Source organism: TM7 phylum sp. oral taxon 349 (genome assembly GCA_018127705.1).
In the GTDB taxonomy this organism is placed as follows: Bacteria; Patescibacteriota; Saccharimonadia; order Saccharimonadales; family Saccharimonadaceae; genus Saccharimonas.
The window spans coordinates 749,140-806,810 of record CP072328.1 but is presented as its reverse complement, the minus strand read 5'-3'; the positions used below and the strand labels follow the sequence as shown (position 1 = coordinate 806,810).

Annotated in this window: 53 protein-coding genes, 1 pseudogene and 1 CRISPR repeat array (1 of these 55 running past the window's edge); of the genes and pseudogenes, 42 read left to right on the top strand and 12 right to left on the bottom strand. The window is 47.3% G+C overall.

The features are described from left to right. On the top strand, positions 1-81 hold the final stretch of the coding sequence (locus J5A52_04115) for a hypothetical protein (GenBank protein ID QUB37303.1). It extends 156 nt beyond the left edge of the window; the window shows 81 of its 237 coding nt (coding positions 157-237); its start codon lies beyond the left edge, outside the window; it ends in the stop codon at positions 79-81. 135 nt (positions 82-216) lie between these two features. On the opposite strand, the gene J5A52_04110 is transcribed toward J5A52_04115, so the two are convergent. Continuing rightward, positions 217-489, bottom strand: a complete 273-nt coding sequence (locus tag J5A52_04110; GenBank protein QUB37302.1) for a 50S ribosomal protein L27 — start codon at positions 487-489, stop codon at positions 217-219. Between the two features lie 174 nt (positions 490-663). Between J5A52_04110 and J5A52_04105 the strand changes: the two genes are divergently transcribed. Both J5A52_04105 and J5A52_04100 read left to right on the top strand, forming a co-directional pair. Next, positions 664-1,083, top strand: a complete 420-nt coding sequence (locus tag J5A52_04105) for a helix-turn-helix domain-containing protein (protein QUB37301.1) — start codon at positions 664-666, stop codon at positions 1,081-1,083. Positions 1,084-1,099: 16 nt separating this feature from the next. Continuing rightward, positions 1,100-1,558: a transposase gene (locus J5A52_04100; GenBank protein ID QUB37300.1), complete on the top strand. Its 459-nt coding sequence runs from the start codon at positions 1,100-1,102 to the stop codon at positions 1,556-1,558. 87 nt (positions 1,559-1,645) lie between these two features. Here J5A52_04100 and J5A52_04095 read toward each other — a convergent pair whose 3' ends face one another. Beyond that, entirely contained in the window at positions 1,646-2,866 is a 1,221-nt protein-coding gene (locus J5A52_04095) for a methyltransferase domain-containing protein (GenBank protein QUB37299.1), read from the bottom strand. Between the two features lie 51 nt (positions 2,867-2,917). Between J5A52_04095 and J5A52_04090 the strand changes: the two genes are divergently transcribed. The 18 genes and pseudogenes from J5A52_04090 (at position 2,918) to J5A52_04005 (ending at position 16,078) form a co-directional block, all read left to right on the top strand. Then, positions 2,918-3,994, top strand: a complete 1,077-nt coding sequence (locus J5A52_04090; protein QUB37298.1) for a flippase-like domain-containing protein — start codon at positions 2,918-2,920, stop codon at positions 3,992-3,994. Then, positions 3,972-5,063: an exodeoxyribonuclease VII large subunit gene (gene xseA, locus J5A52_04085; protein ID QUB37297.1), complete on the top strand. Its 1,092-nt coding sequence runs from the start codon at positions 3,972-3,974 to the stop codon at positions 5,061-5,063. Before J5A52_04090 ends, xseA begins: the two co-directional genes overlap by 23 nt. Continuing rightward, positions 5,044-5,250 carry an exodeoxyribonuclease VII small subunit gene (xseB, locus tag J5A52_04080; protein ID QUB37296.1) on the top strand — a complete coding sequence of 69 codons (207 nt, stop codon included), beginning with the start codon at positions 5,044-5,046 and terminating at the stop codon, positions 5,248-5,250. The genes xseA and xseB overlap by 20 nt, the downstream gene beginning before the upstream one ends. 7 nt (positions 5,251-5,257) lie before the next feature. Then, entirely contained in the window at positions 5,258-5,770 is a 513-nt protein-coding gene (locus J5A52_04075; GenBank protein ID QUB37295.1) for a hypothetical protein, read from the top strand. Between the two features lie 24 nt (positions 5,771-5,794). Beyond that, the gene (locus J5A52_04070; protein QUB37294.1) at positions 5,795-6,457 is read left to right on the top strand and encodes a hypothetical protein; all 663 of its coding nucleotides are present in this window, start codon (positions 5,795-5,797) and stop codon (positions 6,455-6,457) included. 55 nt (positions 6,458-6,512) lie between these two features. Next, positions 6,513-7,226, top strand: coding sequence for a HAMP domain-containing histidine kinase (locus J5A52_04065; protein QUB37293.1), 714 nt, complete (start codon positions 6,513-6,515; stop codon positions 7,224-7,226). Then, positions 7,223-7,588: a response regulator gene (locus J5A52_04060; protein QUB37292.1), complete on the top strand. Its 366-nt coding sequence runs from the start codon at positions 7,223-7,225 to the stop codon at positions 7,586-7,588. The genes J5A52_04065 and J5A52_04060 overlap by 4 nt, the downstream gene beginning before the upstream one ends. Further along, positions 7,585-8,259, top strand: coding sequence for a DNA repair protein RecO (recO, locus tag J5A52_04055; protein QUB37291.1), 675 nt, complete (start codon positions 7,585-7,587; stop codon positions 8,257-8,259). The genes J5A52_04060 and recO overlap by 4 nt, the downstream gene beginning before the upstream one ends. A 680-nt stretch (positions 8,260-8,939) precedes the next feature. Next, a pseudogene (locus tag J5A52_04050) lies at positions 8,940-9,809 on the top strand (glycine--tRNA ligase). 90 nt (positions 9,810-9,899) lie between these two features. Continuing rightward, the gene (locus J5A52_04045; protein QUB37290.1) at positions 9,900-10,112 is read left to right on the top strand and encodes a hypothetical protein; all 213 of its coding nucleotides are present in this window, start codon (positions 9,900-9,902) and stop codon (positions 10,110-10,112) included. Then, entirely contained in the window at positions 10,112-10,498 is a 387-nt protein-coding gene (locus J5A52_04040; GenBank protein ID QUB37289.1) for a type II toxin-antitoxin system death-on-curing family toxin, read from the top strand. The genes J5A52_04045 and J5A52_04040 overlap by 1 nt, the downstream gene beginning before the upstream one ends. Before the next feature lie 102 nt (positions 10,499-10,600). After that, on the top strand, positions 10,601-11,731 hold the full coding sequence (locus J5A52_04035) for a hypothetical protein (GenBank protein QUB37288.1): 1,131 nt from the start codon (positions 10,601-10,603) through the stop codon (positions 11,729-11,731). A 58-nt stretch (positions 11,732-11,789) separates the two neighbouring features. After that, positions 11,790-12,602, top strand: a complete 813-nt coding sequence (locus J5A52_04030) for a hypothetical protein (GenBank protein ID QUB37287.1) — start codon at positions 11,790-11,792, stop codon at positions 12,600-12,602. 270 nt (positions 12,603-12,872) lie between these two features. Beyond that, positions 12,873-13,460 carry a hypothetical protein gene (locus tag J5A52_04025; GenBank protein ID QUB37286.1) on the top strand — a complete coding sequence of 196 codons (588 nt, stop codon included), beginning with the start codon at positions 12,873-12,875 and terminating at the stop codon, positions 13,458-13,460. A 125-nt stretch (positions 13,461-13,585) separates the two neighbouring features. After that, positions 13,586-14,437 carry a hypothetical protein gene (locus J5A52_04020; protein ID QUB37285.1) on the top strand — a complete coding sequence of 284 codons (852 nt, stop codon included), beginning with the start codon at positions 13,586-13,588 and terminating at the stop codon, positions 14,435-14,437. A gap of 32 nt (positions 14,438-14,469) precedes the next feature. Further along, positions 14,470-14,706, top strand: coding sequence for a hypothetical protein (locus J5A52_04015; GenBank protein QUB37284.1), 237 nt, complete (start codon positions 14,470-14,472; stop codon positions 14,704-14,706). 74 nt (positions 14,707-14,780) lie between these two features. After that, on the top strand, positions 14,781-15,515 hold the full coding sequence (locus J5A52_04010; protein QUB38010.1) for a glutamine amidotransferase: 735 nt from the start codon (positions 14,781-14,783) through the stop codon (positions 15,513-15,515). Between the two features lie 134 nt (positions 15,516-15,649). After that, positions 15,650-16,078, top strand: a complete 429-nt coding sequence (locus tag J5A52_04005; protein QUB37283.1) for an Hsp20/alpha crystallin family protein — start codon at positions 15,650-15,652, stop codon at positions 16,076-16,078. Positions 16,079-16,610: 532 nt separating this feature from the next. Here the strand turns inward: J5A52_04005 and J5A52_04000 are convergent. Beyond that, positions 16,611-17,018, bottom strand: a complete 408-nt coding sequence (locus J5A52_04000; protein ID QUB37282.1) for a hypothetical protein — start codon at positions 17,016-17,018, stop codon at positions 16,611-16,613. Between the two features lie 259 nt (positions 17,019-17,277). Here J5A52_04000 and J5A52_03995 point away from each other — a divergent pair, with 259 nt between their 5' ends. The 18 genes from J5A52_03995 (at position 17,278) to J5A52_03910 (ending at position 36,580) form a co-directional block, all read left to right on the top strand. Then, positions 17,278-18,219: a hypothetical protein gene (locus J5A52_03995; protein ID QUB37281.1), complete on the top strand. Its 942-nt coding sequence runs from the start codon at positions 17,278-17,280 to the stop codon at positions 18,217-18,219. Then, positions 18,204-19,145 carry a PHP domain-containing protein gene (locus J5A52_03990; GenBank protein ID QUB37280.1) on the top strand — a complete coding sequence of 314 codons (942 nt, stop codon included), beginning with the start codon at positions 18,204-18,206 and terminating at the stop codon, positions 19,143-19,145. The genes J5A52_03995 and J5A52_03990 overlap by 16 nt, the downstream gene beginning before the upstream one ends. A gap of 256 nt (positions 19,146-19,401) precedes the next feature. After that, positions 19,402-19,989: a hypothetical protein gene (locus J5A52_03985; GenBank protein ID QUB37279.1), complete on the top strand. Its 588-nt coding sequence runs from the start codon at positions 19,402-19,404 to the stop codon at positions 19,987-19,989. A 15-nt stretch (positions 19,990-20,004) separates the two neighbouring features. Next, positions 20,005-20,424 carry a ribonuclease HI gene (locus tag J5A52_03980; protein QUB37278.1) on the top strand — a complete coding sequence of 140 codons (420 nt, stop codon included), beginning with the start codon at positions 20,005-20,007 and terminating at the stop codon, positions 20,422-20,424. Between the two features lie 42 nt (positions 20,425-20,466). Next, complete coding sequence (locus J5A52_03975; GenBank protein ID QUB37277.1) at positions 20,467-20,973, top strand: hypothetical protein; 507 nt, start codon at positions 20,467-20,469, stop codon at positions 20,971-20,973. Between the two features lie 21 nt (positions 20,974-20,994). Further along, positions 20,995-22,524 (top strand): AAA family ATPase, encoded by a 1,530-nt coding sequence (locus J5A52_03970; GenBank protein QUB37276.1) that lies wholly within the window; start codon positions 20,995-20,997, stop codon positions 22,522-22,524. A 96-nt stretch (positions 22,525-22,620) separates the two neighbouring features. Beyond that, entirely contained in the window at positions 22,621-23,625 is a 1,005-nt protein-coding gene (locus J5A52_03965; GenBank protein QUB37275.1) for a hypothetical protein, read from the top strand. A gap of 737 nt (positions 23,626-24,362) precedes the next feature. After that, entirely contained in the window at positions 24,363-24,794 is a 432-nt protein-coding gene (locus J5A52_03960; GenBank protein ID QUB37274.1) for a hypothetical protein, read from the top strand. A gap of 102 nt (positions 24,795-24,896) precedes the next feature. Continuing rightward, positions 24,897-25,910, top strand: a complete 1,014-nt coding sequence (locus J5A52_03955; protein ID QUB37273.1) for a DUF4868 domain-containing protein — start codon at positions 24,897-24,899, stop codon at positions 25,908-25,910. A 59-nt stretch (positions 25,911-25,969) separates the two neighbouring features. Beyond that, positions 25,970-27,247, top strand: coding sequence for a glycoside hydrolase family 1 protein (locus tag J5A52_03950; GenBank protein QUB37272.1), 1,278 nt, complete (start codon positions 25,970-25,972; stop codon positions 27,245-27,247). Beyond that, the gene (locus tag J5A52_03945; protein ID QUB37271.1) at positions 27,234-28,235 is read left to right on the top strand and encodes a YvcK family protein; all 1,002 of its coding nucleotides are present in this window, start codon (positions 27,234-27,236) and stop codon (positions 28,233-28,235) included. The genes J5A52_03950 and J5A52_03945 overlap by 14 nt, the downstream gene beginning before the upstream one ends. A 667-nt stretch (positions 28,236-28,902) precedes the next feature. Next, positions 28,903-29,805, top strand: coding sequence for a 16S rRNA (cytosine(1402)-N(4))-methyltransferase RsmH (gene rsmH, locus J5A52_03940; GenBank protein QUB37270.1), 903 nt, complete (start codon positions 28,903-28,905; stop codon positions 29,803-29,805). 228 nt (positions 29,806-30,033) lie between these two features. Then, a complete protein-coding gene (locus J5A52_03935; GenBank protein QUB37269.1) occupies positions 30,034-30,384 on the top strand; it encodes a hypothetical protein in 351 nt (116 codons plus the stop codon). A 6-nt stretch (positions 30,385-30,390) separates the two neighbouring features. After that, entirely contained in the window at positions 30,391-32,139 is a 1,749-nt protein-coding gene (locus J5A52_03930) for a penicillin-binding protein 2 (GenBank protein QUB37268.1), read from the top strand. A gap of 19 nt (positions 32,140-32,158) precedes the next feature. Continuing rightward, the gene (gene mraY, locus J5A52_03925) at positions 32,159-33,193 is read left to right on the top strand and encodes a phospho-N-acetylmuramoyl-pentapeptide-transferase (GenBank protein ID QUB37267.1); all 1,035 of its coding nucleotides are present in this window, start codon (positions 32,159-32,161) and stop codon (positions 33,191-33,193) included. Continuing rightward, positions 33,121-34,503, top strand: coding sequence for an FtsW/RodA/SpoVE family cell cycle protein (locus J5A52_03920; GenBank protein QUB37266.1), 1,383 nt, complete (start codon positions 33,121-33,123; stop codon positions 34,501-34,503). The genes mraY and J5A52_03920 overlap by 73 nt, the downstream gene beginning before the upstream one ends. Continuing rightward, positions 34,436-35,596 (top strand): UDP-N-acetylglucosamine--N-acetylmuramyl-(pentapeptide) pyrophosphoryl-undecaprenol N-acetylglucosamine transferase, encoded by a 1,161-nt coding sequence (locus J5A52_03915; GenBank protein ID QUB37265.1) that lies wholly within the window; start codon positions 34,436-34,438, stop codon positions 35,594-35,596. Before J5A52_03920 ends, J5A52_03915 begins: the two co-directional genes overlap by 68 nt. A 15-nt stretch (positions 35,597-35,611) precedes the next feature. Then, positions 35,612-36,580, top strand: a complete 969-nt coding sequence (locus J5A52_03910; GenBank protein ID QUB37264.1) for a hypothetical protein — start codon at positions 35,612-35,614, stop codon at positions 36,578-36,580. A gap of 1,443 nt (positions 36,581-38,023) precedes the next feature. Next, positions 38,024-39,115: a CRISPR direct-repeat array (repeat unit 36 nt; unit sequence GTTATAGTTCCCTAACAATTTAGATATTGATATAAT). A gap of 40 nt (positions 39,116-39,155) precedes the next feature. On the opposite strand, the gene cas2 is transcribed toward J5A52_03910, so the two are convergent. Genes cas2 through cas9 form a run of 3 tightly spaced genes read right to left on the bottom strand, consistent with a single transcriptional unit; the run spans position 39,156 to position 43,844 of the window. Then, complete coding sequence (gene cas2 / locus J5A52_03905; GenBank protein QUB37263.1) at positions 39,156-39,479, bottom strand: CRISPR-associated endonuclease Cas2; 324 nt, start codon at positions 39,477-39,479, stop codon at positions 39,156-39,158. Further along, positions 39,469-40,383 (bottom strand): type II CRISPR-associated endonuclease Cas1, encoded by a 915-nt coding sequence (cas1, locus tag J5A52_03900; GenBank protein QUB37262.1) that lies wholly within the window; start codon positions 40,381-40,383, stop codon positions 39,469-39,471. The genes cas2 and cas1 overlap by 11 nt, the downstream gene beginning before the upstream one ends. Further along, positions 40,383-43,844 (bottom strand): type II CRISPR RNA-guided endonuclease Cas9, encoded by a 3,462-nt coding sequence (cas9, locus tag J5A52_03895; GenBank protein ID QUB37261.1) that lies wholly within the window; start codon positions 43,842-43,844, stop codon positions 40,383-40,385. Before cas9 ends, cas1 begins: the two co-directional genes overlap by 1 nt. A gap of 986 nt (positions 43,845-44,830) precedes the next feature. Between cas9 and J5A52_03890 the strand changes: the two genes are divergently transcribed. After that, complete coding sequence (locus J5A52_03890; protein ID QUB37260.1) at positions 44,831-44,971, top strand: hypothetical protein; 141 nt, start codon at positions 44,831-44,833, stop codon at positions 44,969-44,971. Positions 44,972-45,370: 399 nt separating this feature from the next. After that, positions 45,371-45,667 (top strand): hypothetical protein, encoded by a 297-nt coding sequence (locus J5A52_03885; protein ID QUB37259.1) that lies wholly within the window; start codon positions 45,371-45,373, stop codon positions 45,665-45,667. A gap of 210 nt (positions 45,668-45,877) precedes the next feature. Here J5A52_03885 and J5A52_03880 read toward each other — a convergent pair whose 3' ends face one another. The 5 genes from J5A52_03880 to J5A52_03860 all read right to left on the bottom strand — a co-directional run bounded on the left by J5A52_03880 (position 45,878) and on the right by J5A52_03860 (position 54,410). Further along, positions 45,878-47,491 (bottom strand): ATP-binding protein, encoded by a 1,614-nt coding sequence (locus J5A52_03880; protein ID QUB38009.1) that lies wholly within the window; start codon positions 47,489-47,491, stop codon positions 45,878-45,880. Between the two features lie 1,295 nt (positions 47,492-48,786). Beyond that, the gene (locus tag J5A52_03875) at positions 48,787-49,848 is read right to left on the bottom strand and encodes a hypothetical protein (GenBank protein QUB37258.1); all 1,062 of its coding nucleotides are present in this window, start codon (positions 49,846-49,848) and stop codon (positions 48,787-48,789) included. Between the two features lie 314 nt (positions 49,849-50,162). Further along, positions 50,163-51,266, bottom strand: coding sequence for an alpha/beta hydrolase (locus tag J5A52_03870; protein QUB37257.1), 1,104 nt, complete (start codon positions 51,264-51,266; stop codon positions 50,163-50,165). Positions 51,267-51,386: 120 nt separating this feature from the next. Beyond that, on the bottom strand, positions 51,387-53,774 hold the full coding sequence (topA, locus tag J5A52_03865; GenBank protein QUB38008.1) for a type I DNA topoisomerase: 2,388 nt from the start codon (positions 53,772-53,774) through the stop codon (positions 51,387-51,389). A 48-nt stretch (positions 53,775-53,822) separates the two neighbouring features. Further along, positions 53,823-54,410 (bottom strand): CDP-alcohol phosphatidyltransferase family protein, encoded by a 588-nt coding sequence (locus tag J5A52_03860; protein ID QUB37256.1) that lies wholly within the window; start codon positions 54,408-54,410, stop codon positions 53,823-53,825. Between the two features lie 226 nt (positions 54,411-54,636). Between J5A52_03860 and J5A52_03855 the strand changes: the two genes are divergently transcribed. After that, the gene (locus tag J5A52_03855) at positions 54,637-55,077 is read left to right on the top strand and encodes a hypothetical protein (protein ID QUB37255.1); all 441 of its coding nucleotides are present in this window, start codon (positions 54,637-54,639) and stop codon (positions 55,075-55,077) included. A 977-nt stretch (positions 55,078-56,054) separates the two neighbouring features. Here J5A52_03855 and J5A52_03850 read toward each other — a convergent pair. Next, a complete protein-coding gene (locus tag J5A52_03850) occupies positions 56,055-56,498 on the bottom strand; it encodes a hypothetical protein (GenBank protein ID QUB37254.1) in 444 nt (147 codons plus the stop codon). Positions 56,499-57,671: the final 1,173 nt, after the last annotated feature.

Genomic DNA, 57,671 nt, shown 5'->3' with positions numbered 1-57,671 from the left:
ATTGATGATCGTGTTGGCGAAGTTCGGAGCTATGCACACCAGATTGCAGAGCGTTTTTCCGTTGCAGAGCCTAGCGAGTGACACGGTATCCGATAAAGAAGTAATAAAATAGATATACTGCACAGAATAGGGCAATGACAACTAACAATAGGTTCTCGTTTTAGAGAACCTATTGTTATCATTCTTATTTTTGTGTAGATTATCTGCGCTTAAGACTTACTCTACGACAACTTGCGTGCGCTTGTGCGTACGACCGGTAAATGATCGCTTCTTGACCTTGGCAAAGCTGACAGTACCGCTCTTAGCAGCATGAATAGTGAAGTTGCGGCTCATATACGTGCCTTTGCCAGCAATTTTTGTTGCGCCGGTTTGGCGAACAAGTACTGCGCCTGCATGGACTCTCTGCCCACCGAATCGCTTGACGCCTAGGCGTGCGCCCGCGTTGTTGTGGTTATTCTTGCTTGAGCCTCCCGCTTTAACGTGTGACATACGACTCCTTTACGTACTAATAAAATATAAAACAATCCGCTCTATTGTACACCGCTTATTAGCTGCCGTCAATAGGGGCGTAAAGGCTCACTACCTTCGCAACATCCTCTGCCTAAAAAAGCAGACTATCCTACACTAGATTAGTACCACCTAATCAGAAAGGAGTAGTCTGCTATGGCTTATTCTAACAATCCTTACGCTCCAAAGGCTAGACGAGCGGCAGTAGATCTGGTCATACGCCAAGGCATGAGTGTCGCTGAAGCTGCCCGCCGGAGCGGCGTACACCGGACGACGCTGTATCGATGGATAGAAAAAGCTAAGACCCTAGACTTAGCATGGAATGCTCATATACCGACCTTGTCTTCAGCGCCGCGGCATCATCCTCATACATTGCCAGACGAGATAGTTGCGGCTATTGTAACAGAAAGACAGCGGAGCGGCCGCGGTGCGTATTTTATTCATCTTGAGCTGCAAGAGCGCGGCGTAGCGGTATCACTCAGTAGCGTTAAGCGTACCTTGCGGCGCCAAGGTCTCACAAAAACCTATAAGCAAGTGGAAACGGCATCGGCCTTATATACCGCGCCCGCTAGCTAATAAACCAGGAGACTTAGTGCAGGCGGATACTATTCATTTCGTGCAAAGAGATGGCGGGCGCTTTTATGTCTATACACTCATAGATCTCTTTTCGCGTGCTGCCTATGCTGAGTATTCTCCCAAATGCAATCAGCGGGCGAGCTTTCATTTTGTTATGCGCGGACAAGATTATCTCGGTATCTCGCTGGCGATGCTACAAACCGACAACGGGCCAGAGTTTGGTAAATGGTTTCACGATCAACTGAATTCTAAAGGGATTGCCTTGCGCCATTCCAGAGTGCGCAAGAGTAATGACAATGCCCATATTGAGAGATTCAATCGTACTATCCAAGAGGAATGCTTATCTCCAAACATACGTGCATCAATTGTGCCGGAAAGGATTTATTGGTATCTCGCATACTACAACCAGTTCAGGCGGCACTCAAGCATTAATGGAAATTATCCGCTTGATCTATTGGATTGGCATAGCTGCTAATAAATGTGTCGCAAAGGTAGTGAGCCTGGTACGTAGGGGAAGCTGCTGTTGGCGAGATTAAAGAAGCGACTGTTATCGCATCAGTAATTACATACTTTCTGTGTCTGGGCTTTTCGTAAGAATAAGGATTTCGCGGGCGACAACTTGGTTCTCGCGGTAATACAAGAGTTGCTTGGGGCGAATGTGGCGTAAGAGAACGCGTTGATACCCGAGATCTGCGAGATGCTTGATAAGCGGCAGATGAGTGAAATGGCCATCACGATTGCGCCAGGCGGGCACGGCGAGGACGAGCGGCGTCGCATTGCTGAGCTGTGAATGAATATTACGTAAAAATGCGGTGATGATATGATTGCAGTTTCCGGCGACTTCGCGCAGTTTTTCGGGGCGAGGCGGCGCAGAGAACGGCTGCCCTAGGTAGGTCTCGCAGACGACAGCGTTGATAGCGCGTGACGATTTCCACTGAAAAGTGGTAGCGTCTGCTTGCTGCAGGGCGATAACTTCGCCTGTTGTTCGGAATTTTTGGCGTAGCCATGATAGATTCTCGGTCGTGTAATCAATCATTTTTTGGCTTAGATCGGTGCCGATAACAGAATAGCCGTCAAGGAGCGCCTCTTGCAATACAGTTCCCGTACCGCAGAAGGGGTCGAGAATGCAGAGCCTAGATGTGCTTTCTGCTGCTGAATTATCGAATTTTCCAGGTAGCCCTGTGAAATTTACCATCATCCGCGCTAGCTTTGGCGGCAGCATACCGACAAATGCATCGGTACGCGGTCGTGCTTGGTCGCGGGCGGCGAGGGCGGAAATATTCTGTGCGCCGATGCTCTCCGCAATGACGACGCGTCCAGATGCGTTGCGTACGATGAGCAGCTCAACTTTATGCGGCGACAGACCGAGCTTGTTATGATGCGATGCGGCGGTGTTAAGGGCTGGCGCAGTATTTGGTATGAGCCGCAGGCTAACGCCGCATTGCTGCAGCTGTTTTTTTAATAAAAGTCCGGTTTTCTGTACGTCGCGCGATGAAATACGAAAACCGTACGCGCTTATGCCAAGTGTTATTTTGTGCGGCACGCCGTGCCATTGCTTAGCATAGCGGTCTACAACTGCACGGCTTATCGTTTGCCAATTGCCATTCGTTTGTAAGATAACGCGTCCGGCCTTTAGGCTGCCGCCCAAACGATTAAAATCAAACATATCCGATTCAACGAGTATTGTATGATCGGAAAACCAGCGCGTACAATCGCTGCCATATAAGCGCTCTAGTTCAGCAGCGCCGAGTGCCGGCTGGCGACCTAATATCGCGATAAACATAGTGCTATTATACACTGTGCGTAAGAGTAGCTCGTGGTATAATGATGAGCGATGGCATCAAAAAAAACTGCAGGGGGTATACGATCGCCGCGCACTATCTTGAGCGTTGTGACAATACTGGTTCTGGGCGCAATTGTCTACATGTCGCGCCACGAGTTGCAAAAAGCTTGGGAGCTATTCGGGCAGGCAGACGTGCTGCTGCTATTATTGCTTGTGCCGTTTCAAATCGTGGTGTATTTTTCGGGCGGCGAGATGATCTTTTCGTACTTGCGCGATAAGCGCGATATCCATCACGTATCGCGGTTTGAGCAAACACGGATTTCGCTTGAGCTTAATCTTGTCAATCACATTTTTCCGTCAGGCGGCGTGAGCGGTATCTCGTACGCGACATGGCGCATGCACAAATTAGGCGTTAGTACGTCTCGTTCGACATTCGCGCAGGTCGTACGCTATGTAACAGGATTTTTAGCGTTAGTTTGCTTGCTTGTTTTATCGGTGGTGTTCTTGGCGTTTGATGGCCATGTAAACCGTTATATTGTGGCGTCAAGTTTCGTGCTCGTGCTGGTTGTCGTGGCTTTAACATTTGGAATTGTATATGTTTTTTCGTCGAAGCCTCGTATGCGGGCAACAGCGGCGAATATAACACGCTGCGTAAATCGTACCGTGCGGCTCGCGACGCTTGGCAGAAAGCGGCGGTTGTTAAAGTTTGAGAATGTTGAGCAGTTCTTCGCTGAAATGCAAAGTGATTTTCAGGATATGTGGAATCGCCCGCGGTTACTCGCAAAGCCGTTTTTGTGGGGCATTGTCTACACTCTCTTTGATGCAGGCATGTTCTTCCTGGCGTTTCTCGCGCTGGGTACGCCGATCAATCCGGCGATCTTGATGGTTGGATACGGCGTAGCATCGCTTGCGAGCGTCGTTGCGTTTACGCCGGGCGGTGCGGGTGCGTATGAACTGATTATGATTTTTTTCTTAAGTATGGCGGGCGTGCGTTCAGATGCAGCAATTGCAGGTATCGTACTGACGCGCGTTATTTTGCTAGCGGGAACGATTCTGTTTGGGTATATATTCTACCAGCATGCGCTTATCAAATACGGGAAACCACATGACGCCGCGGTTCAGCGTTAGTGATTTTTTAGCGGTTGTCAACCAGTCGCTTGAGGCGGCATTTAGCGCTGTTGAAATAGAAGGTGAAGTTGCGAGCTTCAAGGTAAATCAAAACAAGTGGGTATTTTTTGACCTGAAGGATGAACGTGGCAGCGTGAGCTGCTTTATGTCAGTGTATGGCTTACGTACGCCGATAGCAGACGGTATGAAGTTGATTGTGCGTGCTCTGCCGAAAGTGACAGCATGGGGGAAATTTAGCGTGACAGTGCAGTCGTATCGCCCGAGCGGCGAGGGCAGCTTGCGCAAAGGATTTGAACTGCTGCGCGCGAAGCTTGATAAAGAAGGACTGTTTGCGCCGGAACGTAAGCGCGTATTGCCGGCGATCCCAGTACATATTGGCGTTATCTCAAGTACGCAGGCGGCGGGGTATACAGACTTTATTACAATTTTAAACAAGCGCTGGGGCGGTATGCGGGTTGATGTCGCACACGTGCAGGTGCAGGGCGAAGCGGCAGCCGACCAAATTATCGCAGCAATCCGTTATTTTAACGAGTCGGAGCATCCGCCCGAAGTGCTTGCGATTTTGCGCGGCGGCGGAAGCGCCGACGACCTAGGCGTGTTTAACGACGAATTGCTCGTACGTGCAATTGCATCAAGCCGAATCCCGACACTGGTTGGCGTAGGGCACGAGGTTGACGTAACGCTCGCTGATCTAGCGGCTGATGTGCGCGCTGCTACGCCGAGCAATGCGGCACAAATTATCGTGCCTGACAAGCGCGAGTATATCGCAGCGGCACACCATCAAGTATCAAGGATTATAGCGCAGTTTGACAGCAACATTGATGTAACACGGCAGGAAACGAGACGTTTGCTGGCGCGCAGTCTTGAGGCGGCTGAACGGAGAATCGACATGTCGTTAAATCAGACTGAACAACAGTGTCGCATGCTTGCTGCCTACGATCCGCGAGCGGTGTTAGCGCGCGGCTATGCGATTGTACGCGGTGTAGCATGTGTTGGCAGCGAAATTACGATTCAGCAGAGTAAACAAACGATAACAGCGGAGGTGACGCATGTCGCAGCAAACGAATAAATCGGTATCAGAAAAAATGGCGCAGCTTGGCAAACTTGTTGCATGGTTTGAAAGCGATGAGTTCACGCTTGAAGACGCGATTGAGAAATTCCGCGAAGCAGAAGAACTGGCAAAATCAATTGAAAATGACCTGAAAAATATCAAAAATGATATAAACGTTATAAAAAAACGATTCGACGAGGTATAGGCGCGCCATGTCGTGGCTGTTCTTTATAGTACTTGCTCTTATTGTGCTCGCTGGGTTTAGCGCGTTTACGGGAGCACCATACGTGCCATCTCATCGGCGTGATGTTGCGCGGGCGTTTCGCGAGCTGTACCCGTTAGGCGCAAATGATGTTTTGGTTGATATTGGTTCGGGAGATGGCGTTGTGTTGCGCCAGGCGAGTCAACGCGGCGCGCGGGCGGTTGGTTACGAAATTCATCCGCTGCTCGTTTTACTGTCGCGGTGGTTGTCGCGCGGCGATGCCCGCGTGACGGTGCGCTTTACAAATTTCTGGCGCGTTGATTTGCCGAATGACACGACTGCCGTATATGCGTTTGGCGATAACCGCGATATGTCGCGCATGGTACGGTATGTTGAAGCGCAGGCAGCGAAGATTGGCCGTCCGCTGTACCTTATTAGCTATGGGTTTCAAGCGAACGGCTACAAGGCGGTAAAATCAATTGGCGCGCATCATCTATATATCATTAACCCTTTGCATAAATAGCTGCGACCACGTATAATCATAACCATGAAGACACGGCGAAACAGTGAAAAAGGAGCTATCAAGGGTAGTATTGTTGCTATCGTGGTGCTAGTGATTTTAGTGATCGGGTTTGGCGCGTTTAGCGTGTGGGCGTATTTGCAGTATATGGATCAGAAAAAAGATGTTGATGGCAAGATTGATGTCGCAACCGCTGAAGCGGTCAAGAAGAATAGCGAGGAAATGCAGGCGAAGTTTGAGGCGGCGGAGAAAGAGCCGAAGCGCCAGTTTGCCGGACCGTCTGACTATGGCAGCTTAACGTTTGATTATCCAAAAACTTGGAGCGCATACCAAGCAACCGACATCAGCAAGGGCGGCGGCGTGACGTATGAGGCGTATCTGAATCCAGTACTTGTACCGCCGATCACGCAGACGTCGAAATTTGCGCTGCGTATTACGATTGAGCAAAAGACATACGACCAATCGGTGGCGCAATACGATCCATATGTTAAGCGCGGCGATTTGAAATCAAGCGCATATAGCGACGGTAAGCGTACAGGCGTGAAGCTCGTTGGTAACTTTACAAAAGATATTTATGGTACGGCAATTCTGCTGAAAATGCGCGACCGCACCTTGACGATTCGCACCGACGGCGATGTATTTACCGAAGATTACGAAGCACTTCTTAAGACAGTGAAGTTCAACGAATAAACAAATGCGCTTACGCTAGAGCTGATGCTTGCCTGCGTGCTACACTGGAAGTACGATGCAGGAGGGTAGAACGCGAGAGCCGTTTCGGCTGCCTCTAGTGGCAGCAGCAGCGCATGAGTTAAAAGCGCCGTTGGCACTTGTGCGGCAGCTGTCGTTAGCGCTTGAGACGGGCGGTTATACTGATACGGAGCGGGCGGTTTTGCAGCGGCGCATTACGTTGACAACTGAGCGCGCCTTGCGGCTAACAACAGACTTAACGCGTGCTGAACGGCTTGACGACGGACTGTTTAAAGTCGAGCCGCTTAATCCGATTGTGCTATGCGAAGAGGTGGCGGATGAATTATCGCCGCTCTATACAGCGCACAACCGAACGATCGGCGTAAAATCACACAGAAGGCAGTTGTTGGGACTTGCAAACCGCGAGCTGTTGCGGCGTATTCTGCTTAATTTTACCGATAACGCGCTTCATTATAGTTTGCGTGATGCGCCGGTGTATATTTCGGCGCAGCAGCGCCAGCGCGGTGCTGTGATCCGGCTCGGCGTGCGCGACTATGGACCGGCAGTACCGGCGAACGTATGGCAGCGACTGATGCAGAATTTAGGCCAACCGCAGCCGCTGCACAACCGTCCGGCAAGCAGCGGACTTGGTATAGTAGTGGCGCATGAATTTGCGGCAGCGATGGGGGCGTCAATTGGCGCGGTGCGCCATCGCGATGGCGCAACATTTTACGTTGATATCATGACATCAACACAGCTGAGGTTGCTATGAAACGCGTACTAATTGTTGATGATGATCGGTGGTTTGCCGAGCTATTAGCAAAACAGCTGCGGGGCATAAACGTTGATGTGCAAATTGTGGCGCATGCGCTTGAGGCAATGGTAGTGATAGACGAGCATCCGCCTGCTGCTATTATCCTTGATATTTTCATGCCCGGTCCGAATGGGTTTGTGCTGCTGCAAGAATTGCAGTCGCATAGCGATTTGGCGCAAATTCCAGTAATTATTTGTACAGCAAGCACAAGCGAACTGCGGATGGAGGACGCGGCGGCATACGGAGTGCGCCAGATTCTTGATAAATCGACAATGATGCCGCAGTCGGCTGTTGCGGCAGTGCGAAAGGTATTAGTATGAGCGCAGAGCGAACGCAGGCGATTGTGTTGCGGCGTACAAACTTCGGTGAAGCGGATCGGATCTTGACGCTGTTGACGCCGCTTGGGCAGCGAGGCGCGATGGCGCGCGGTGTTCGGCGCGAGAAAAGTAAGTTGGCGGGCGGCATTGAACTATTTGGCGTGAGCGATGTTGTACTGCAGCAGGGGAAGGGCGATCTCGCAACATTAACATCAGCACGCCTTATTCATTTTTATCGGAATATCCTGGCGGATTATGATCGGCTGCAATTTGGCTATGAGGTAGTTAAATATGTCGAGCGGGCGAGTCGCGATGTTGACGAGCCGGAGTGGTTTGATGTTGTACAATCGGTCTTTGCAGGGCTTGATGCGCTGTCGGTGCAGCTGCAGCTGACGCAAGTATGGTTCTATATCCATTATGCGAGCTTGACGGGGTACGATTTAAGTTTTTCGCGCGACATAACTGGCGTGCCGCTCAATCCAGAGCGCACCTATATGTATGATATTAGCGAACGCGGGCTGCGTCCGAGCGTGCAGGGTGATATCTCGGCTGATCATATTAAATTTTTACGCTTAGTGGCAAACAAGCCGCTATCGGCTGTGGCGCAAATTGGCGGTGTGGAACGAATTTTACCAGACTGCTGGCTGCTAGCGCGGCAGCACGCCGGCGTGTAGCTGCTCGCTGAGTCATGGTATAATTAGCGGTAGTTATGGGAAAGCAAATTAAGAACGAGAAGATGGAAAATTTAGTGAGCTTATGCAAACGTCGCGGTTTTATTTACCAAGGTTCGGATGTCTATGGCGGTTTGAGCGGCACATGGGATTACGGTCCACTTGGCGTAGCGCTGAAGCGGAATATTATGCAGTTGTGGTGGCGGCACTTTGTTGACGAGCGCGACGACATGTACGGTGTGGATGCGGCGATTTTGATGAATCAGAAGGTGTGGCAGGCGAGCGGGCATGTTGATACGTTTGTTGATCCGCTGTGCGAGGATACGGTTAATCACCGGCGCTATCGGACGGATCATATTTTGAAGGATAACGGCGTTGATCCGGACGGCATGACGATGCAACAGATGGATGCGGCGATTCGCGAAAAGGGAATTACAAGCCCGGATGGTAATCCACTGAGTAACTCACGAACGTTTAATATGATGTTTGAAACGTTCATTGGTCCTGCGAGAATGATGGGACGAGATGGGATGTTAGAGAAGGCGCAAGAGGCGCATGAATATGGTGATAAGCTTAGCACGAACCTAAATGACGAGAATGCTATGCAGAATGCTCTAAATGCTATTCGCATGGGTAGTGCTTTTCAGGATGCAATAATCGAAAATCTCAAAGGCGAAAAAGAATCGCTTGTATATATTCGTCCTGAAACCGCTCAAGGCATCTTCACCAATTTCAAAAATGTCGTTGACGCTTTTTATCCTAATTTGCCGTTTGGTATCGCTCAGCAGGGCAAGGCATTTCGTAATGAAATTGCACCGCGCGACTTTATCTTCCGCAGCCGTGAGTTTGAGCAGATGGAAATTGAATACTTTGTTGATCCAGAGCACTGGCAGGAAGCTTTTGATGAGCTGCTGGCGGCGACGCATGAATTTCTCGGTAAGCTTGGTTTGAGCCGCGAGCATATCCACGAGCTAGATGTGCCGGCTGAAGACCGAGCGCACTACAGCAAGAAGACCATTGATATCGAGTACGATTTCCCGATCGGTCGCGAGGAGCTGATGGGTATCGCTTATCGCACAGATTTTGACCTTGGTAACATTCAGCGTGTCAGCGGTAAAAGTATGGAGTATACAGTGAAGGGCACGAACACGAAATTTGTGCCGCACGTCATTGAGCCGAGCTTTGGCGTGGAGCGAGCACTGATGGCGGTGCTGAGTGAAGCGTATCGCGAGGATGAAATCAATGGCGACAAACGCGTCTACCTGGCGCTACCTGAGCACCTAGCGCCAGTGCGATTCTGTGTTTCTCCGTTACTCAAAAACAAGCCTGAGTTAGTCGAAAAAGCCCGCGCTGTTTATCGCCAGCTGAAGGCGGCATACGGTCGTGTTATGTGGGATGATAACGGCAATATCGGCAAGCGCTATCGCCGCCAAGACGAAATCGGTACGCCGCACTGCGTAGTTATAGACTTTCAAACACTAGAAGATGGCACTGTGACGGTACGCGAGCGAGACACGACTGAGCAGCGACGAGTGAAGATTGAGGAACTGTAAAGTGGCGTGTATTTCACGGAATAGTTACATAGATTACTGATGTAATATTATAATATTATAATATTATAATAATTTTGCTATAATACTTTCATGACAATTACAACAATTCAAAAAATCATTAAAATTGGTACGAGCCGTGGTGTTACATTGCCGGCGAAGCAGTTAAAGGCGCTAAAGTTGAGCGATGGCGACGAGGTGAAAATTACTATTACGCCAGCACGTAAGTGTAAAAAGTTAACTGATGAATACGCTGACTTCAAAGCGGTATATGGTGAAACACTTAAAAACCTGGTTAACCGTTGATGGCGAACTATTTTAACCTTGAAGAAATTTTGAAGTTGCATCTTTGGATTATCAATGATTATGGCGGTTCGCATGGCGTGCGTGACGAGAACGCTCTCAGGTCGCTTGTTAAATCGCCACAAGGTACGTTATTCGGCGTGAAGCAATATGCTACTGTATACGAAGAAGCTGCTGTATATATGAGAAATTGTATCGCCGATCATATATTTGTTGATGGTAATAAGCGTACGGGCGTGACGCTTGGAGTGATATTCTTAGCGCGCAGCAGTTGCAAGTTAGTAGCTTCGCCTCATGAACTTGAAGACTTTGCTGTCCGCATCGCTGCGGATCATCTGAGTATAGCGGAGATTGCTGATTGGTTGCGTATGCATGTGAACGAAAGATAACTGCAATAAAAAATCTTGCTATACATTTCGTTTTGTGATAAAACTGAAATAATCGCATCAATTGATGCGATATCGCTCCTTTAGGGAATGAGGTGAATGTGTATGGCTCGGGACACCGAGCTTGACCGCCTGAAGGCAGCTCAAGATCTCGCGTTCCAGCGCAAGCAGCGTGCATACGAAACTATGCAGTCGGCGTGGCAGCGCAGGTCTTCGGCACGCGACGAGATGAATCGCGCGTTTGAGGCGAAGCAGCGCGCTCACGAAGTGCAAGAGGCTTCGTGGCAGGATTATCAGCGGGTTAAGCGGGCAAATGGCCCGCGAATTGACCAGCTGAATAGCCAGCAGGAAGCTGCCTACCAAAACATGCGCCGCGCGTTTGACAACGCGTCTATGGCGTATGATCGCCGTGATGGCGCTGCTGCGCGCAGTCATGCAGACGACGGGCACGCCTTTAAGGCGGAGGCTCAGCGCTACGTTGAAGAGCGGCGCCGTCTGGTTGCTGAGATTCGTGCCGCGCGTGATCGCCACGCGGGTCCGAAAGCAGACTTTCAGCGAGCGAAAGCCGATTTTACTGCTGCGAAGCAGCGGTTTGATCAGGCAAAAGCCGAGCATGAGTGCGCAAAGGATGAGTTCCAGCGCGCTAAGCGCGAGTTTGACGTAGCGCGTCAGGCATTCAAGGCGCGTCTTGAGAAGGTTCGCGCCGAGCGCAACCGCCGCCGCGAAGACAAGCGTGCTATCGCCGAGAGGGCTGGTGTGCCATCTCAGTATCTCGACGACTTGTGGGTCTCCAGGGATTCAAATGGCAACACCAACATCTACTTCGGTGGAGTTGGTAAGCCAAATGGACCTGGGCATGGTCACTACGTTGTCGATCGAAATGGTCGAGTGACGTACCGTCGCAACCCGAACGATCCGCACGGCTCGCATAACTTTGTGGACAATCGGTCTGATGGAAAGATGAAGTCTGAGCAGACTGAGGAAGAGTACATTGACTCTCAGCGGGCCGAAGGGCACTCTGGTGGATGGGGTCTCGTTCATTACGGATTCATAGATGACCTTCCTGTCACCTTTGCTATGGGGTGGGGTACAAAAGAGGGTCATACTCTGCTTGCGGACGGTCATGTGGACAAAACGAGTTTCCGCAAGAGCGAGAACCACGATCACTATGGCTCTGGAAAGGGTGCACACGGCAACGTTAAGTACAGGGGTCGGTATACTGGTCCTGGAGCCTAGGATAGGAGCGTGATAGAATGACCTGAGTCAAGTCTGAAAACTGACTCACACCTACGATATGAATGAATGTGTAATAAATCAGCTCAAAAAGTACGCGTGCCAAAAGGTAGCGGACTTAGCGCAGCATAATAACGATTTACGACCGATTAGCTATTTATTACAGAATGATTTTGCCGACATACCCTCAGACACGCGCCTGCTTACTGATGACGAGGCATATTCTTTGACGATTATTCCCACTAATACGAAAGCGCTTCCTCCTCGTGTGTTTGATGTAAAAACGCGTAGCGCATGCCTTGATTTAGCAGAAATAATTTGGCGTATTGCTGCCGAAACTAGGAATTGCCACGACATGGTACATGTCGCTAAAGCGGTTTACCCGTTACTCTCACAGGATTCTGCAACGTTCAACGGCGGATTTGATTTAGTAGAATGCATGGATTGGTATTTTGACGACGATGTGCCAACAGCAGAAAAGCGTCAATATGCCAAAGAGCTTACCGATGAACTCCGAACAGTTGTTGAAAAGACTAATGCTCGTTTTATGGATTTTTTAGCGAAGGTTACGCGTACAGTTGCAAAAGCCGTAAGTACGTCTATAGAGGAGCTCTGCGAGCGTGGCGACTACACTCAGACATATGGCATGCCAACGAAGACCGGCGAACTGATAGCGAGTGAGCTGATCAGTCTCATCGCACCACATACCGATGCCGAGCTCAAGGCAACCGGTGACGAATGGCTCTTTGAGGATATCCTTGAGGTAGCTGGTCGTCTTGACATTAGTGTCGAACGAACGGAAGACTGGCGCTTATTGCGCTCATACCTGCCGCGTTTGCGGGCGTTGCAATACAGGCATAATAGAGGGAAGTGAGCTTTGTCTCACAATTAACTAAGATTGGCGTGAATCCTTTCACTTTGGTATACTCTTGATAAATTACGAGCGTTTATTGAAATTTCTTGCATGATATAATCAAGCTATGGATGAGGCGCGAAGGGCTCTCAGAAAAAACCTTTTAGGAAATTATGAAGCTTGAAAGTAGTAAGCCGCTGGCGGGCGATCTAGAAATATCAAATGCTGGCGGCGGGGGTGAGAAAATGTGGCAGGAAATGAAAGATCTAATTGCGAAATTGTAATGACCGTATGGACATTCAATGGCAAGCCGCTCTAGCGCAGGATATCATTCATGCAGCTCGCGCATACCATAGCGACGGGCGAGCGCTTGAATATTTAGCTGATTTTGCTTTTTCGCTTGCGCGCTGGTTGAATGATACGAGCGTTGTCGAATGGGATAATATTCATTCTGTATGCGAACAGCGATATGTCTCGCTACAGTCCGAATCAGAAACTTGTTTTGATGAGAACATGCTTGGTCAGTGCGAGGCATATATCGCAAAGCAGGCGAGGAGGGCGCAGCGTATTCAGCAAGACATAGTACAAAACGACTCTCAATATACGTATCAAGCTATTCTTGCGCGTGATATAATTTCAGCAATAATTCAATATCAGAATAACATCCGAATGCTTGCATATCTGACACGGTTTATAGATAGTATCGTTAGTGGTATACGGGTTAAACCAGCTATTGATTGGGCGGATGTACGCACAATTTGTCGGTGCCGGCTTGAATCGCTGCGCCAACAACGTCAGCCAGTGCCAATTGATGAGAATGCTCTTATTGCTTATCAAACGGCGCTTGTATCGCTTATTCATAAATTTTTACCTTCATAACATATGAAATCAGTCTAACGATATATTCTTGCCTGCAACATCAATAGTGAAAGGTACGGGGAATAGGTTATAGCTATCAGTATGGAAGTATCTACTACGAATACGTTTCGGGGTATACTATAAGCATGGCTGTAAAGAGTTCCGCGCCGCAAACTATCAAGCGCTATTTGAAATATGCGCTCTACCGGTATCGTGATAGTGACAATAGTGAAGCGGCATATTATTTCGCGCAGCTTGCGTTTTTACTAATGTGCGCATGCGGCGATACGCCTGCTAAATGGCGCGGCGTTTTCCGCGAGTATGATGCATCGGATTGTCGCGGCAGCAAGCAGCAATCCGAAAGTGTACAAATGACGTATAAGCAGGCGATAGCACACTGTAAGAAATCGGTCAACATGATCGCGAAAGATGGGATTGACACACTTTTAGCAGACGAGCATGAGGCATTTGATAGAGCAGATGTGCTAGAATATCCACTCTATCAACAACGCTGGATGACCCTGCGCGACTATCCGGTGCTTTATATGATATACGAGGCTGCAGATGAGGCGCTCGCTATCCGTACGACGCGCTTGATGTGGCAGAAAATTCTACTGTATGCCGATATGCTTGATGCGCCGCTTGAACATCCCGCCGTACATCTTACTGACGCTTATCGTGCTTGCCTGAAGCATTTTATTATTTTGAATACAGTCGGCGTGCTACGCACCTATAAGAATGACCCGGCGGTGCTGCGTGATATCTGTGTAGCAGTATCGCTCGTGGCAGATCTCTTAGCTAATGATGAAGTGGTGAAATGGCGTGAAATTTCAGCCATCTGCGACCAGTGTGCCGCCGCTTTCCGCTACGGCGATGACGTTGCTCTATATCGGGATTACTTGAAGACATTGCGTGCTACGTACCAGCGCGCAGTGAATGCGTATTTTGACAATACCTATCAACATAAAACCCCGCGCCATCAGGATAGCAGCTCTTGAACTGTGAGGCGGTATCGTTATAATAAACGCATATGTGGTGCCGAGCAAATAAGAAACGCCGTCGCAGCTGGGGAGTGACAATCCTTGCTAGTCTATTTGCTATAGTTTCCGGGTTTGGCGCCGTGCTTTGTTGGCTTAATCTCAGTGCTGACGTACTCCTGCCGGCAATTGTATTGAGCGGCATATGCATATTGGCGCTTATTGCTGCAGTAACTGGTAGCGCAGAATGCTTTTTCTTGATACTGACAGGATCAAGTATATGGGAGTAGAGAGGTGCTTGCATAAGTGCTATTATGGTATATGTTCTAGAGAATAGTAACTAATGGATAAGGATAGAATCGGAATGCAAGCTAAAAAGCCTTTTCTCTTACTTCAATCGCGCTCGGAAGACGAAGCGTCGGATGATGAATATCAAGCATTTTTGAAATTTGGCGGCTTAAAGCCGGCAGAGTTAACGCGGCTACGATTGGATATGGGCATGCGGCCGCAGGTTGCGTTAGATGACTACTCTGGTGTACTGATGGGCGGCGGAGCAGCAAATTTTGCGTATGATGATGCGCAGAAATCGCCTGAACAGCGCGAGTTTGAGTCGTATATTTTACCGCTGATACAGCGGATTGTCGCTACTGATACGCCGTTTCTGGGTGCATGTCTTGGCGTCGGTGCACTTGTAACAGCGTTGGGCGGGCGAACGAGCTTTGACTATAGTGAAGCGGTTGGCGCAGTTGATATTAAACTAACTCCGGAGGCAAAGAACGATCCATTGTTGGTAGGCATGCCGGCAGAATTTCGTGGTTTTGTTGGACATAAAGAAGGTGTCGTAGAACCGCCATCTCGTTGTGTGGTGTTAGCGCGATCAAGCACTTGTGTGCAGATGCTGCGGGTTGGTCGTAACGTATACGCGACACAGTTTCATCCAGAACTTGATGCCGCTGGGCTTGCGCTGCGCATCAATATATATAAACATGCTGGTTATTTTGCACCAAGCGAAGCACAGTCTCTAATTGATACTGTTCGTCGCGAACATGTTACCGAGCCGGTTAAAATATTACAGCAGTTTATCAAACGGTATAAGTAGCCATTGCGAATAGAGGCTAAGCTTCCGATAGCACGAAAAATGCAGACGCTTAAATACCCTTGACGCTTAAACATAAACGGGCGTACACTAAGGGTAAGCGGTACTAATATCGCACTAACCAAAGGAGGATTAGTATGAGTAAACTTGTCAAATTTGATCCGTTCGCTGAAATGGACGCATTGCAGCGCCATTTCTTCGACAACGACGTTTGGCCGCGCCAGATGCGTAGTGTTGCCGTGCCAACAACCGACGTCTATATGGACGGTAATAATCTTGTAGTTGAGGCGCATTTGCCGAAGTTTGAAGATAAAGATGTCAACATCTCAGTTGAGAATGATAACCTAGTAGTCCAGGCGCAGCGCCATGAAAAAGAAGAGGATAAAGGTAAGAAGTATGTTGTGCGCGAATCAAGCAGCAGCTTTTACCGCAGCGTACAGCTACCAGAGCGTGCTGACACGGATGCAATTGAAGCGCATCTGGAAGACGGCGTTCTGAAAGTTGTTGTGCCGGTAACGCCTGCTCCTGAACCGAAGAAAATTGCAGTGAAGACAAAGAAAAAGTAGCTAGTCTAGCGAGATCTTCTGCGACCGCCTACCATTTTGGTTGGCGGTCGTTTTTGAAAGGTGCTAAGACAACTAAGGTAGCAAGCCAAGGAGACATGCTACTTGTATTCATTCCCAAAAAAGTAAAAAGCCCAAGTCCTACACACTCTATACCTAATAATATAAAACATGTACGCTTGGGCAGAAACAAAGAGCCATAAGAAAGAATTAATCAAACAAACAAACAGCTCTTTGTCTATAACAATACAGCTAAACCGCCAAGCAAAATCCACATAGGAAATCTATAAAGGATAGCTCAAAGCAGTAAGCTATAAATAAAGTAAAGAAAAAGAAAGGAAGCGAGCCATAGGCAAAGCAATAAAACCCGCCATACAGCTAAGCCAATAAGCCTAAGAAGACTTAAAGGCGAGGAGACAAACCTTAAACGAAAAACTCATAGCGTCTGCAACCAGCAAACAACTAGAAGTGGCGAACTTGCGTGGTGCAGGCGCTAGCCAAAAAGGCTAACGCCTGCACCCCTCCCCGATGTGGACTAGTTCCTAGTCCACATCGGGGTCATAGGGTAGAGCCTGCGTGAGGCTCCATTCTTGATCGCCGTTGCGGCGACCTCCCGGATGATATCCGGGATCGAGCGCCGCGGAAAGGCAATTGCCTCCCCGCGACGCTCCGGATAGTACCTCAATCGCCACCCGCCATAGGTGACGATCAGAAGCGCATTGCTGTACTCAGTATCGCGTGCGATACTGAGTACAACGAACTCCTTGCAGAAGGGCTTAATCACCCCCTCTGCGGACCAGACCAGGCTGAACCTACAAGAGGGAGCAAACTCCCTCTTGTAGGTTCCGATGTTCTCCTCAAGGAGACCCCAGGCGGGGCCTCCATCTACGTAGCATCGTACGAGCGGTGCTGTGTCGGTGATCTCAGCGGTGGAGCGCAGCATGGGCGCTCTCTCCTTTCTCTCTAAAGATTCTACTTTTCGCACGGGATTGCACGAAAAGCTGATATATATATACCATACTTGCCGTATAAAGTCGATAGTTTGCGATAGAATTCGGGTGTGATAAGGTCTAAAACAGGTCAAAAAGCTATCCTCCTAAGATTTATCTGTGCTGTACAATTACTGTGTATACGTTATGTAGAATGTACTTGCACGCTCCAGGAGACATAGACTCTATGCATTTTTATGATATAATATACAAATGAGACGTGCATTTTTTCCCGAAACAGAGTATGATTTGGCTGCAATTTTACGTGTTAATGAGAAGAATGCAGATTATCTAAATGGTGCCATTGATCCTTCGGGCGAAGGAATAAGAAAGATGGCGACATGCGCATTAAAAGAGATAAGAAGAGGTGTTGATGGTTTCTGTGGTGACTACGGAACAGGTTTTCCGTATCATTCATCAGAAAAAGGCGGTCAAGTCATTAAGGATCAACCGGAATTTACACGCTACACTGGCGAGTTGTCGAATTTGATACGCAGAGAGATGGCTGTTAGGGCTTTATGGCCATGTCCGAGTTGTCAGTTAGGAGCTGATTTTACTCCGTCGCAATGCGTCGACTGTAACATAACCCCACTAAAACCTCGTACTATCATAAAAGTCATGCCGGATATGGATACTTTCGTGATCTGTGATGAGAATGACAAGAAAACGCGTGACGCTATTTGGTCAGTTGCTCAAGATAAAGGGTTTACGCAGTCTGATTTCAATACTAATGAGAGTTTGACGCGAATTGAAGGGGCGCTTGATGCGTGGGCAGAGGGGCGTAAACCAGCAAGCTATTTACCAATAGATCTGCATGTTATAGATAAGAATGATTTTATACAGGCTTGTGCCGATATAGGCGACGGCAAACTTACTCATCCGACCATATGGTCAATGTATGCAGAATGGAAAAATAATAAAAGTATTGATTTTTGGTTTGATTTTGTGTTTAGCATGACGCCTTGCCCAAGAGTGACAGATACTGAAATATTAGATGCGATTGACGAGGCTCGCTCAAGACTGACGAGATGCTATAGCGTTGATCAATTAGTTGATATTGTAATGAAGCAAAGCTACCGTGCTCGTCAACTTTTGCAATATGAGCCAACGATGGAGGCGCTGAGAGAGAAGTTAAGCTCATGGCAGCAGATCTGATAGACCTACACACCCACACAAATTGTTCGGACGGCGATTATGCTCCGGCTGAATTGCTGCGCTTAGCGAAAAAGCGGGGTGTAAAAACCATTGCTATCGCTGATCACGATACGGTTGATGGTTATGATAAAGAGTTATTTTTGCTGGCAAAAGAGCTAGAGATTGAATTAATCCCAGGAATAGAGTTTTCGACAATTGACAAAGAAAGCGGACAAAAGATTCATGCATTAGGTTTGGGGATTGATCTGGAGAATAAGGTACTGAGGGAAAAATGCACACAACTGCGCGCCGATCGAATTAAGCTAATGGGGCAGATTGCAGAAAAATTGGCGAGCTGCGGTTTTATTTTGCGGGTAGACGAGTTGGTGGCATCCGGCGAGATTATCACCAAGGCGCATATTGCGCGCGATGTTTTGGCTAATGAAGCGAATCGACATCGGTTGATTAAAGCGCATGGAAGTATGCCTCTGCAAGGCGAATTCATTGAGAAGTGGTTGATTAAAGGCTGCCCAGCGTTTGTGCCAAAAACGAAGCCGCTATTAACTCATGAGGCGATTGATATAATCCATCAGGCTGGTGGAATATCATCGTGTGCGCACCCAAGTTTTAATGTTATGAAGGGTTTTTCGCTTGAGTGCATGAAACAGCTAATCCTGCGCAATAAATTTGACGCAGTTGAAGCGATCAATATACAGTACGACAAAGAAAACGGCGATCGGCGATTTGATATGGTTCAAGAATTTACGCAATTTGCGGAAGAAAGCAGCTTGCTGATTACTGGCGGCTCGGATTATCATAGTGACAATCGCGAACTTTGGGGAAATATGCCGAGCCTGGGCATGGCGGATGAGGCAGTGCGCCCGGGGCAGGAGATGGTAGATAGCTTAAATTTACTTGTCACTTCTCGTGCTACGACTGCCGAGTAGCCGGATTTGGGAATTATTACTACGAATCTGCAGAACGAGGCTACCTTAGGCTATTTGTTTCGTGCTTGCCTTCTGAAAAGGGTAAAAGCGGTACAGGGCTATTTTTTATGGTACGTTTTCTGCAAATTAACACTAGTCTAGTGTTGGTGCAGGGTTGTGCGCAATTTTTCCACTAGACCATAAACACTAGATATGGGCACGCTATATATAGCGTGTGTGCAATGCGGTATACTGGAATAGAGAAAAGGAGAATAGTATGGGTTGGTTACGAAATTTCATATTTGGCGTAGATCCGGCACATGATGACGCGGGTCTATCAAAACAGGTACGAGATTGGGAGGCAGAGAAAAACAACGATATGTCGCCGCAGTCAGACGATGCAGTGGATAGTGAAAAAGGGCAAGAGAAAGAACAGTATGACGGTAACCAGCATACAGAGCCAAGCGCGTACCGAACCGCGTCAGGCGCGAAAGTACTGCCAACGCTTACTGTTGATCGTGTTGAGCCGCACCTGTCTAATAATCTTGCGAATTTAGAATTATGGATTACGCTGCATAATCGCTCGCCGTACGATATTGAGATTACTAAGGTTGATCTGCTGAAGCAGAGTACTGATCCAGATCGATTTTTGCGCGCCGGCGAATCGCACGAAATCCGTGTGTACCGCGGACAAACGCCGCGCGACCGCGCATACACCAAAGCATATATTGACGTAAAAATTACAGGGACGGGCGACTATTTCCGCCAAGAATATATGATTAACTACGACCTGAAAACGAGCGGCGGTGCGAACTGGTATGTGCCGGATGCATTGCGAAAATCACTGCCGCCGCGAGACATTTAAGGAGTATGATGCGATATGAGAATTTTTTATACTGATGGCAGTGCTAGTCCAAACCCGGGACCAGGCGGGTTTGCGGTAATAGAAAACAATAGGCCAGTAGCGCTTGGTTCGGAAGACGGCGAAACGACGAATATTCGCATGGAGGGGTTTGCACTTGTAACGGCGATGCGGCTAGCGGCAGGGGAGCCATGTGAAATTCATACCGATAGCGAGTTTTGGATCAATGTACTAACGAAATGGGCGCCAGGATGGGAGGAAAAGGGCTGGCGCAAAAAAAATGGCGAGATCAAAAACCTTGAGCTTGTGCAGCAGGCGTACGAATTATATCGCACGGTGCAGCCTAAGCTCGTATGGGTGCGCGGGCATGTCGGGCATGAACAAAATGAACGAGCAGACGAGTGGGCGAATAAAGCACGCCAGGGTGCGCGGCTATAATAGTTTGACAAAACGTATATTTTATTGATAAGATATATCAATATGAGTGAGTTGTGGTTGCCAAAGCAGGTGTCGGTAAGTTGCGATGACTACCGTGACGATACCAGTCTAGACGATGATTTAGCACTGGCAGTTGTTCATAAGATTGCCTATGACGGTAAGATGCAAGCGATTCATTACAGTGTAGCAACGGGACATGAAAACTGTCATGAGGCATTGATGAAGCGCGTTGGCCACGCCGGTCGTTATTTCCCGTTACCTAAAGAAGCGGCTGAGCCGCAGGCGACGGTTTGCGGGGTTCGAGACGATCCTATCTTGGGCGTGATATATGGAACAAAAGGCGCATCTCAATATGACGCGGAATTATCACCGGTACAAACGAGAGGTATGCTTAAGCTCGGCGCATATATTGTTGCGGGTGTATTGTCTTTTACTCGCGAGCACATACATGAACTTGGCGGGCAGCCGTTTACGCTAACTAGCGACCAGATAGGCGAATGGCGTCAGCGGTTTTTGCCGTATGTCACTGAACAACCGCGCTCGCGGTAGGTTTTCGTCTATAATAGAATTATGAACCAGAGACTCGCTCTCGAAATTTTATTGCATGGCGAAAGTGCACTGTTAACTGGACCGGCGGGGACGGGTAAGACGTTTGTGCTGAATCAATTTATTCGTGCAAGTAAAGATGAGGGAAAGTATGTGAGCGTGACGGCAACGACCGGACTAGCGGCGACACACCTGGGCGGCACGACGATTCACGCCTGGGCGGGGATAGGCGTACTGGATTATCTACCGGATCGATTCGTCGATCATATTACGAAAGGACGGCGTGAAATCATCGAAAAAACAGATATTTTGATCATTGATGAGATTAGTATGCTGCACGACTACCGTCTAGATATGGTTGACGAAGTATGCCGTCTGGTGCGTAAGGCGCCGGACGTACCGTTTGGCGGTATTCAGGTAGTAATGTCGGGCGACTTCTTCCAGTTGCCGCCAGTGAATCGGGCAGGCAGCCGTGAGGGTAGCTTTGTGGTGCACTCGGATGTGTGGCGCGAGCTGAATCCAGCAATTCTGTATTTAGATGAACAATTCCGTCAGCATAAGGGTGATGCGCTCCTTGATATTTTGACGAGTTTGCGGGCGAATGACCTGCGTCGTCATCACGCTGAAACATTGCTGGATCGTACCGAATACGAGCCGCCAACGGACGCTGACTTGACAGAGCTCCATACGATGAATGTTGACGTCGATCAAATCAATAGGCGAAGGCTGGCAGAGCTAGCGGGTGACGAAGTGCGGTATATACAACATACCACTGGCAGCGTGCATTACGTTGAGAACTTGCAGCGTAGTGTGCTTGCGCCGGTAGAGTTAGTGCTCAAGCTTGGCGCCCTCGTTATGGCGGTTAAGAACGACCAGAGTAAACGCTATGCGAACGGCAGTATCGGTATGGTAGTTGATTTTGAGTCGGGAACAGACTATCCAGTAGTGCAATTCCGTAACGGCAGGACGATAGTAATGCAGCCGGATACGTGGGAATTGCGCGATGGCGACAAAAAGCGGGCAAGTATCAGCCAAATTCCGCTGCGCCTAGCGTGGGCGATTACAGTGCATAAGAGCCAGGGTATGACGCTTGATGCAGCGCGCATCGACCTACGCAAAGCCTTTGTGCCCGGTATGGGCTATGTAGCACTCAGCCGCGTGCGTAATCTCGACAACCTATACCTGACAGGTATCAACCGCACAGCCCTCCAGATGAGCGACGAAGCATATACGATTGACGAGCGGCTGAAAATGCGTGCGGCAAACGATCGCGAACGATTTCAATACTTGCAAAGAAAAGCTGAGGAGCGTGCCTCTAGGCCGCTAAAAAACCTGAGTAAAAAGAAATCAAGCAGCTGGTCTGAAAAAGTTGCTAAAATGCGCGAGACTCATCCGAACGCATACAAGCCGTGGCAGCCGCAGGACGATGAAGCGTTAAAACTTGGATTCATTAACGGCGAGTCGATTGAGAATTTGAGTGCGCAGCTCGGTCGCCACGAAGGTTCAATCAGAATGCGGTTGCAGAAACATTTTGGGGAAGACGCGGTGCAGTAATGAGCATAGATGTTTGCTATAGGTGCATCTTGCTCTAATATTGACTTTTTATCAAATTTTTGTTAAAATAAAAACTCATAAGATACAAGAATAAAAATGGTTAAAAGTAAAGAACTAGGTTTGTGCAGTGCGGCTGATAGAGATCGATACGATAGATATTTTTATGGTGCCACTTCTAGGTTGGTGAACGGTATACCGCTTCCAAAGACGGTCGTAGAGAGAACCCGGGAGCGTTTTGCTAGAAATATATACGACAGTTCGGAGCATACTGACGCTTTAGGGCGAAAATTTCCGAGCGGAACCTTTTTATTTCATGGTGCAACAACTTCGCATATAGTAAAAATCCTAAATAGTGGATATTTGATGAATGCACACGCAATTGATGCGAGCACTCGTGGTAGCAACGGTGGATCTGAAGGCATCTCGTGGAGTCTCAGTGAAATCGAGGCGATACCAGGTACACGGTATCATATTGCCGGTTTCGTGGCGCCGCCGGAAGCGGTCTTAGGAAAAAATACTCAGCTAGCTGTTCCGGATAAGCCGGCTCCATTTGAAGTGGTTCAGTTGTCTAAAAATATTGATGCTGAATGGTATTATGATGAATATAAAGAAATGTGGGCACTTGAGAAGGAATACAGAGAGGTTGTAAGGCATGAGGGAAGAGATTCTGATAGGGCGCTAGCGTTGCGGCGGAATATACTTGGGAGAAAAACTATTTTGGATTCCCAGTTGAGTGCTCGCAATGATGTTAGAATTCCGGTTGATAAGCTTCACATGATCGCAGCACAGCAGGATATAGATGTATGGATAGAGGTTTTGGCGCGTTGTCCAGTAAAACCGGCTGGCATAATTACGTATGATAGCGATGAGATCTGGCGCGAAGATTTTGCTTCTGGCGAACGAGGTCATGGAGCTAAACTGACAGAATGTTTGCGCCGTGTTATATCGGATAATGATCAAACTATTCGTTTTTCTGATGTATTCGGTGGTAACTTTGACGACACTATGCGAGATCGTTCGGCAGAACATATCATTGACAGCAAATACCTAGCAAACACGAAAAGAATTGTTCTTGAGGGCAAAGCCTTAGCTGTAGTGTAATCTCTGAGGGTGCGATAAAAAAGTTTATAAAAACTATAGGTGAACGAACTGACCCCCCAAGGTCATTTAACAGTCCATTAGATTATCTATATTTACGTTTGTTCCGGATTAGTTGACTGAACCTCCTTTAACCTCGCATTATAGCTTGCAATGTCGATTGAAGCTTCTGATATATTCTGATATACTCTGATAAGTATCCTTATAGGCACACAGAGAGGAATGAGGATATGCTCGTTGTGCAACATGGATTCCTGCTCGAGCTAGTGTGGATCACCGTTGAGGATGATTCACTAGCAAAAAGAATCACCCAGTGCCACGCCGATAAGAGGTCGGTTAAGCTCAATGACTGGGTGAGCGGGGAAGAGGTTGAGGTGAAGCTGCGCGAAGTCGCCTGCCTGATGGTTGGCGTGGCTGTGTACGCTATTCTGGTGGCATTCGCGATCATCGGTCCTGTCGTGGCGGGCTGTCTCATCTCAATCAAAGACAATTGGGCTCTTGGCCTGTGTCGTATGCTCTATCTTTGGATGATTGCTTTTCTTGCAATCATCTGTCCTGTGGTAGGCCTGGACTACTTGTGGGATGCGGGCATCACCTCTCTTATCAGGAAGACCAAGGAGAGGGTGTTGCTCAGGAAAATGAAGTCCTTGAGCCGTGTGAGAGTTACACAGCCTTGTATGCAGATCTTTGCCAAAGTATGCAACAAGGATGGCGAGAGTAGTTGCATTAGTAGCCGCTGCATGGTTTTTGAGGCGGATGAAGTCAGCATTCTTGAGTCCATTCTGGCAGATGAGGTCAATGGCGTTCGTGTCGTTGATATCTGCGGAATCCTCCAGGAGGATTCCGAGTCTTCTGAGCCAATGCGCTCGTCGCTCCGCAGAGGGCTTGTGCGCAAGCTTGATGCTGCTGTTGGCCAGTACCTCGCGAGGCAGACAGCTGAGAAGGATGCAGAAGAGCGGTACCGCCAGCAGGCGGAAGACGCTGAGCGGCGCGAGCGCGAAGAGGGGTGCTGCCGCCTGACGGCTATGCGTGAGCAGCATGCAGCGCTCATGCTTGGATTTGACAATCCGAGCGATGCTGATATGTTCGCGTTGCTTGAGTATGAGGAGCTCCGAGAGCTTCGTTCTCGCAGCAAGTCCTGTCCGTCGTTCAGGCGGACGGAAGACGCCTAAGCAGGCGTAGCCGGGGGAGGCTAAAATAAGCTTCCTGTCCTAGCCCGTCTGATTTGTACAATCGTATGAATCAGATGGGCTTTTTTCTGCTACAATAAAGCCATGAATACAGAACCAACTAACACGACCGAAAACGATACACAAGAGCCAACTGATATTTTTTTGTGGGCGAACCAGGCAGATGCGCATAAAGAGGCGCTTGAGGTTGATCTATTTTTGTTTACAAAAGGCTATACGGTGTATGCCACGAATTATGCTAAGGAATTAAAGGCACAACTGAAAGTATTATTCTTGTACGATATGATCAGCCAAGTACAGACTGGAGCAGCGACGGGCATGCACGTGCGTGATTTTGAGGCGGCTGCCGCCGAAGAAAACGTGCTGGAGCGCACGACGCTTGATAAGGTTGATCACGCTCAAGAGGTGATTGAGCAAATCCGTTACGGCGAAGAAAGCTTGGAGGTATTCCGCGAAGGAGACCACGAGTTTAAGAAAGTAAAAGGAATTGTGGCGCGGTTTAGCCGTCCAGGCGTGGAACCGTTTTTTGTGGCAAAGATATTGCCGCAATCGCAGGTGCTGAAGGGTGCAACAGCATGGATGTATAACGGCGATTCATTCCAGCCGTTTAGTGCTGATGTGGGCCTAAGGATTACGCCGGATAATCAGGTTCTAATCGCCGGGAACGACATTTTTGCATTCAGCGAATCAAAGTTTATCAGATTGTTCGGGTATGACGCTAAACAATTTGCGGTAGCGGAAGAAAAAATTGCTGAAATTGAGCAAAACTTTAAGTTGAAGTTTCCTGAGGGTATGACGTTTGATGCATTGGTGCGCGATACGAAATCGCTGGTGGGTAAGCTCCAAAAAGTCAATGTTGGACTAGTGACGCAGGATCAAGTGATTGAACAGGCGGACGAAATGGGCTTAGAGTTGATGACAGACGAAAACACGGGCGAAATCATCATTATGGATGCGAAAGACGCGGCGAAATTCGTGAACTTGCTTAACGATGATTATGTAACGAGCGACATGACCGGTATTCGATACGAGCTTAAAGGTAAAAAGGAGCTAAAAGATACTGCGCCAGACGATATGGGGGCGCCGGCTGAACTGTAATGGTTACTAGATTGTCTAAGTAGATAGGGGCGTTACCTGGCTCTGGTATAATGGAGCTCATGAGTGAGCGGCGGTTGATGCTAAAATTTCCAAAGCGGTTTTTGTGGGGTGTTGCAACATCGGCGCACCAAGTTGAAGGCGGTCTGCATAATAATTGGACAGTTTGGGAGCAAGAGAATGCGAGATCGCTGGCGGCGCAGGCACCGTATCAATATGGTGATTTAGACAGTTGGAGCGCAGTGAAGCAGGCAGCGAAATCGCCCGACAATTACGTTTCCGGTAAAGCGACAAACCACTACGAATTATATGAGCAGGATTTAGATCTGGTGCGTAAAATGAACATGAACGCATTTCGTTTGAGCATTGAATGGTCGCGAATCCAACCTGAGAAGGGTGCGTGGGACGCGGCGGCAGTTGAGCATTACAAGGCGGTGCTTGCGGCGTGCAAACAGCGTGGCATTGAGCCGATCGTAACACTGTTTCACTTCACGTTGCCAGTATGGTTTGCGGAGATTGGCGGGTTTGAAAAACGTGCGAATGTGAAGTATTTTGTCGAATTTGCTGAGCGTATTTTGCAGGAATTGGGGTCGCGGGTGCGCTATATTATCACAGTGAATGAGCCGTGCGTGTATGCGAACGAGAGCTACTTACGCGGCAGCTGGCCGCCGCAAATACAGAACTGGCGGCGCATGCGCGCGGTGCTTAGAAATCTTGCGGCAGCGCATAACCGTGTAGCTGACATCGTACACAGAGTGAATCGGCGTTACAAAGTGTCAGTAGCGAAAAATAGTACGTATATCTATCCGGGCGACGATGCGGCACTGACGGTGCGCGCAGCAGGAGCTATGCAATATCTGCAAGACGATTATTTCTTAAGAAAGGTTATAAAGCGTTGCGATTTCATCGGCGTGAATTATTACCAGAGCGCACGCGTGTATGGTTACCGCGTGCATAATCCCGATATTGAGGTGAATGATTTAGGTTGGGACATGCAGCCGCAATATCTGCAGCAGGTGTTAGAGCGGCTGTACGATACGTACCATAAGCCGGTGTTTGTGACGGAGAACGGCGTAGCGGACGCTGGAGACCAGTATCGTAAGCATTGGTTGGCACAATCGGTTGTGGCGATGAATCAAGCGATTGTGCATGGTGTTGATGTGCTCGGGTATTTGCATTGGAGTTTAACTGATAACTTTGAGTGGGATAAGGGATTCTGGCCGCGATTTGGATTATTTGATGTAAGCTATACAACGCTTGTGCGGTCGCCACGCCCGAGCGCGTTGTGGCTGGCGCGGTTCTTGAAGCGACAAAAGGAGATGCGAGATGGCAAACGATGAAATTACCGGCGTAAAAATAGTCGTTATCGGCGGCGGTACGGGCAGTTTCACGCTGCTACAGGGTGTTAAGCGTTACGTTAAGCATGTGACTGCACTCGTTAATATGGCGGATGACGGTGGTTCGACAGGGCAGCTGCGCGATGAGTTGGGTGTGCTGCCGCCTGGCGACGTGCGCCAGTGCTTGGTGGCACTGAGCGATAGCCCAAAAGTGCGCGACCTCTTTAATTATCGGTTTGATGAAGGCAGCCTAAAGGGTCATGCGTTTGGTAATTTATTTTTGACAGCGCTTGAAAAAATGACGGGCAACTTTGGCGAGGCGGTTGAACTGGCAGGGCGCGTGCTGAACATTGAAGGGCGTGTTGAACCGGTGACGCTGAGCGATGTTACGCTCTGTGTCGAAGGGGTAGACGGGCGTCCGGTGAAGGGACAATTTACGATTGCGCATCAAGAAATTGCGAAGCACCCGAACATCTGGCTAGAGCCGACGGCGGTGGCGAACCCTGCGGCGGTACGGGCAATCTTAAGGGCGGATTTAGTCGTTGTTGCGCCGGGAAATCTGTATGGCAGCTTGGCGCCGGTGTTAGTGATCGATGGGATTCAGCGCGCGCTGCACGAGACGCGCGCAAAATGCGTGTACGTGTGTAATTTAGTGACAAAGCCCGGACAAACGGATGGGTTCACGGTGAAGGATTTTGCGAGCGAGATTGAGCGCTTAGCGGGCGGCGAGTTTTTAGATTATGTTGTGTTTAATAACGATGAACCGTCGCCGGAACTGATGGAGAAGTATGCACACGACGGGGAGCTGGTTGTGAAGTATGATCTTGATGAGCTGCGCCGGCAACATTACGAATTTCGTGGCGTGCCGATTCTTGCGAAGCAGATGTGGGCGGGGGCGCAGGCGAGCGATCCGATCGCGTCGGCGCGTAGTTTTATCCGGCACGACTCGGATGCGGTAGCGCGGCAACTGATGCGTCTATATTTTGCGTAAAACAAAAATGTAGCAAAAAGTGCTACGCTATATCGTTGATAATTTGTAAAGATACCTCTGTTGCTATCTTGATTTTTCCACAGTTTTGTGGAAAACATAACCACGTTGTTCTAAAAAGTCAAAAAATAGGCTTGCGAAATACTCATAGAACGGTGTATCATAAAGCCAGTGGCAAAAGCATTACCAATACATGGTAAAAAATAAACACCACAAAATAATAAATATAAAAAGAAAGCAGGGGAAGTATGACGCAAACCATGGTGAGCCAGTCGGTAGATTCGGTAGTTGGTGCTGTGATTCGTGTTCCTCAGACCCGGGTCTCGCGCGTATCGCTTGCGCTTGGCGTATAGCAGCGTTTGCTTGATGCACCTTTACAATTTGTCGACATCCTCGAGATCAACAATCTGGTAGTGAGCATGTGGATTATTGACCCACAATATAAAAATAGTCAAATGCACCTTTCTCTAAAACACCTCCCAAAAACTCCACCTCACACACAAGTCTCTCAAAAGGCGTCGCTTCTTAAGGACTATGAGTTGTTTGACAATTCTCCTATAACGGTAGCGTCACCTGACTTTTACAGAAAACAAACACTACAATATGCGAAAACAAACAGCTCGCTACTGGTTTGGTGATCTCGAGTTTCTCTATCGTTACCAAGAGTGGTATGATGGAGAAAATGAGTATTAAAGAACATCCACCACTTCATGTTCCAGTTCTGCTTAATGACGTTATCGCGCTGCTTACACCCCGTTTAGGTGAGACTTACCTTGATCTAACTGCGGGCTACGGCGGGCATGCGCAGGCGATATTAGCACGAACGCAGCAGTATCCCGGTACCGTATTGGTTGACCGGGATGAGTTTGCTCATACGAATTTAAGCGAGTTTCTAGCGAAAGGAGCTCAGCTTTTGCATACCGATTTTGTGTCGGCTGCGCGTCAGCTGGTCGAGCAGGGTAGGCAATTTGATATGATTTTACTTGATTTGGGGGTGTCGTCACCACAGCTCGACCGAGCTGAGCGAGGATTCTCGTTCGCAAAAAGCGGACCGCTGGATATGCGAATGGATCGACGCCAATCGTTAACCGCCGCCGATGTTGTTAATGTGTGGACGGCGGAGCGAATTGCGCAGATCATTCGTGACTTCGGCGAGGAGTCTCCGCGCGCTGCTATGCGGTATGCGCATAGTATCGTGGCGGCACGACCGCTTGAAACGACGATAGATCTTGCCCGCGCGGTAGAGCAGGCGTATCGTGGGCCATATAGGCGCACGCATCCCGCCACTCGAGTCTTTCAGGCGATTCGAATTGCCGTTAACGACGAACTCGGGCAAATTAAAACAGTCATGCCGCTACTTCCGGCGCTGCTTACACGCGGCGGAAGAGTAGGAGTGATCAGTTTTCATAGCCTTGAGGATCGAATCGTGAAACGGTACTTCGCCGAACAGGCTGCGGCCGGCTACGAGGCGAACCTCCGTATTATTACGAAGCATCCCGTTAGCGGCGCAAATAACGACGTTCACAATCTGCGTTCGCGTAGCGCTAAGCTGCGCGTCGCTGTGAAAATATAACACAAACAGAAAGGGGGATGTAGCTATGACACGTCACATCCAAGTCCAAGACAAGAACGAAGCCGTGCGCAGCGTTGTTGTACGCCGTAGGGTATAAGCTTCTTGCACTTCACGCTTAAGCGCCCCTTCCGGGGGTGCTTAAGCTGCTGATAAAGCAGAATGATGAAACAAAGGGGCAGCCGGTACGCGTTGCCATAGTATTAACATAAGAACAAACATTCCACTACCATGCCATATCATCGAACAGTACAATTTAATAGCCGGCGCCAAGGTAATTATGGGCGTAATCGCAATACAGTTGCTTTTGCATCGGCTGTCAAGCTTGGTCCCGTGTCGCATACAGTGATCGTTGCTTTGATGATTACGATTCTAGGTCTGATATACTTAACACAGGCGACACGCGTGTCGAGCTATGATTATGCGGCGAATACTATGTCTGATAAAATTTCGTCGTTGACTGAACAAAAGAATGATTTAGCGGTCGAGAATGCTCGTTTGACAGCACTTCAGTCGGTGAAGGGGAGCAGTGTTGCGCAAGCAATGACGTCGCCAGCTGATACACAATATGTGAGCAAATAAGTAAGTATGAATATAGGTAGTCGAGGTGATGCGCGGATTAGCGCGTTGGGTATTTTGACGCTTATAGCGCTGCTATTAATGGTAGCGCAGCTTTTTCGTGTGCAAGTACTGCAACATAGCTATTATGTCCAGTTGGCAGATAAAGAGCATATCAAAAAGTTTACGCTCCGCGCGGCGCGTGGGGAAATCTACGCGATGGACGGCGATACGCCGACGAAACTCGTGATGAATACGACGGTGTATACGGTTTGGGTTGATCCAACACTCATCGTAGACAAGCAGAAAGTAATCGATGTGATGAACCGTGTGGCGGGCGGTAATGTACGCAAAGATTTTCGTCAATACTTAGATGCAAAGCATACGCGCTACCAAGTGATCGCGACGAAAGTTAGCCGTATACAGGCGCAGAAAATCAAAGACGAGAAGCTTGCTGGTGTCGGATTTGATGCATCGACGCAGCGCGTTTATCCGGAGGGAGCGCTTGCGAGCCAGGTGCTTGGCTTCGTGAATAGTGAAGGGAAGGGGAAGTACGGTTTTGAACAAGCAAACGACGAGATACTCTCTGGTAAAGACGGCGAGCTAAAAACTGTGACCGATGTACGCGATGTGCCGCTGACCGTGACCGACAAGAATATCAAAAAACCAGCTGTGAATGGCAAAAATATGGTGCTGACAATTGATCGCAATGTGCAATCAAAAGTTGAAGAAGCTCTTATGGCAGGCGTAAAGCGAAGCGGTGCGACGCGGGCGAGTGCAATTGTGATGGATCCGCGAACGGGTAAAGTGCTTGCGATGGCGAATGTGCCGACGTACGACCCGTCTAATTTAAATGTGAAGGACGTGGCAGTTTTTAATAACAGTACAGTCTCAAGTCCGTATGAGCCGGGTTCGGATATTAAAACCTTTACGGTTGCGACAGGTATTGACCGCGGCGTGATTACACCCGATAGTACCTACAATAACACCGGTAAGATTAAAGTTGAAGGCATTACTATTAACAATGCAACAAAGAGTATGGCGGTGACAGGCACTATTACGATGCAAACAGCGCTGAACTGGTCGCTTAACACCGGCATGGTGACGATCGCGCAGCGTTTAGGCAATGGCACATATATTACGCGTGCTGCGCGCAATACGATTTATGAATATTTTCATGACAAATTTAAGCTGGGCGAACTGACCGGTATTGAGCTTGCGAATGAAGCGAAAGGCACGATTATCTCACCGCTGCAGCAAGAGGGCAATGCGGTACGTTATAGCAACATGGTATTCGGGCAAGGTATGGATGCGACGATGCTGCAAGTAGCAAGCGGCTTTTGCGCAGTGGTAAACGGCGGAACGTATTTCGCGCCGACGATTATTAACGGTACAATTAACGACGATGGCGCTTTTACGCCAGCAGGCGCAAAGACGCAAACGCGCGTCATCACTGAAGCAACGTCAACGACGGTGCGCGAAATGGTTCACCAATCACATTATGCAACGTACAATCCAAAAGACGGTTCGGATCGCTATCTTGTGGGCGGCAAGACTGGCACGTCTGAAACGATTGTGAATGGTAAGTATGCCAGCGATCAGACGATTGGAACATATTTGGGTTACGGCGGCGAAAAAGGGCAGATTCCGCGTTACGTTATTATGGTTGAAATCGCTGCTGACGGCAAAGACATGGGCGGCGGCAGCGATGCGAAGCCGATTTTCAACGATATCTCAAATTGGATGCTTCGCTATTTAATGCTAACGCCACAGGGCTAGACGGGGTATACTAGATAGCATGACAATCGTAAATTTCTCAAACGAATTGAACCAAACCTTTGCGTTAAGCGTGGCAGCGTTTTTATTGGCGATGATGTTAACGCCGGTTTATACGCATTTTGCATATAAGTATAAGTTTTGGAAAACGCAGCGCAGCGCAGCGGTAACAGGGGAGAAGTTAAAGATTTTTAATAAACTGCACAAAGAGAAGATTGCGCGGCATGTTCCGACAATGGCAGGTACTATCGCAGTGGCAGCGATTACAGCGATTACATTAGCGTGCAACCTTGACCGGGCACAGACCTGGTTGCCGCTCGCGGCATTACTCGGCGGAGCATTTGTCGGGTTGATCGACGATGTGCTCAATGTGTTTGGCTCAAATCGTAAGGATGCCGGGCTGCGCAGCTGGGTAAAGTTTGCGATGGTTACTGCAATGAGCATTGTGCTCGGTTGGTTCTTCTATACGAAGCTTGGCTACAATACGATCCATATACCGTATCTTGGCGAGTGGCAAGTCGGCGCGTGGATTATTTTCTTTTTCGTATTGGCGGTGGTGTCAACGGGTAATGCGGTGAATATCAGCGACGGACTTGATGGACTGGCGGGCGGGTTGTTGGTGATGTCTTTTTCAGCGTTTGGTGTAATTGCGCTACTGCAGGGGCATATTAAGCTAGCGGGATTCTGCTTTACGGTAGTAGGCGCATTACTGAGCTACCTGTGGTTTAATATTTACCCGGCGCGGTTTTTCATGGGCGATGTTGGCAGCTTTGCATTTGGGACAAGCTTAGGTGTTGTTGCGATGATGACGAATACGTTGTTCTTGCTGCCGATTATCGGGGTTTTGTTTGTTGTTGAGGCTGGTTCAAGTTTACTACAAATCATCAGCAAGAAACTATTTCATCGTAAGATATTCATCTCAGCGCCGATTCATCATCACCTAGAAGCGACAGGCTGGCCGGAAGTAAAAGTTACGATGCGCTTTTGGGTAATCGCTGGCGTAGCAGCATTCATTGGCATGTTGATGGCGCTGAGCGGGGGACATATTACCTCATGAAAGGTTTAGCTTCATCACGTCGAGAAACGGCTCGTGTTCGTGTAAAAAGCCGGGAGCAGCGGCGGCATCGTCCCGATTACATGATCATCATGTGTATGGGCGTGCTGATGCTCATTGGTTTGGTTGTGATGTATGCGATTGGTCCGCAGCGCGCTAATGTAATGAATGCGGCATATAACGGCTCGTATTCGGCGACATATTTTGCATTTAAACAATTCGTTAGTTTACTTCTCGCGCTTGGCGTGTTCGTCGCATTAGCGCTTGTGCCGTTCTCGACGCTAAAAAATCAAGCAACAAAAATTATGGCTGCAGCGATTATTGCGTCTGCATTGCTGTTTTTGGTGGGAAATGTTGCACATATCGATACGTTTGCACAGGCGACGTTAGGTGCGTATCGTTGGTTTAATCTTGGCAGTTTCGGCGGATTCCAGCCGTCTGAATTAATGAAGTTTGCTGTTGTTATATTCATGGCAGTGTTTTTGAGCAGTCGTTATCAGCAGGGTAAAATTGACGACTTAAAAGAAACGGTTTATCCGATGGCAGGGCTCTTGGCGTTATTGTTGCTTATCGTTGTTGTCATTCAGAAAGACATGGGTACGGGTGTGTCAATCGCAGCAGCGGTTGTGTCCATGTTTATTGTCAGTACGATGAACTGGAAGATTTTGGCAAAAATTGCAGGCGTTGGTGTTATTCTAGGACTTTTACTGGTTGTGTTATCGCCGCACCGTATGGAGCGCATTAGTACGTTTTTTAGTTCTGGCAACGACGTTGCTGCAGCGGACGAGCGTGATAATAATTACCATATTAAAAACGCAATGATAGCATTAGGGACGGGCGGTTTATTTGGGCGCGGGATTGGTAAAAGTATTCAAGCGACTGGATATTTACCCGAGGCGGTAAATGACTCAATTTTTGCAATCATGGGCGAAATCTTTGGGTTTGCCGGCACGATTTGTATCATTGGGCTATTTGGTATTCTGTTATTCCGCATTTTGCGTATTGCCGATCAGCTTCCCGATATGTCTATGCGAATCGCAGCAGCGGGCGTGTTTGGTTGGTTGCTTGCGCACGTTGTGATGAATATTGCTTCAATGATTGGGTTGATTCCTCTCACAGGTATTACGTTGCCGCTGCTTAGTTTCGGTGGAACGAGCATGATTTTTATGAGCGGCGCGTTAGGTGTCGTATTTCAACTTTCGCGGTATACTAATCATAAGTCAGTTACTATGAAGGAGGATGCCCGTGCGGATTTTGGCAGCAGGCGGCGGGTCGGGCGGACACGTTACGCCGGTCGTCGCAGTATTGCGTGAATTGCGGAAAATAGAACCAAACATAGAGATTCGGTTCTGGGTTGATTATGCATTTGAAAAACAAGCGCGTACTGTCATGGGCGGGTACGATGATTCAATTCGTGTCGATACAATTGTGAGCGGTAAACTGCGCCGGTATCATCATTTGAAATGGTGGCATCAGTTGATGAGATTTCGTACGATTACGCTGCCTAATATTATTGATGCGGTTAAGGTAGGTATTGGGTTTATACAATGCTTGTGCAAGCTAGTTGCGTGGCGCCCGGATGTCGTTTTTGCGAAAGGCGGGTATGTATGTTTGCCGGTCGGTTTGGCGGCGCATGTACTGCGGATTCCGCTTGTTATTCACGATTCTGACGCGCACCCCGGCTTGACGAATCGCGTTTTAGCGCGCTGGGCAGATGCAATTGGTACAGGCGCGCCGCTGAAATTTTATCCGTATCCGCGCGAAATATCGCAGTATGTAGGTGTGCCAATTATGGAAGATTTTGTACCATATAGTGACGGGCGGCGGCGTGAAAACAAAGCAAAGTTTGGATTTGATCCAAGGCGACCGCTTATCGTTGTGACGGGCGGCGGCCTTGGTGCACAGCGAATTAACGACGCTGTCGTTGCAACGTTGCCACAGCTCGTTAAGCAGTCGAATATTATTCTTATCACCGGCGCGCAGCAATATAGCAATATTCGCGCACGTGTTCCGAACGATACCGATCAGGTGCATATTCATGATTTTATTAGCAGCGGGCTGGTTGATATGCTTGGTGCGGCAGACATTGTTGTGGCGCGTGCAGGTGCTACAACAATTTTGGAGCTTGCAGCACTCGCTAAGCCGACGATTTTGGTACCGAATGGCTATCTAACGGGTGGCCATCAGCTAAAAAATGCGGCAGTGTACGAGGAAAAAGGTGCGGTGAAAGTAATTGATGAACTGCAGCTAGATGATCATCCTGAGATACTTGTTCGGATGATTGAGACGTTGCTCGCTGATCGTGCAGCAATGGCACGTATGGGCGCAGCATTTTTGACCTTTGCCCGCCCGCAGGCAGCGCGTGATATGGCGGATATGATCATTCGAACCGCTAAGCGTAAGTGATATAATAAAAGATATATGTTAGGGAGACTCGGAAAAGCCGTGCTGCGTCGACGCTCGCCGCAGCCAGTGCGTCGGCGTGCGATTGATCGCGACGATTCGCCGCAGCCGGGTGATTTAACGACAGCGGGTCGCTATGCTTTTCGGCGTAACCGCACGTTGACTGGCAGTCTTCTTTCCGAAATCGCAAGCCCAAGTGAGCGCCACGCCGATCTTAAGTCGCCGCGTGTGCAAGTGCATACATTACGCTACCATCGTCGTAAGCTCGTATTACGATTGTTTGTACTTTCGGTGGGTATTGCTGGTCTTATATGGGTACTCTATCAATCAGTTGTTATGCCAAAGGTAACGCTTATTGGCGTTGACTCGCCGTCTGCTGAAACGACGCAGCGCTATGAAAAAGCAATTCAGGATTACCTCGTGGCTCGTCCGTTTGAGCGGCTACGCGCGCTAATAGATATTAAATCCCTTATTGACTATTTACAGCATGATTATCCGGAGATTCAGTCTGTCGAGCCGACAGTCGCTTTTGCTGGGTTTGGGCGTGCAAAATTTTCTATCGTCATGCGGCATCCAGTTGTGTCATGGCAAGCGGGCGCAACACTTGTGTTTGTTGACTCTAGCGGAGCGGCATTTTACCGGAATGTGCCCGAGTCTCCTGTCGTGCAAGTTATTGACCGTACGGGTGTTCAAGCGACGACAAATAAGGTTCTTGTGAGCAATCGGTTTTTAGAGTTTGTCGGTAAGGTTGTTGGGTATTTTTCTATGCAAAAATATACTGTTTCAAGCGTAATTTTGCCTGAAGGCACAACTCGACAAATAGAGGTAAAACTTGATGGGGTAGGGTATCCGGTTAGATTGTCGATTGATCGTGCGGCAGCAAGCCAGGTTGAAGACGCGGTGCGTGCTATTCAGTATTGTGCTGAACATTCAGTTAACCCAGCATATCTTGATGTGCGGGTGAGTAGGCGAGCATTTTATAAATAGAAAAGGTCACTTCTCTTGCCAATTGGGGGATGTTCTATTTTTGTTCGTTTTTATGTAATCCAAGCGAACGAGAGAAAAAACTATATAAAAATATAAAATCGTATAAAAATCAAATAGGGCAGAAAAGCAAAAAAAAGATAGTGGGGGAATATTTTTAATAAAAATGCAAATTAACGTTAACCAGATATTTTTGTGGATAACTTATGCATGATGACTGATTCTAAAGACAAATGTATATTATGTCGTTTGCGGGCCGTTATACTTACGCAGAAGAGCCTTGGCGCTATTTCTTTAATTAAGTGAGAGTTGTATGAGTGCAGCTGCTAAGATGTGATGTATTAATGTATGTTAGTGACATATAAAAGTATAATCTCTACGCAATCCCCTACAAAAGATGGAAATGGTTCTTTATAGAATAAATTAGCACTCACATTAGATGGATGCTGATTCATCTTCTCGTACGGTATTATAAGTCGTAAAAGCTATATTGTGCGACGTTATGATAGTGTATATTTATTAATAAACTTTAAACCGGAGGTTTCCCCATGCAACCACCAATAGAATTACCAGACAACCTTAAGTCCCATCACCCTTCTCGCACCTATTTTTCACAATATTCATTTATTGCTGACAATTTCAATAAATCTATCGCCTATGATCGGCTTGTCCTTAAGGTTCTAAATAAAGATAGACTATCTAATTTTGAATTTAAGGTCTCTGAAGAAGATCAAACAATATATTATTTAACTGATGACATTGACCGGATAACTATAGTTTAGTTCGTATTTTGTTCTGACGTTTCTGGCTTATAAAGGAGGTTCTTTTTTAACGGTAATGAGATTACCCCCCGATATTTTGCAATAATGATTTTACGCTAGGTGACTGAACCGTTTTGTTTTTATTTCCTATCTGTGATTAAATATAACCATGACGAACGAAGGGCTTTCTACGCAAGTAAAAGATTTAGCTGTTCAGGTTCAGGATCTTGTAAGTGCTGTTAAAACGCTTGCTGAGACGATGAATACTAAGTTCGAACAGATTGACGAGAGGTTCGAACAGATTGACGAGAGGTTTGAGCAGATTGACAAGAGATTCGAACAGATTGACGAGAGGTTTGAACAAATCGATGAACGCTTTAACCAGATCGACCAACGCTTCGAATCAATCGACACCCAACTCTCTGACATCCGCAGTGACCATAAGAACCTTACAAACATAGTAAGAGACATGGAACTACGTTTTGAAAGGCGCTTCGAAACATTGGAAGCAGGACAATTAACTATCCGTGCAGATATCACTGGTCTCCGTCATGACATCTTCATTGAAGAAGGATCCCGTGAAGAAGCAGACGAAACAGTCTTCAAAGAGCAGAAACATAACTACGAGTCTCTTGATAAGCGTCTTCGCCTAGTTGAAGCAAAGTTCCCAGATTTAGCACAGAAGGTGGCAACTCCCTAACAATTTAGATATTGATATAATTGCGAGGGTTGTTTATCAACTTCTTGGAGAGTTATAGTTCCCTAACAATTTAGATATTGATATAATTTGCGCACTTACCAAGCGTTTGCGGTTTGAGTTATAGTTCCCTAACAATTTAGATATTGATATAATTTAGAAGAGTGTCGACGCTGGTTATGTAGCGTTATAGTTCCCTAACAATTTAGATATTGATATAATTAAATTCTGAGACACCCAATAACGTTTTTTGTTATAGTTCCCTAACAATTTAGATATTGATATAATCGATTGCGCGACATTATGAAGCGCATACAGGTTATAGTTCCCTAACAATTTAGATATTGATATAATAAAGGTGAAGCTGGAGCGATTACCGTCTAAGTTATAGTTCCCTAACAATTTAGATATTGATATAATGACTTCGGCAACGCCCTAGTCAATCAAGGAGTTATAGTTCCCTAACAATTTAGATATTGATATAATGCAGTATCGGCGCTATCACGGCAGCGATGGGTTATAGTTCCCTAACAATTTAGATATTGATATAATAAGTTAACCCTATGCACCCAGACAAGATCGGTTATAGTTCCCTAACAATTTAGATATTGATATAATCCAGCATGGGAATAAACAACCTCGTCTATTGTTATAGTTCCCTAACAATTTAGATATTGATATAATTTGCGCACTTACCAAGCGTTTGCGGTTTGAGTTATAGTTCCCTAACAATTTAGATATTGATATAATTTCAGTATCATACAGTTCAACAAACTTTGTGTTATAGTTCCCTAACAATTTAGATATTGATATAATATAATCCTCTCTGTCCAGAATCTCTTGCAAGTTATAGTTCCCTAACAATTTAGATATTGATATAATTAAATTCTGAGAGACCCAATAACGCTTCTTGTTATAGTTCCCTAACAATTTAGATATTGATATAATCGTAATGTTTTGTTTTTCGCACCTATTTTGGTTATAGTTCCCTAACAATTTAGATATTGATATAATTAACTTGTGCACCCAATCAGCCAAAAATTTGTTATAGTTCCCTAACAATTTAGATATTGATATAATACTTACTTAAATCCCTCTCTGTTGTGAGAGGGATTTAAGTTTAGAAAAATGCTAGTTGTGCGGCTGGAATTGCTCGTTCTTGTACAGTTTTTTCGCCGACAATTACGTACATGTTAGTAAATTGGTGCTCGGTTAAATATAATAATCGCACTGAGCCGCTATCTGGTGCATTGCGCCGTACGCGCATCATATGTTTTTCGGCAACATCGCGATTAGGACATAGCCGTGTATAAACGCTATATTGTAGCATGTCAAACCCGTCGTCAAGTAGAAACTTGCGAAATTGTGTCGCTGCTCGGCGCTCAGCTCTAGTATTGGTTGGCAAATCAAAGAAAACTGCCACTCGCATGATTTTATATGACATCCCTTCCCTGCCAGGAGGCGCTGATTTTTGGTAAAAGAAGCTTACTTGCCTCCTTTGCTCCTGTACTTTCAATGAAGCTTTCAACCGTTTTCTCGACGGCGTGTTTCAGAGTAAACTTCTTGTTTTGTATTATAACATAATAATTTAATATGTCAACTAACATTTGACGGTCTTGCCTGGTGAGACTTGTGTCTTGCTTACCTATATGGAGTGGTGCAAGTCTCTCAAGCACAAATAGGTCTGCGACTGCTCGGTATGACTCAATTAAGTCGTCTGCTAGGTTAAAACTGTTCAACTCACTATGGTGAAAAATACCTTGCGAGGCAACTAATCCGCGGGTGGCGATGTGCCGAGCAATATGACTGCGAACCATTGCATAGCCATAATTAAGTGCCGCGTTGTGCCAGATCGGTTTTCGGCGCGTGGCGTCATCAAGTAACTGATCAAAGTAAGCACGGGCAGCGATTGATTCGCGGTTAGTACTATCACCTGATTTCACCTGGACAGCGTATTGGCGCAATGGCATATCGTTCAGGTTAAAGTGCTGGAGTACGTCAGCCTGATTGGAAATTTTTTGCATGACGATGCGTTGCCAGAGCTGCTTTTTCAGCGGTTGACTCATATTTAGCTGTAGGCGTGAAACTTTTGCTTGACGAGAGTGTTGTGAGTACGGTAATAATACACTAGCTGGCAGGTGCTTTTCGTCGCAAATGACAACCGTTGTGTTGTTAGTCGCAAGCTCTGTTAGTAAATTTGCTGTTGTGGTGATGCCATAGCTGTCAAGAATCAGTGCGTCAATATCTTCAATTGGCAGGTTTACTTCTTCGTTTTGTGTAATAACAAGCTGATTATCGCGTAGGCTTAGGCGACTTGGATTTTGAATACCGATTACGCGCCAGGCCACTATGACCTCGGGGCGTTATCGCCGAGGATTGAGATATCGTAACGCTTAATGAGGGTTGCCGAGCGAGGCGAGATTCGAACTCTATTATCGCCCTCTTTATTCGCTGCGGAATGGTTTAGGACGGTAATTCGCCCAGATGCTGAGTCGTAGGCGAGGTAATAGCCTTCTTCAATTGTATTTTTAAAATAACATCGTACATAATCATTCGGATATAGTGAGCAGACTTTTGTAAATGTCTCATCAACATCGGCAAAGCCTTTTGGTGCGGGTAGAATCTTTGTTGGTGTGGATTGGTTTTTGCCAACCTGGTGCGCATAAACCGGTACGAAAAAATGCTCAATTCTGCCTTTCTGATTCTGTTTCTGATATACGTCTAGGCGAATCATTGAGCCGTTATTGACGAATGCTCTACCTTTATTTACCAAGAAACCGGATGGTTGTGTTGAATAAACTTTTATTGTCGAGACTGGCATGAGCGGTTTTCTGTGTTTATCAAATTTCTTATCATTTTTATAGACTGGCTCAGCAAATGCTTTCTCAGGGTTATTGTCGTTTGCTTCTAATAGTGAAATGAGCTTACTGTATAGCCATGCGTCCGACTCTTTCAGAACAGAATTCTCAACATCTTTAATCTTGATTTTACTCAGCGGTATACGTACTGTTCTTTGGTCATTATCTTTTACTCTTGGCGAACGAATCGTTTCTTTATGAGCTTGGGCGGCTGCTTTTCGACGCGGCATTCGTGAAACGAAAATCGGTCGCACCTGTGAGCGAAATTCATCGTCATAGCCCTCTAAGCCATACAATTCATTTCGCAGCGTTTCTGTGTCGGTATCCAGCGTACGCTTGCGAATTTCCTTAGCAAAGTCCGCCCACGGCTCAGGAAAACGGTGTTTTGAATTTTCGTCCATGCTCTGCTTAATATATTCAAGCTCTGCTTTTTCGCGTTGGGCTTGAGAAAACTGATCTTCCTCAGTAATTTCTCCCGTCTCTTGGTCTGTGCTCTTGAGTAAAATACGTTTCTTTTCCTCAATTGATTTTATGGTTTGTGTGTATAATTTCAGTTCTTGATCACGCGAGAAAAGATTGGCCTGGCAGATGATTCTATTGTCGATTGCCGCAACAATTGCTGCGTCGGCTGCGTGGTGTAACACGTTTTCTTCACGCACCTTACTCAAACCCCAGCGTTTACGTAAATACGAGGTTATCGTGCCGTTTGGCGCAAGCACACGTTGTTTATCGTCTCCTTCGGCGAAGCTAACTGTCTGGCGCAGATAATTTTGTACGAACCGAGTAATATAGCGCGTGTCGTTCAGCGCTCGCGTGTTCCAGCTGTCGTTCTTATATTCCTCGATGAGAAGATTCTGCTTTTTGCGCATAGCATAGCCGTTGAATTTATAGTTTTCGCTATTTATTGCTTTATCGCTAGTTTTGATATCGCGTGTTTGGTATGTTGCGTTGACGCGTGCTGCAAATTGTTTCCAACGCGTCTCGTCACCGCCGAAATACTCAAATGGCGTGCGGTTCGCCTTCTCTTGGTTCTCCTCAGTCTTCACTAAAACTTTATTCGTTAAGCCGTCGTTGTTTGAACGCGAAAATGGCACGATATGGTCGATTTGATACGCGTTGTCATCGTGGATCATGGCTTGAAAGTCAATTGGATCGCCAGAATATAAACATTTACCGTTCTGCTCTCGATAAAGTTTGACCTTAGTTATCATTTGCCCGTTTGCGTCAATATTTTGCGAAAGCGGCACATTATTCTCTCTCAAAAACTCAAGTAAATTCTTGCCGCGTTTAGTCTTGGGCTTTATGTTGTAGCCGTGTTCAATAATCTCTTTAATCTCTGAATTGAAGGCTTGGTTGTCCTTATTTTCATTTTCAATCGCCTTGCGATCTTTGAAATTCTTTGCTAAATCTCGAGCGGTCTCTACCTTGATAAAATACGGTTTGCCGTATTTACGAATTACTGCCTGCACGATTTTATTGGTTTGTGAAATTGCCCGTTTGACGACCGGGTTAGTGATTTGTTCTAAGTTAGCAGACTTTCTGCGGAAATCATAACCAGCTTTCTCGCAGGCCTTGTCGTAGGTTAATCCGCTCAAAATATGTGGCGTGATTTTTTGCAAAGCTTTTATAGATAGATGTCCAAATGATCTAAAATTCTTTGGGTTAATTTTAAGAATTGCATACGTTGCCTCGTCCGAAAGTGCCAGCCCACTCAATTTTTTGAGAATCTCAACGTCCTCACGTTCAGTTGTTAGAATATAGGCGATTTCATTGAGTGTTGACTCGTTATCAACTTTCACCCAATCTTCGGGTGTGCTTTTTAGTGCTTTTTTGATGTCGTGGTAGGCTTTTAGCTTGCCAAACTCGTTCTTCTCGCCATACGGGTCGTCCTTATTTATCTTTCCGCGAACATACCCCGGAGCATATTCTTCGCTAATGCCAGCGACTTGGCGAACTTTTTTATAAGTGATTGATGCAGTCTTTTTTGCTTCAGTGACGACAGCTGCGATTTGCTCTGGGTTCAGCGTTAGTCTAAAGTGTTCGCGCTTTGCCTGGCGGCTATTCGTATTTTTCGGTACGAAAACGAGGTTCACCAAATTATTTGCAAATTGGAAAATCTCAAAACTATAGCTTGCTCGTGGTGCGCGTTTCTCACCCTTCTCAAAGGTGCACTCGCCAACCATCTTTTTGATTAGCTCTTCCGTCATAAACGGGCGTTGGTACATGATAGCACTACTGTTAGTCAATAAACCGTCTGAGTCGACGCCGTAGATAAGGCTGTGTAGGGCTTCGTCGCCCACGTTGTTTAGAGCGTATTTTCGTTGAGATTTTATAATTTCTTCTAGCTCGTGAATAAAGTCTGCTCGCGCAAAACTATTAGTATAACTATCGCGTTTGTTGCGTTTGTGCTCAGTATATTTTTCATCTTGCGCGAGTGCTTGTCCAACGGTTTTGTAGCCTCTTTCTGCCAAGAGCTGTTCGTTTATTGTTAACGCTTTGCTAACACGACCACCTTCACGATCTGTTTCTTCTACAGATTTACGATTACTCTTAAATCCTCGCCGTTTGCTAATCTGATAGAGTACCTTAAACAGCTCTTCGGCGGTAAGTTTGTGATTAAGGGCTTTATCGCGCAGTGCATACGCATCTAGCTTATTGTATGTTGATTTCGGATCAAGTATTTCTGCGATTTGTGCCTGCGTTAAAATTTTTTCATTAACAAAGAATCGCTTCAGATAATTTAAGCGTTGGCGGCGGCGTTTGAGTCGATGGCGAGCTGAGCGCGCATCGCGGCGCGGTTTTGCGAGCGAGTCGCCGTTTTGTGGATCCTCTGGTCGTTCGAAAATCCGCACGCCTAAATCATGAATTCGTTCTTTTTCTAAATCAATGACCGCCCAGCCGACGGAGGTAGTACCAATGTCAAGTCCAAGAGAGTATTTTGAAGGTTTCATGTATAAATTATATAATGATTTTTGCTAAATTCCAAGCATAAACACTACTGAGTAAGATAATCCACCCAGCGGATATCGGAGGGTGGATTAGAGCTTTGCTTTAGATTCTCAATAGAACTCTCTACCGTAATTTATGTTAAGACATAAATCCTAAGTAGCTAAATTATTATAGAAACCTAAAACAATTCAGATATTGATACAATCCTTACTTAAGGGACTGTATTTGCTATTATACTGCACATTCGCTTGAGTGCGCAAGTTTTTATATCAAAGCGTATTCATAGTAAATACCCACACCCTCGCACTATCACTCTCCTCCATCTTCATCATATTTCATTACTCACACTGTAACGTATATCTTACTGTGATACTAGGGAAGTTAGTTTCCGGTAAGTGTAATAGTTATAATTATAAATTTTAATATTATGACATAATTTTAGTAAAAAGTATTGACTTTAACGTCGATCCATTAACCTAAACCAGAACCTCCCATAAACTTAGGAGTGAATAGCAACTAAGTGAAAGGAGATGTTCCTAATGCCTACCATACCAAAAGTTTGCCAGTAACAAGAAATACTGGCAGATCCTTAACAAACTAGTCTTTGGCGATGGAGGCGTCTTGTCCTCGCTGCTATAAGGGTCTTCATGAAAACTATTGCAACAAATATCTGTGGTGTAAACTGTGCCGCAAGAAATACCGGCCTACCAGCTACCAGCTACCAGCTACCAGGCTAGTTGGTTATACGGCATGAAGCTAAGTCCCCGGCAGCTCTGTTCATCCTGCTCTACTGCTAGCAAACAAAACGCTCAACGGAAACGTCATACCTATTAGCTAGCGTAAGCTATACTACTGTTCGGCGCTGGTTTGCCCGATTCCGCAAGCAACTGCCTGGCAGCAGCAAGCTCGCCACCATGCTGGAGGGTGCGGTGTAAGTAGATGAAAGCTTTTGGCAAGAGGCGATCCAAACAGCCTCAGCACATCGTAGTTGGCGCTAAAGATACTACGACTGGGCGCATTGCCCTACGCATTACCGGCAGCCGGGGATAGACAATCGCTTGAACAATTTGTTCAGGATTACATCGTAGCAGGCAGCCTAGTGGCGAGTGACAAATGGTGGGGCGTATGACGAGCTAAGAACTACTTGGCTACGCTCATGAGAGTTGGAATCATAGCAAAGGGTGCTTTGCCAGTACCAACCAAGGAGAGAATGTCTGGAGCGTGACAAAGCGGTATGCTCGGGAAGCTGTTCGGCGGAAGAATCCTGACGAGACAGCTAGACTCTCTTTGCCAAGAATGGATGGCAAGAGCTAACCAGCCAGAACTGCTCGCCAGCCCAATAGCATTCCTACGGTTTACTATGGCTTTACGGGTTGGTTGGGTGAACCACGTCCTCCTTATATGATATAATATATATTAGCCTTTTTGATGGCATCAGCTATCATCTAGGCACTTCGTCCTTAAGTCAGATGCTTAAGGACTTGAGGCGCCAAAGGCTGGCACCTCATAGAACAAGAAAGGAAGAGCTGTGAGCTCTTTTCTTGACACGATCGCTGTCCTTATTATTTTTTCACCGTTGCTCGTGGGAGCCACGGTCAACAAGGCCTTTGAAAGTAGTAGGTGGCGAGGCGTCGCCACCTGTATCGCTGTAATTGCCGCCTTGACGGTGGTGTTTACCTTCCAAGCGTGTGTCTGGAGGGTAAACAACTGGGACTACGGCCTCAAGTTGATTGTGGCGTCAATAGACATCGCGATGCTGCTGTTCTCCGGGGAATTTATTGCCATGGCGCCATATATGACAGAGGAGGATGAGAAGAAAGAGTAGTTAATAAGGTGTTCGCGCCCAGCTGGTGGGCGCACATAAACTGAGCCAGCGAAACCGCCTGAAATCCAGGCGTCCCCGCACGGGTTATTCGTGCGGGGTTATTTCTTTTTGTATATAGAGTTGTTTAATGGGTGTCAGCTGACCGGTTGGACGATTGAGCAATTGTTTGATATAGTTACCGACGCATAGGGGCTTGCTTAAGTATAAGATTTACTCATTGCTCTTTGCGGCGGCAGGTTTCTTCCGTCTTGATCGAGTTCGTTTGCGCTTTGGTTTTGTAGTGGCAGCGTCGCTATTATCGGCTTCGCTTTTGCCGGATGTGGGCTTTACTAGAGTAGTGTTCGCAGTGCTTGTAGCTGCCTTCGTTGATGACTTAGTGCGTCCATGGTCGATCTGCAATATGCCAGACTCAATGGTTGGTGATAGCGTCTTTTTCGAGACGCTCACCTCTCTTGCTGGCTGTGGCTGGTCTTGACTTTGTTGTGCTTGCTGACGGGCTATGCGATCGGCGGCGCGCTGTTCGGGTGTCTTTGGCGGCGTGTAGGCTGGTCCGGGGCGCTTGACGGTGAGATTTTCGGGCGGCAGCATACGCTCGTTGATTTCGGCTTCAATTTCGGATCGCTGGCGCGAATAATGCTCGCGCGTCCACTGGATGATTCGCCCCGTATTATCGTCTTGGTAGGTTGGTAGATTTAACGTTTTTGCGCTAAATGCTGGTGCCTTTTCGCCGTTAATTACCATATTAATGATGAAATTGCGGTTGTGCATTTGCAGGAGATCGTTTGGCTCAAATTGCGGCTCAAATTGTTTAGCGAGGATCGGGCTATCGTCGGCGGAGACGCGGAATGAAATCATTGTACCGACGTTGCCGAAGACGGCGTCGCGCACCGTGTCTTGCATTTGGCTGATATACTGATTCGCAACAGTAAGATTGAGACCGTATTTGCGCGCTTCGGACAAAATCGTTGCAAAGCTATCAGTGGCAAAATTCTGGAACTCGTCGACGTATAAGTAGAACGGGCGGCGATCTTTAACATCGGGAATGTCGCTGCGGCTCATAGCGGCGAGCTGAATTTTTGTGACGATGAATGAACCTAAGATGCCGGCGTTGTCTTCGCCGATTAAACCTTTACTTAAGTTAACGATGAGGATTTTACCCTCGTCCATGATTTGGCGGATGTTAAACGTTGACTTTGGCTGACCAATAATATTACGAATGATTGGGTTTGCTGTAAAGGCGCCGACTTTGTTGAGCACTGGCGCAATTGCTTCTGCTTGGAACTTATCCGTCCAGCTGGCAAATTCAACATTCCAAAATTGCAATACGACAGTATCTTGGCAGTAACTAAGCGTTTCTTTGCGGAATTTTTTATCGGTGAGCATGCGCGTAATGTCAAGCATTGTAGTCTCGGGACGGTCAAGGAGCGCGAGGATTGTGTAGCGCAAAATATATTCAAGGCGCGGTCCCCAACTTTCGCCAAACATGCGCTTCAATACGCCAATGACTTCTGAACTTATATTATTCTTTTGCTCAGGGTTTGTTACTTCAAGCGGGTTGAAACCGAGCGGAAATTGTGTATCGGCTGGATTGAAATAGACGATGTCTTTTAGTCGCGAACCCGGGATAAAGCGCATATTGTTAATTGCGAAATCGCCGTGCGGGTCAATAATCGCATAGCCCTGTCCGTGGAAAATATCGCTGAGCGCAAACAACTCAAGTAATCCTGATTTTCCTGCTCCCGTTTGTCCGATGATGTAGACGTGGCGCGAGCGGTCATAGCGCAGCATGCCAAACTGGTGGTTGATGCCGCGGAAATTGGTCATGCCAAATGCTGAAATGTTTTCGTCTTGCGCTGGATCGCCAGTGAGAACTGGCAGTTTTGCTGGCGGTTCGGCAGTCTTGGTGCTTGCCCAGACGATGTTTGGTGTCTCGACGTTGGTATGTGGTAAGTGAAACACGCTTGCGACTTCTTCAATATTCATCAGATAGCCGCGGTCGGCAAACAGGCGCGTTTTGTATTTGGCGAGCGCTTCTTTAGCGAAGCTGTCATTTGTCATCTTGAAACCGTTAAGGTTGGTTGAATTAAACTGCTTAAATGTGCCGACAATCCCCTGCATGCGCAAACGTGCGTCGCTAACGCTTTCTCCTAAATAGGCAACGCGGATTTTTACCTGATAACCGAGTTTTGTTGCTTTCTTTTCAGCTTCGGCGATGCGTGTCTTATCGCGCTCGGACAACTCTTTCGCCGCGCCAGTTCCCTGCTCTGGCGGCGCCCACAGCGCTTCAAACAAGCTGGCAACCCATCGTCCGCCGCCGCCTTGTCCGAATAAGTTGAAACCGCCTGTTTTGATTGACGTAATCCAACTGTCTGCCGCTTTATGCCAGTCGTCGCGCACTGGGCGTACGAGCATTTGAATCCATATTTCCTCGTCTGTGTCTTCAAGCTTGGCGAGTGTGCCGGTAATACCGGCGAGCGGGTCGACTTCAAAGCTCTGGAACGTTTTAATCGGCAGAAACTCTCGATCGGTTAGTGATAATTCCGACGTATAGACGACGGTGTGGTGGCGTTCGTGTGTGACGTAATCTTCTTCGGCAGTGTGAATTTGTACCTGTGGATACTGCGCATAGATTTGTCCTTCAACGAAGCTCTGCAGTGCTTTTGGCGTCCAGACGTAGAATTGAATGCGTCCGCCGACCGAGGCAATTTCAAAGCTGAGGTGCTCTTGGTACCCGCCATTCGCCCTGAGTTCGCGCGCATCGCGCAAGATACCGTGTAAGCTTGCAAACATTTGTTCGGCGGCGAGCTCGGACTTGTCGTTTGTTTTTGGAATCTCAAGCATTAATAGAACGCTTTCAATATTCTTTACGGCGTCAATGCTGCGGTAGTTGCGCCAGGTCATATACCCTAAAACGAGTACAATTGGCATCCAAACGTACCATTGCATGAGTAGGCTGACGACTGACAAAACGAATGACATAATATCTTTTATATTATATCATAATCTGAGCAATAAGCGCTGCCCGCGCCCTCTGTTTCATCTGATCGTTCGAGTGAGATTAGTGACGTAGCCTCTTTTACGATGGTTAACGTCGAAGAAACCAGGTCATTCTGATTCCTTTAACTTTCGTGTTGTGCAGCGTCGGCGAGGGCGTACGTTGCTTTAGCGACGCGTTTGAATTCTGGTTTGCTCTGCAGGTTGAGGAGGATTGTCGTTTCTTTGACGCGGCGGCTCTTAAGTACGCGCCTGACGATTTCGTCGCGGTGCAACGGCTCGCCGGCGTCTTTGAGCACGTTTGCGATAATTTCCGACACCGTGCCGCGCGAGTAGCCCCATTCCTGCAACGCGTAAATGCCGCGGCCGATGAGCACGAAGCGCTTGTCCTTGATGAGCTCGTTGTGGATCGCCTGCGTGGTGACATTCTTGCGCTTGAAGTCGCTTGTTTTAATCGCTTTAGCGATTTCCGAGAAATGCAACGGTTTGCCATTACCTACGAGGATAACGTAGATTTTGTCGCGGATATTCTTCGGATTGACGGTTGGCCATTTCGTGAGTCCCCAAACGTCTTTTAGGCTAGCGAGCTGTTTTGATAGGCTCGCGAGAGCGCGGACTTGCGCTGGGCTTTCGTAAGTGAGCATGCCGTGGAGCGTTTCAATGTCGATAGGTTCGCCGTGTTTTTTGATCGTTTTAACAATGGTATCAATGTTGCTGCGAATTTTCTTTTCGTCGCCGTTTTCGGCGATGCTAATACCCTGGTAATAGTTGTCGGTTTCGTTGATAGTTGTGAGGCGTGGTGAGAGTTCGGCAATAAATGCGACGTGCGTGCGGATAGCTGTTGCTTTTCCGGGCGACAAGCGTTCGGCGATGTCGTTGACGCGCCCAATGCGACCGTTCTCCGACAAGTCGCGGATGATGAGGCGTTCAATGGTGCGAACAGCTGGAATATTGCCCTCTTCTGTCGCGATTTTTAGGCGAATAATAATTGCTTTCTCAAGCTGACGCACGCGTTCGCGAGTGATACCAAGGAGCTCGCCGATTTGCTCAAGCGTTTCTTTGCGGTCGAATAAACCAAAACGGCGCGTAATAATCTCGCGCTCGCGTTCTTGATCGATCGTTTTCAAAATGTCTTGAATGGCGGTTTTGATTGTCGATGCGGTGTCGGTGCCAGCAACTTCGGTCATATAGTATCTCCAGCCTCCGCCTCACCTGAGGCTTTTATAGTGTTAGGTTAGTATAAATGATTTATTAATTATAATATATAGTGTTATAAATGTCAAACCCTCACGGTTCTATAAATATTGTATCACAATATAGACGCTTATGGTAAATGTTTTTTTGGCACTTTTTTTACCGAAAAAGAATGATAAGGCTAGAAACATTTTTGTACCGTGTCAAACTACCTCTGTTGAATTGTCGGTGATGTATGTAAAACGACGATAGAGCCACATCATAAATATCATGATGAGCAAAATATTTAAGCGCTAGCTACAGTGGTTTAAGGCTGAGAACCCAGTAGTGGTGTAGCGAAATTAAAGATAGGCACGGTGCTCGCAGGTGTATGCGATGAGTACTTTGACGTATCAATATCGGCTGATATATCAATCGCGGGCGGCGGCGTAGACAAGAGCGCCTGCGTGTCGATATCGTCAATGTCGTCAAATACGCCGTCTTCTAGGCGGACTCCGGCATGCTCGGCGGCGAATTTCACGACGGTTTCGCGGATTTGTGCTCGTGTTAGGTTTGATGCGCCGGTAAATTCATGTCCGGCGTGTGATATGCGAATGAAACGGCTGAGCGGCTGCTGTACGACGATACGTTCATAGAGTAAGTGCGATTGGTCGGGCGACACGACCTTGTCTTTGGCGCCATGCAGGAATAAAAACGGCGGCGGCGTGCCGGTGATTTTATGATAAAGCGGACTGGCTTTTTTAGCGGTTGCAAAGTCGGCTGACCCGAGGTAGTTAAAGGCGTTAGGATTGCGTCGGCGCCCTAGCTTGAGCTGGCGCACTAAATCGGTTGTACCGTACAGGCTTACGACGCCGCGAATTGTCACGGGCGGTTTGGCGGTAGAAAGCGCATAGGTACTCACTAAAAAGCCGCCGGCACTATCGCCTATTAATATGGCACTACGCGTATTGATGGCATACTGGGATGCAATTGCAGCGAGTGTATTGATGGCGCAGGCGGTGTCGTTATTCTGCGTTGGATAGCGATGCCGTGGTGCTAAGCGGTAATTAATCGACGCAAACGCAAATCCGGCGCGCACCAAAGCGGCACCGTAGAAATCGGCGATTGCATTGCGTTTGTCGCCTTTGCTCCAGCCGCCGCCGTGAACATAAATAGCGAGCGGACATGATGCGTGGGTGCGGGCTGGGTCGGTTGATTCTGGCGGCAGATATATATCAATTGTTTGCTCAGCGTCTCCGCTGCAGTATGGTACGTCGTGGATGATGCGAGCCACTTTACCAAGGCGGTACATTGCATAGGAATTGCCAATCGGGTTTTTGATTGATAGTGAATATAGCGACGCAATACAGACGGCGAGCAAACAGAGTAAAAGCCAGTGGCGCACTTTGCGGAAACGTTGACGAAATGTCATATTTATGATAATACACTGTTACAATAACAGCGTCAAGACGCGATTTTTCGCTGGGTAACGTGGTGTCTGGGTGTGACGGCTTTTCCGCATTCACGTTCTACCTATTGCGATGCGGTAGAATTATTTTTTCTTTGATTTTGTCGATGAGGCGCGTGATTTGCTGGCTTTTTGCGTGGCGCTGCGTCGTCCGCGTGCGCGTCTGGCGGGTGCAGCTGCAAGCATCTCGCGTGCTTGTTCGGCTGTGATTGTTTTCGGGTCGGTGTCTTTCGGGATTTTTGCATTCTTTTTACCATCAGTGACGTATGGCCCGAAGCGCCCATTAAGTACTTTGACGTCGCCAAAATCGGCGATATGTTTTTCAGCTTCAGCCTGCAACTTTGCGGCGTATAGCTCGCGCGCCTTTGCTTCGGTAATCTCTCGCGGGTCATCCTCCTTTAGGCTGACGTATAGCTTGCCGACTTGAATGTATGGCCCGAAGCGTCCGATATTAGCGCTAATATCTTGCCCGTCCTCAGTTGTGCCGACAAGCCGCGGTAACTCAAACGCTTTGAGTGCTTGCTCTAATGTGACGGTGCTGATTTTTGTACCACGCGGCAGTGGCGCGAAGTGCGGTTTCTCGTCGCTATCGGTACTGCCAAGCTGGAGCATTGGTCCGAAGCGTCCGAAGCGCGCGATGATTGGTTTACCGGTTTTTGGATCGGTGCCAATGTCGCGCGAATCGCCAACTTTGCTGCGGTCAATTGCGCCCGATTGCTCAATGCGGGCATGAAACGGTTCGTAAAAGTTGTGCAGCATGGCATTGCGCGTTAATTTGTTGCTCGCGATGTCATCGAAATCTTTCTCGACGTTGGCGGTAAATCCGTAATCAACGACTGGCTTAAAATGGTCGGTAAGAAAGCCGCTGATAAGCTCGCCCGCCGGTGTTGGTATGAGCTTGCCGCGGGTTGAGCCGGTTTTTTCAGTCTGGATGTCGCGTTCAACATTCCCATCGATACGCTGCAGCACGATAACGTCGCGTGGCTTGCCTTCGGATTCGCCGCGTTCAGCGTAACCGCGTGTTTGGATCGTGTTCATAATAGTGGCATAGGTGCTTGGGCGTCCAATGCCAAGTTCTTCAAGTTTTTTAACGAGCGTACCTTCAGTGTAGCGCGCAGGCGGACGAGCAAAGACCTGGCGCGCCTCCATGGAATACTCGCGCACAAGATCGCCGGCGGTAAATGTCGGTAGGACAGTGTCGTCCTTGCCGCCACCGTAGACGCGCAGGAAGCCGTCGAAGACAATGGTATGTCCTTTAGCCTCAAAAACGAGATCGTTTGCATTAGCAGCACTGTTGACCGCCTGTTTAGTATTTGCCTGTTCAATCCGGATCGTTACCGTTGTGTTCTCTATCTTGGCGGATGCCATTTGGCTGGCGAGCGTGCGCCGGCGGATGAGGTCGTAGAGCTTTTGGTCGTAGCCGTTGCCGCTGACCGATTCGCGCGTGACATCAGTTGGGCGGATTGCTTCGTGGGCCTCCTGTGCGCCGGCGGATTTCGTTTTGAATGTGCGGGCGTGGCTGTATTCAATACCGTAGAGCCGCTTGATGTGATCGGCGCTAGCGGCAATTGCCTGTTTTGATAGGTTTACGCTGTCGGTACGCATGTATGTAATGCGTCCCTCTTGATATAATTTCTGCGCACTCGCCATAGTGGCGCGGCTGCTCATACCTAGCTTGGCGTTGGCTTCTTGCTGCAACGTGCTGGTGGTGAATGGCGCGGCAGGGTTGCGGGTTGATGGCGATGTCTTTATATCGTCAATGATGTATTTTGCGTTGTTCAGTGATTCTAGGAAGGCGCGCGCATCAGCTTCAGTATCAAACCGCTGCTTAAGTTCGGCTTTGACTTCTTGTCCGTCGTATATGAATACGGCGGTAACCTTGAATTGGAAACTACCCGCGAATTGCTCAATTTCATGCTCGCGTTCAACCAGCAGGCGTACAGCAGGACTCTGCACGCGTCCGGCGGATTTACCGCCTGGGACTTTTTGCCAGACGACAGGGCTTAGCTCAAAGCCAACGAGGCGGTCTAAAATTTGCCTTGCCTGCTGCGCTTCGACGAGTTTCATGTCAACAGTACGCGGGTGTTGGATTGCTGCTTCAATTGCAGGTTTGGTGATTTCATGAAAGGTAATACGCTTAGTAGTGGCAGGGTCAAGGTTTAAAACTTCGCATAAGTGCCAGGCGATCGCCTCCCCTTCGCGGTCTTCATCGGTAGCGAGCCAGACGTTCGCTGCACCGACTGCCTTGACGGCTTTTTCTAGCTTGGCGATAATTTTTTCCTTTTCGGGATCAACCTCGTAGATAGTTTTGAAATCGTGTGCAACATCAATCGGCGGCGTGCCGTCTTTGGCTTTCTTCGCAATAGAGCGAATATGCCCTACGCTTGACAAAACATGAAAATCATGTCCAAGATATTTTTCAATAGTTTTTGCTTTTGCCGGCGACTCGACGATAACGAGGTTCTTCATAATTGTCTATAATATAGCGCATTGCGAAAAATGCCAAATCGCTTGAGGTGGTTATTGTGCAGCTTGCCGCACGTATGCGCATGAGGCATGAAGCGCGCATGGCAGTGATGTGGCGAAAGCGAGCCCGCCAACGGTTCGGGAAACGGTTGCGATCGTTTTGTGACCGCTTTGTTCTGCGGCGGCACCAATACCATAAGCGAATATTGACGCCATTTCTCCGGCCATTGCGAGTTTGCCTGATGTTGTTGGGCGGATTGATTTGCCGGGGTGCTTTAGCATGGTAATGGTGGTTGCAAGCGCGTTGGTGGCTTGTAGACCGATGAGCGCGGCTGTAATCTCCCTTGGCATAATATCCTTCTTCGTGAACTCATATATAATTTTTGCAGTTGCGATTTTATCAAGACCGGCGTCCACTAATGCGCCGAAATTGCTCGTCTGACTGGTGGCGCGCGCTACCTTGCCATCAAGCGCATCAAGTCCCCGTCCGGCGATAAGCATGGCAGCTCCTTTGGGTGTCTCTGTAGCTTCGGCGCCTTTCCAAGCGAGTACTGCGCCACATACGCTCATTGCGTTTGCTATCGTGAAAATGTCGCGTGTAGTGGCGAGTGGGTTATTTTCCGGTGAGTGGTCGTGTTTCATTGCAAAACTGTAACGCGAACAGAAACAACTTTGCAAGCGCGAGCGATATATCAAGATGCCTGTTGCGTTTGTTATACTGTCGTTTTCTTCTGACCTGCGAGATTCGGACAGATATACTGCGCAGGGTTTCTCTAGGGAGTATAGAGCAGTAGACAAACTCTGGTTTGAACCCAAACCCCAGGGATTGTCATAACTAACGCCACCATTTATAATGGTTCGCACAGTTATGAGAGAAACAATACCATCAGCACCAGACCGTGAGGCCACCTCAGAATCGGTTGATTCTGCACGCGAAATGGGATCTCGAGCAGTTCATGCGGTTTGTCCTCATTGTCAAAGAGAGTTGTTTAAACAGCCCCTTAACTCAACAGCATCTCCTCAGGATGCAAGACAAGAGAGTGTAGCAGATATGTCGTATGCAGTAGTGTCAGAGCCTACCAGCGTTGATGATGACGAAGAAACGAAGACGTCATCCCCCGTTGTACTGAAAGACGTTGATTGCGAGCAACTATCAAAAGATATTGTCTTCGTCCGTAAGGAGCTTGCTAAAGCAAGTGAACCTTCTCCAGCATACCGTCGGTGGCGTCAGGCTGTAGAGGAAAGTGATGCAACATTCGTCGACGATCCTCCTATCGTCCCATGGTCTCTTTTTGTTGATGAAGACTAGAATATTCTAAGCACAATCTACCAGAAAGAGAACTATGCGTTACACGCCCTCATATTCGCCCAACGAGTGGCGGTACTTCCATTCCCTGTGGACTCAGCGTAGCTGGTTGAGGTGTGTTATTCAGTTATCTAATACTAAACAAAGCTTAACTCCTGTGGAGTGGAGATAGGTATTCTAGCTAAACGTCACATGCGTAAGCTCTATAGGCAACGTATCTTAACGCACCAGTTACAGGATCTATGTAAAGAATGGATGGCACAAAGCCAACCATTCTCAAGTTATTTAAAGACCCATTAACTTACGCTTGTTCCATTTTAATTTAATGTACCTATTAACCCATACCGAGCGCAAGTCCGGATTAGGCTCTATTAGTTTAGCTATTGGCTGCAATGCCGCCAGTATTACCAAACAAACCAAGGTGGATATTGAAAGAGTCTTTAGCAAAAGTAATGTTGCCACCATTACTTACGGCAATGGGGGCTGAGTTTAGCAGCTGGCCGTGCCACTTGAGAAAACACTGGCTGCAGATATTTACTTTGCTAACCCGTATAAATCCAGCCAGCGCGGCAGGAATGAAAACTTTAATGGGCTAATTAGAGATTTTTATCCTAAAGGCACTGACTTCAAAAAGCTTACGGCTCTAATGTATATTAGACTTAGAAAATCTATTGAACAACAGACCCAGAAAGCGTCTAGGCGGCTTAACCCCGCTTGAAGTCTTTAAGGCAAATTGTTGTGGTTAGGGTGTTAAGTTAAGCGTTCAACACCTCAGCACCCCTAAAGTAGCCTCCGTAAACCATAAATACACGATCGCTTTTGGCAGCGCGCTTCTCTTAACTCCTACAAAACCGCCAACAACATATCTGTAGTTGGCGGTTTAGTTAGTTAAATTAGTTGCTTAGCTTAGTTAATTAGTTATTTTGCCTGATTGCTTGCTTAGCTGATTAATAGCTAGTATCTTACTTAACTTGATTAAGTTATCGATCGCTTTCTTCAGGATGGCTGCCAATGGTGTCAACTCTAGCTTCTAGGTTACCGTTATCTGTTCGGCATACCGTTACGTTAACAGGAGCATCCTCATTGACAGACCCACCGTGCGCTTCATTGAGCCTTGCTTGCTGCGCTTGAGCGTCATACTGAACAGCAGTTGTGCGTTCTTTGCCATCTTCTTCGTTGATGCCATTTGAAAGCTTATTAATCGCATCGTTACTTTCTTTAAGCGTAGTCTGCTCTGAAACACAAGCAAGTTCTTGCTGTGGAGCATTATCGGTATTGTCTTCGTGAGACAAACTGTTAAAGCCGAATACTGCTCCTGCTGCTACCATTCCTACAGCAATCTTAGTACGTAGACGATACCATAATGGTGCCTTGTACGTATCATTACGGTTGTTATTTGAATATTTCCTCTCTAAACTACTCATGGTTTTCATTGTACCACGGAAAGGGGGTTTTGTCAAGTAGGTATATTCGAGGGTACTTTAACCCAACCCAAAACAACCAACACCCTCCAAACCTGCACCCATACAACACCTCAAGTATATCTACCTGCCCTTTCTTAAGTGCTAAACGTTTATTGTTCGTCTGCTTATCTATTTGCTTACTCATCCATCCACCCATCCATTCATTCACTAACTAATTTAATTTACTTAATTCTCTAAATTCTCTAAATTCTCTTAATTCTCTTAATTCTCTTAATTCTCTTAATTCTCTTAATTCTCTTAATTCTCTTAATTCTCTTAATTCTCTTAATTCTCTTAATTCTCTTAATTCTCTTAATTCTCTCTACCTCTCTATAAGTAGTTCTTTAACAACTCCTATACTCCTATATTCCTAACTCCTATACTCCTAACTCTCCATAGCTCTTTAATGATATCCTCTATAGTTCTATAACTCTATAACTCTATAACTCCCATAGTTTCATAGTTCCATAATCCCATATAATTCTTCTTAATTCTTACCATATAATTCTCCTCTATATATTTATATATAAAAGAAGAGAAAAAAGAATAAAAGATAACAGGGGTAAAATAAACAAGAAATACCGGATATCGATATCCGGTATTTTTAGGCTAAGAGAATAGCTAAAATTATTGGATGTTTATGGGTAAGAGTAAGGATAAAAGTAAGGGTAAGAGTGATAGTGATTGGATATTTGTGAGTAAGAGCAATAGTGAGGGCAATGGTGATGATGGGTAGTGGTAGCACTACCCACTACCCATCACCTACTCTGAAGCTTTAATGGCTATTCTGATAGTGCTACTCCTACTACTACTACTACTATTCCTCCTATTACTCCAACGTAAGTGGAGATAGCCTAAAGCTAGCTTGTTTCGTTAATAGTGTATCATACATTAGCAAGGCATATACGGAATCGTCCTTTCTTACTATAATTCCTCAGCTCCCTGTTCCGTGACCGATATCCGTTTGCTTCGAATTTGCAACATTTGCAACCGGTGCAAGGATGCGAAAATGCCAGGCGATGACCTGCCTGAAAACGTCAATCCGATACTAAATTCGCGCTAGTGGGTAGCACTATGCTATGATGCAAGCTCTGGAGGCTGGTAGTGTCATTTAGTACGATTTTATTGATTTTA

Excerpts from the sequence above, each read along its gene's own strand:
- xseA (QUB37297.1), top strand. The coding sequence starts at position 3,972 with ATGACGCCGCGGTTCAGCGTTAGTGATTTTTTAGCGGTTGTCAACCAG.
- J5A52_03935 (QUB37269.1), top strand. The coding sequence starts at position 30,034 with ATGCCATATCATCGAACAGTACAATTTAATAGCCGGCGCCAAGGTAAT.
- mraY (QUB37267.1), top strand. The coding sequence starts at position 32,159 with ATGACAATCGTAAATTTCTCAAACGAATTGAACCAAACCTTTGCGTTA.
- J5A52_04005 (QUB37283.1), top strand. The coding sequence starts at position 15,650 with ATGAGTAAACTTGTCAAATTTGATCCGTTCGCTGAAATGGACGCATTG.
- J5A52_03995 (QUB37281.1), top strand. The coding sequence starts at position 17,278 with ATGAGACGTGCATTTTTTCCCGAAACAGAGTATGATTTGGCTGCAATT.
- J5A52_03970 (QUB37276.1), top strand. The coding sequence starts at position 20,995 with ATGAACCAGAGACTCGCTCTCGAAATTTTATTGCATGGCGAAAGTGCA.
- J5A52_03850 (QUB37254.1), bottom strand. The coding sequence starts at position 56,498 with ATGAGTAGTTTAGAGAGGAAATATTCAAATAACAACCGTAATGATACG.
- J5A52_04030 (QUB37287.1), top strand. The coding sequence starts at position 11,790 with ATGAATGAATGTGTAATAAATCAGCTCAAAAAGTACGCGTGCCAAAAG.
- J5A52_04065 (QUB37293.1), top strand. The coding sequence starts at position 6,513 with ATGCAGGAGGGTAGAACGCGAGAGCCGTTTCGGCTGCCTCTAGTGGCA.
- J5A52_04045 (QUB37290.1), top strand. The coding sequence starts at position 9,900 with ATGACAATTACAACAATTCAAAAAATCATTAAAATTGGTACGAGCCGT.
- J5A52_04070 (QUB37294.1), top strand. The coding sequence starts at position 5,795 with ATGAAGACACGGCGAAACAGTGAAAAAGGAGCTATCAAGGGTAGTATT.
- J5A52_03945 (QUB37271.1), top strand. The coding sequence starts at position 27,234 with ATGGCAAACGATGAAATTACCGGCGTAAAAATAGTCGTTATCGGCGGC.
- J5A52_04110 (QUB37302.1), bottom strand. The coding sequence starts at position 489 with ATGTCACACGTTAAAGCGGGAGGCTCAAGCAAGAATAACCACAACAAC.
- J5A52_04000 (QUB37282.1), bottom strand. The coding sequence starts at position 17,018 with ATGCTGCGCTCCACCGCTGAGATCACCGACACAGCACCGCTCGTACGA.
- J5A52_03950 (QUB37272.1), top strand. The coding sequence starts at position 25,970 with ATGAGTGAGCGGCGGTTGATGCTAAAATTTCCAAAGCGGTTTTTGTGG.
- J5A52_03985 (QUB37279.1), top strand. The coding sequence starts at position 19,402 with ATGGGTTGGTTACGAAATTTCATATTTGGCGTAGATCCGGCACATGAT.
- J5A52_03870 (QUB37257.1), bottom strand. The coding sequence starts at position 51,266 with ATGACATTTCGTCAACGTTTCCGCAAAGTGCGCCACTGGCTTTTACTC.
- J5A52_04095 (QUB37299.1), bottom strand. The coding sequence starts at position 2,866 with ATGTTTATCGCGATATTAGGTCGCCAGCCGGCACTCGGCGCTGCTGAA.
- cas2 (QUB37263.1), bottom strand. The coding sequence starts at position 39,479 with ATGTCATATAAAATCATGCGAGTGGCAGTTTTCTTTGATTTGCCAACC.
- cas9 (QUB37261.1), bottom strand. The coding sequence starts at position 43,844 with ATGAAACCTTCAAAATACTCTCTTGGACTTGACATTGGTACTACCTCC.
- J5A52_03990 (QUB37280.1), top strand. The coding sequence starts at position 18,204 with ATGGCAGCAGATCTGATAGACCTACACACCCACACAAATTGTTCGGAC.
- recO (QUB37291.1), top strand. The coding sequence starts at position 7,585 with ATGAGCGCAGAGCGAACGCAGGCGATTGTGTTGCGGCGTACAAACTTC.
- J5A52_03965 (QUB37275.1), top strand. The coding sequence starts at position 22,621 with ATGGTTAAAAGTAAAGAACTAGGTTTGTGCAGTGCGGCTGATAGAGAT.
- J5A52_04035 (QUB37288.1), top strand. The coding sequence starts at position 10,601 with ATGGCTCGGGACACCGAGCTTGACCGCCTGAAGGCAGCTCAAGATCTC.
- J5A52_04105 (QUB37301.1), top strand. The coding sequence starts at position 664 with ATGGCTTATTCTAACAATCCTTACGCTCCAAAGGCTAGACGAGCGGCA.
- J5A52_03960 (QUB37274.1), top strand. The coding sequence starts at position 24,363 with ATGGTTTTTGAGGCGGATGAAGTCAGCATTCTTGAGTCCATTCTGGCA.
- J5A52_04090 (QUB37298.1), top strand. The coding sequence starts at position 2,918 with ATGGCATCAAAAAAAACTGCAGGGGGTATACGATCGCCGCGCACTATC.
- J5A52_04075 (QUB37295.1), top strand. The coding sequence starts at position 5,258 with ATGTCGTGGCTGTTCTTTATAGTACTTGCTCTTATTGTGCTCGCTGGG.
- J5A52_03880 (QUB38009.1), bottom strand. The coding sequence starts at position 47,491 with ATGACCAATTTCCGCGGCATCAACCACCAGTTTGGCATGCTGCGCTAT.
- J5A52_03875 (QUB37258.1), bottom strand. The coding sequence starts at position 49,848 with ATGACCGAAGTTGCTGGCACCGACACCGCATCGACAATCAAAACCGCC.
- J5A52_03855 (QUB37255.1), top strand. The coding sequence starts at position 54,637 with ATGAGAGAAACAATACCATCAGCACCAGACCGTGAGGCCACCTCAGAA.
- J5A52_03955 (QUB37273.1), top strand. The coding sequence starts at position 24,897 with ATGAATACAGAACCAACTAACACGACCGAAAACGATACACAAGAGCCA.
- J5A52_04060 (QUB37292.1), top strand. The coding sequence starts at position 7,223 with ATGAAACGCGTACTAATTGTTGATGATGATCGGTGGTTTGCCGAGCTA.
- J5A52_03860 (QUB37256.1), bottom strand. The coding sequence starts at position 54,410 with ATGAAACACGACCACTCACCGGAAAATAACCCACTCGCCACTACACGC.
- rsmH (QUB37270.1), top strand. The coding sequence starts at position 28,903 with ATGATGGAGAAAATGAGTATTAAAGAACATCCACCACTTCATGTTCCA.
- J5A52_03930 (QUB37268.1), top strand. The coding sequence starts at position 30,391 with ATGAATATAGGTAGTCGAGGTGATGCGCGGATTAGCGCGTTGGGTATT.
- J5A52_04010 (QUB38010.1), top strand. The coding sequence starts at position 14,781 with ATGCAAGCTAAAAAGCCTTTTCTCTTACTTCAATCGCGCTCGGAAGAC.
- J5A52_04015 (QUB37284.1), top strand. The coding sequence starts at position 14,470 with ATGTGGTGCCGAGCAAATAAGAAACGCCGTCGCAGCTGGGGAGTGACA.
- J5A52_04020 (QUB37285.1), top strand. The coding sequence starts at position 13,586 with ATGGCTGTAAAGAGTTCCGCGCCGCAAACTATCAAGCGCTATTTGAAA.
- J5A52_04025 (QUB37286.1), top strand. The coding sequence starts at position 12,873 with ATGGACATTCAATGGCAAGCCGCTCTAGCGCAGGATATCATTCATGCA.
- J5A52_04040 (QUB37289.1), top strand. The coding sequence starts at position 10,112 with ATGGCGAACTATTTTAACCTTGAAGAAATTTTGAAGTTGCATCTTTGG.
- J5A52_03975 (QUB37277.1), top strand. The coding sequence starts at position 20,467 with ATGAGTGAGTTGTGGTTGCCAAAGCAGGTGTCGGTAAGTTGCGATGAC.
- J5A52_03980 (QUB37278.1), top strand. The coding sequence starts at position 20,005 with ATGAGAATTTTTTATACTGATGGCAGTGCTAGTCCAAACCCGGGACCA.
- xseB (QUB37296.1), top strand. The coding sequence starts at position 5,044 with ATGTCGCAGCAAACGAATAAATCGGTATCAGAAAAAATGGCGCAGCTT.
- J5A52_03910 (QUB37264.1), top strand. The coding sequence starts at position 35,612 with ATGTTAGGGAGACTCGGAAAAGCCGTGCTGCGTCGACGCTCGCCGCAG.